Here is a 53,921-nt window from a genome sequence, read left to right as displayed (position 1 = left end):
TGCCCTGTTGCGTTCCTTGTTGCGTTCCTTGTTGTGAACCTTGTTGCGTTCCTTGTTGCGTACTTTGTTGCGTACCTTGTTGTGTTCCTTGTTGCGAACCTTGTTGTGTTCCTTGTTGTGAGCTAAATTGTGAACTGAATTGAACTCCGCTAGTGGAAGCAAAAGTTGGTGCATATCCAGACCATGCAGCACCCGATCCTCCCGACCAATCCGGCGTACCGTTTGCGCCCATGGAGCCTTGTGATGCAGCCGAATCTGATTGTTGCGTGGAATTATCACCTTGCAAAACTTGGCTGTCACCCAAGAGCGACTCCATCATAAAGTCGATAATAATCGCCTGATCGACTAGTCCATCCGTATATATTAATGCGATTCTTTGCTCGCCCTTGCCCCCAACTCGCAATTCACGAATCACAATATCAGAGCTATTGCCGAGCTTCGTCCGAATATAATCCAGATTGCGTTGTAAGCTTGCTTGCAGCTGATCCATAGACGTCCTTCCTCGCTTCTGCAGTTGATCGCATGCCTGCTTGTTGTGCTGCTGGCTTTCCGCCGACAGCCATAGATTCTGCTTTCCAGTATTGCCGTGCATTCAGCCAGTTAAACCGCCAGTCGGTTCATCCCCTCCCTCTCAGTCGACAGGCCTTCCCCTCAGTGATACTATGGAAGTAATATATGCTACCAAGATTATGCCAGCACGCTGGAAAGATGCATGCCGGCTCATACAGGAGGGACAGCCAACATGGCGACACGAACCAGAGGAATGACGCTCGTATATACAGGTGATGGCAAAGGGAAGACGACAGCAGCAGTCGGGCTATGCGTCAGAGCGGTTGGACATGGCTTCAAGGTACTGATACTCCAGTTCATCAAGAGTCCCAAGCGCTCTTACGGAGAACAGGCTTCGCTGGAGAAGCTGGGTGTTGAAGTAAGACAGCTGGGGATCGGATTTACTTGGCTGAAGACACCGGAGGAGCATCGTGAAGCATTCAAGCAGGCATGGGCGATTGCGAAGCAGGAAATCCAGTCTGGTGATTATGATCTCATCGTACTGGATGAATTGAACAACGCACTTGCAATTACAAGCTTCCCGATTGATGATGTTCTGCCAAGGGCTGAGATCATCGAAGTAATTAAGAATCGTCACGAGCATCTGAACATCGTGATAACAGGACGTTCAGCTTGTCCGGAAATCATGGAAATTGCAGATCTCGTATCGGAAATTCAGCCCGTGAAGCATTACTACGAAGAAGGCATTCCTGCCGTGCTGGGACTTGAATTTTAATTCATTCTATCTCTCGATTATTCCCTTCATTAAGGCTGCATGTCTCTACGATCTCTACCTGGAGACAAGCAGCCTTATTCTATTACCTGCGTCCCTCTTAGCAAACCGCGGCAACACTCCGATGACCCTGACTTACTTTCCATCATTCCTCATTGCACAATTTGCCTATTTTTTTATTGAAATGAGGCTAATTATTCCTCTTTTTTCCATGCCATATAGATTGTTACTTCAACCATTTACCACTTTACTATAATATAGAAAAAAAAGATTTTTCACCGCAGACAGGAGGATCGTTTATGGCAAAAACAATCGCAATCATCGGAAGCAGCGGAGGCAACCTATATAACTTAGGAGGCAAAGACCCTCTTAAACTACTCCAAGAACTTGTCATCCAATTGGAGAGTGCTGGGATCGGCTGTGGAGCGATTCAGTTCGTTGGCGCAGACGCATCAATGGACAACGCCAAAGGCTCTACGCAGGCTGCCCTGTATGGCTGGGATGAGTCGCTCCAGACTCCGAAGCCACTTGCAGAAGGATCACTAGATGAGATCAATCAGGTTGCCACGCAATTGGATCAAGATATTGCGGCGCAGATTCGCCAGGGTCGTATTGGCGCACTCATTATGATGAGTGCAGATCCTACCCGCACCAACGCATATGCCGTGGAAGCAGCGATAGATATGAATCTGCCGATCACAGGAACTGGCGGCACGTCCATGGCTCTCACCAGTGCCAAGGGAGCGAATGTGCTGGCCGTGTCTGGCACGACCGGAACGACGAATCGTACAAGAGCAGTCACGTTCGTGACCACACTATGTCAGCATTGGGGATTGACCTATCGGCCAATTATCGGCGCAACTGCTGATGCCTCATCTGGCAGAACAGGAGAGGACTCGCCTTGGAGACGTATTAGCATTCGCGGCATTATGCTCGCCTCTCTGCCCGGCTTTATTGCGATGGCACTGCTACTTGCCTTAAGCAAAATCCCTGCTCTGGCCGGACTTAGCGAGATATTCGACATTATGATTAAAGCACTCCCTATCATTCTGGCAGCTATTGCAGCGAAGCAAATCTCGGATCTCGATGAGGTATCCATCGTCTCAGGTATCATCGCCGGAGTCATGTCCGTCGAGGGCGGCATTATTGGAGGAATCATTGGGGGGATTGGGGCTGGACTGCTCGGGCATGTTCTCTTTCGTAAATGTGTACAGTGGCGCTTCCCTGCTACAACTGTCAACATTGTCGCCGGCGGACTCTCCGGTTTAATTTCTGGGCTTATCGTCTATTTCATGGTTGCTCCGATCGCCCTTCAAGCCGGTGAAGGTATTCGCTGGCTGCTGGAAGCAGCTGTATCTACAAGCTCAATACTAGCCGGACTGCTCGCTGGACTGCTCATATGGCCTGCCATTCTAGGCGGTGTATATCATGCAGCCATCCTGCCCATTGTCCTGCTCGAAATGGAGCGGACCGGTAATAGCTTCCTTGGAGCCGTAGACATGGCTGGACTTGTCATGGTGTCTGCCGGTATCACGTTAGCGAATATAATTGCCCCTCGCGATAAGGGAGAAGCAGCCGTCGCCGTACCTGGCTTTCTGATTAATATCGGGTTCGGCACATTCGTAGAAGCAGCGTATCCCTTCATGTTCTCGAACAAATTCATCTTCGGCGGTGCTATCGTATCCGCAGGACTGGGCGGCTTATTGGTCGGAATGTTCGAAGTACAAGGCACCGCATACGTTCCTTCGTTCATGGCGCCTCTGTTATCCAATAACATGACTGGATTCATCGTTGCGATGGTCGGGAGCCTCTTATCTGCCTTCATGATTACTTTGACCGTCAACCAACTGTCACGCAGATCCAAGCGGCTTGAGCATGTGACCAAGCAAAAGGTGCAGACCGACAATCTTGCCGGATAAGCTAAGCATTCATATTACAACCTTCAACCCATCACGAAACTAAAAAGCGCTGGAGACTTCGCGAACCATTCCGCTTGCTCCAGCGCTTCTGTATGTGGACATACATATAAATAAAAGTTACATGATATGAGTTCAACTGTGCACAAGATACAAGTCTATGACGTTACCGCTTGCGAATCATGAACAAGTAGCTCATTACCGCGCCAAGTCCGCAGCACGCAATAACAACACCCATCGGAACGGCTGTATGGCTGCCAGCAATGCCGACAAGCGGAGCAGCAAGCGAGCCTGCAATGAAGGACATCAAGCCCAGCATAGCCGATGCGCTGCCCGCTCTCTCCCCTTGGCTCTGCATCGCTAGAGAGAAGCCTGCCGTATTGACCACCCCTGTACTCGATACAACAATGAACAGGGCGATGACAACTGCAATTAACGGTGCCTGCAGCAGTATCGCAGCTAAGAGCAGCAGACCACCACTAACGGTTTGAACAATTCCTGCAATGAAGAGCCGCTTCTCATGGAAGCGAGACGCCAAGCGGCCCGTAATTTGTGTCGCAATGATGAGCCCAAGGCCATTGAGTGCGAAAAACAGGCTGTATGCTTGCGGGGATGCGCCGTAAATTTCCTGCAGCACAAAGGGTGATCCCGATATATAACCGAACATCGCAGCAAAAACGAAGCCTTGTGTGCATGCATATCCCATGAATTCACGATCGGACAGCAGTGTACGGAAAGTTGCCATCGTCGTGCGCAGACCGCCGGTAGAACGGCGTTCAGGCTGAAGTGTCTCCGGCAAACCGAACCATGCGGCGATCATCATAAGCAGACCGAGCAAGCCGAGCACGATAAACACCCCATGCCAAGTCGTAAACTGAAGCAGCTGCCCTCCAGCAATCGGCGCTAATATTGGAGCCAAACCGTTAATAAGCATGAGCAGGGAGAAGAACTTCGTCAGTTCACTGCCCGAATACATGTCGCGCACCATGGCACGGGCAATGACAATGCCTCCAGACCCAGCCATGCCCTGAATGAAGCGGAGAGCAATCAGGCCCCCTATGGACGGAACAACAGCACATAGAATAGAAGCTATCACGTAAATGGCGAGTGAGAGGATTAGCGGCTTCCGGCGCCCTCTTGCGTCACTGAGGGGTCCCAGCATCAACTGACCAAGAGCTAAGCCCATGAGACAGGCAGTTAAGCTCAATTGCGCGAAGGAAGTGCTCGTCTGTAAGTCACTCGCCAACATCGGCAAAGAAGGCAGATACATATCAATCGACAACGGACCAATCGCTGTCATCGATCCAAGAATAACGGCCATGGACAGCCTCTGCTTCCGAGTAGGTGCAGACATGGCTGAGGCCGTATTACTGTGTTGCACAGGTATACTCATAGATGGTTTTTCAATTCCTTTCTTCAATCGTAATCACGGCTGCAACCAACAATACAAGATATGTCAATTTCAACCTACATACATGTAACCATTATAGTTACAACATTACAACGAATCAACCCTAAATCCTGTAAAGCTCTCTGTCCCGTATTGATAGGCAAATAACAACAGCCCCCACTTCATGTAAGAAATGAGGGCCGCCGCTCGCTTGACCTGCCACGAGGCAAGAAGCGTATCTATTCATGATGATATCGATTAATTGCGTATGAGATAATCGAATGCACCCAATGCTGCTGTAGCACCAGATCCCATCGAGATGATGATCTGCTTGTATGGGCTATTCGTGCAATCGCCGGCTGCAAATACACCAGGTACGCTTGTTGCACCATGGCTGTCTACTACGATTTCACCCATGCGAGTGCGCTCAACGGTATCAGCTAACCAGTCTGTGTTCGGCACAAGACCGATTTGTACGAATACGCCTTGCAGCTCAACATGCTTCGTCTCCCCTGTAGCGCGATCGATATAGGAAATGCCGTCAACCTTGTCTGTACCGGTAATTTCAGATGTTTGCACGTTCTTCAATACCGTTACATTCGGTAGGCTGTACAAGCGGTCTTGCAATACAGCGTCGGCTTTCAGTTCTGGAGCGAACTCAAGTACCGTCACATGTTTTACAATACCCGCAAGATCGATTGCTGCCTCTATGCCAGAGTTGCCGCCCCCAATGACTGCCACATCCTTGCCTGTGAACAGAGGTCCATCACAATGCGGGCAGTAAGCTACCCCTTTGTTCTTGAACTCTGCTTCACCAGGGACGCCTACGTTCCGCCAACGAGCACCTGTCGATACGATGACGGTCTTACTTTTCAGTACAGCACCGTTTTCGAGTTCAATTTCGATAAGGTCCTTCTTCTCCAAGCGTTTTGCACGCTGAAGCTTCATGACATCAATATTGTACTCTTTCACTTGATTTTCAATATTCGCTACGAGCTGAGGACCTTCCGTGTATTTCACACTGATAAAGTTCTCAATGCCGAGCGTATCGTTGACCTGACCACCGAAGCGCTCTGCAACGATACCTGTGCGGATCCCTTTGCGTGCTGCGTAAATCGCCGCACTTGCACCTGATGGTCCACCGCCAATAACAAGAACATCGAATGGCTCTTTATTATCGAACTCGGATGCATCTGGAGCAGTACCAAGCTTAGCCAGAATTTCTTCAACGGTCATACGTCCGCCGCCGAAGAATTCGCCGTTCAGGTATACGCTAGGGACAGACATAACATCCTTGCTCTCTACCTCTTCCTTGAATACGGCACCGTCAATCATCGTGTGCGAAATGCCAGGGTTAAGAATGCTCATCAAGTTCAGCGCCTGCACAACATCCGGACAGTTATGGCAGCTCAGGCTGATATAAGTTTCAAACTTATATTCGCCGCGAATGTTATTAATTTGATCAATCACACTCTGCTCTACCTTAGGAGCTCTACCGCTCACTTGCAGCAAAGCCAATACCAAAGAGGTAAACTCATGTCCGAGCGGAGTACCGGCAAAAGTAACGCCTGTATCTTCACCTACACGGTTCACACTAAAGCTTGGAGTGCGGGACAACTGTGTCTTCTCCACAGTAATCCGAGACGACATGCCAGCGAGTTCCTCCACCAAGGACAGCATCTCCGAAGACGCATCATCAGAGCCAGCGCTGACCTTGAGAACAATATCTCCCTCAAGAAGCTGGAGATATTGTTCTAGTTGTGCTTTGATATCTTGATCTAATGCCATTGTAAGGACACTCCTTAGATTTTACCCACGAGGTCAAGGCTTGGCTTCAATGTTTTGCCGCCTTCTTGCCATTTCGCTGGGCAAACTTCACCTGGATTGTTGCGAACATATTGTGCCGCTTTGATCTTGTTGATAAGAGCACTTGCATCACGACCGATGCCGCCAGCGTTGATTTCAGCTGCTTGAATGATTCCATCTGGGTCGATAATGAACGTACCGCGGTCTGCAAGACCTGCTTCTTCGATCAATACGTCGAAGTTGCGGGATACGATATGGGATGGGTCGCCGATCATAATATATTCAACTTTGCCGATAGCCTGGGAGCTTTCATGCCAAGCTTTGTGCGTGAAGTGTGTATCTGTGGATACGGAGTACACTTCAACACCCAATTTCTTCAGCTCTGCATATTGGTTTTGCAAGTCTTCGAGCTCAGTAGGGCAGACAAATGTGAAGTCAGCTGGATAGAAGCACACTACGCTCCATTTACCTTTGAAGTTCTCTTCTGTAACTTCGATGAATTGACCTTTTTGGAATGCATTTGCTTTGAATGGCAGTACTTCTTTTCCGATAAGTGACATAGTTACTATCTCCTCTACTTTGATTTATGATTTATTTAGAGCATGTCGGTAACAACACACTCGGGAACACACTTTATAATAATTATTATTAACTAAACGATTCAATCTGTCAAGCTATTTTATAATAATTATAATATGAAAATGATATTCTTTCTCAATTGGGTCATAATTCAGACATACCTTCTTCATTATGCTGTTAAATAAGGCGAAGTATTCATTTCTCATTCTCAGGTAAATGCCGAGCTGCAGTTCAATGCTACTTATTTATTACCCTATTTAAACCGTTATCAATCTCCTTCATTAGAAATTCGATCACCCTGTCCATCTTCCTTCCTGTTTACGAAAAACATCGGGAACGATAGCAAAGAAAGTACTCATATTGAAAAAATAGCACCAGAGTCTCACCCTGATGCTATCCTGACTTTTTCTAATTCTTCTATTATAGAAGCATAAAAAACAAAGCCTCAAACGCTATGAAGATTACAGTAACCCTTTGCCTGGGCGATCTAAATGATACAAGTTGCGGTAGCGCGGATACTGCTCCATAAGCTCGGCATGCGTACCACGCATTTCCACCTGACCATTTTCGATAAATACGATCTCATCCATCTGCTCAACACCAACAAGATGGTGGGTAATCCAGATGAGCGATTTGCCCTTCATCGTCTCGAACATGGTCGCCAGCAGCTCCCGCTCCGTCTTCGGATCGAGACCAACTGTCGGCTCATCGAGGATGACGACTGGCGTACGCTGAAGCAGTACGCGCGCCAGCGCGATACGCTGCCGCTCCCCTCCGGAGAAGCGCTGTCCGGTCTCCATCATCGCCGTATCATACCCTCTCGGGAGAGAAGCAATAAGTGTATCCAGCTTCACTTGTTCCGCTACCTGACGAATCTCTTCATCCGAGGCACTGCGCCGTCCTAGACGAATATTGTTCGCCACTGTCGTATCGAATAGATGTGGACGTTGATTTAGCACAGACAGAATCTCTGGGATATGCTCACCATACTCGTCAGCGCGAACACTATTGATCATGACGCTGCCGGACTCCGGCATAAGTGCACCTTGAATTAAGGTAGACAATGTGGACTTACCGGCACCGCTGCGTCCGATAAGCGCAATCTTCTTGCCTTGTGGCACATCAAGTGATACCCCATCAATCGTTAAGGAGGCCGATCCTGCATGCCGGAAGCTGACTTGATCCAAGCGGATATGGGTAGACTCGCGCGCTTGCTGCAGCAGCTCTGGCTTCACATTCGCTGCACTGCTGACAGTTTGTTCCACAGGAGCCTCTCCCATGCCCGACAGGCGTTCTAACGAATCTTCATACTGAGGAAGCTTCTCTACTGCTTCCGATACCGGCAGGAAGGCGTCCATTAGAGGGAATACAACAAGGCCGAACGCCGCAATCATGACGGCAGGCATATTCCCATCAGCCGCTTGACCGCCAGCCCAGTACACCATCGTAATGACCGTCAAGCCGACGACAGACTGGGCAATGAGTGTCCGCCACCGCGCCCACATCCGTAAATCTCGGTCTATACGGGCCACTCGCGCCTCATCCGCTTCATACGAATCGACGAATTGGGGAGCTCGGCCGCTAATAACCCAATCGCTCATACCAAGTACCGCATCCGTCAGCTTCCGATATAGCCCGCTGCGCTCCTGCTTCATTAGGCGGTGCTTCCGACGTGTGAACCATAGCGATATCCATGGCAGAATGAAGACGAGTACGGCAATATATAGTGCCATCAGCAGTGCGAACGGGAGATCGAACCAGCCGAGGGCTGCGATCCCTGCCGCATACATTACAATCGCGACAATGCTCGGAAAAATAGTACGTACATAGACATTTTGCAAATGTTCAATATCATCTGCCAGCACGCCAAGCACATCCCCTGTGCGGAATCGGGAACGAATGAATAAAGCTTGCGGCTCCAAAATCCGGTACAGGCGAACACGCATCTTCGATAAGATACGAAGCACGGCATCATGACCTACAAGCCGCTCTACATAATGCACGACGGCTCTGCCAATACCAAATGTGCGCACAAGCACAATCGGTACATACACCATGAGAATGTTCTCCGGACGTGCAGCTGATTTGGATATCAAGAATCCGGAGGTGAACATGAGCGCACTCGCGCACAGTACTGTCAGCATGCCGAGGAAAATAATGAGCGCGAAGCGACCGCAGTAGCGCCGCAAATAAGGGCGCAGCCATTGATTCTGTTCACGTGTCACGATATCCCCTCCTGCTGCGAAATCAACATACTGTAATACACGCCTTGGCGTTCAAGCAGCTCCTGGTGCGTACCTGCCTCTGCTACCTTTCCATGATCCATGACGATAATCCAATCCATATCTTCCATCCAATGTAGGCGATGCGTCGCAAGGAAGACCAGCTTGCCTTCGAACAGCGATAGCATCGTCTGCTTCAGCTCATATTCTGTCTCAATATCCAGATGGGCCGTAGGCTCATCCAACATCATAATCGGTCTGTCGCTCAGGAATGCACGAGCAAGCGACACACGCTGCTCCTGTCCGCCGCTAAGAGAGCGGCCTCCATTGCCAATAAGCTCATCCCGACCATTTGGCAGCTCAGCAGTCAATGTAGACAAACCAGCGGCTGCAAGGGCGCGATCCACTGCTTCATCAGAAGCTTCAGGCGCATAAAATCGGATATTGTCAGCGAGCGACACGTTGAAAAGATACGGATGCTGAGGAATATAAGTCGTCAGCTGACGCCAAGCTTCCTCAGCAAGCGATGGCACATCCACGCCGTTCAAGGTGAACTGTCCTGATGTCGGACGAAGGAAACCGCCAAGCACATCAATGAGCGTAGACTTGCCCGCCCCGCTCTCGCCGACAATGCCGACTTTCAGAAGCCCCGTCACCTCACACGTTACATCCTTCAGTGAAGACGGTCCATCCGCTTCATGCTTCACACCTATACCGGACAAGGCAATTGTGCTATCCTTCGTCCAAGTAAGAGAGGACGGAAGCTGTGAGGCACTTTCTCCTACTTCAGTTTCATGTTTAATGATCGCATCAATTGCTTTTCCAGCTTCTTTCCCGTTCAATGTTGCGTGATAATCCGCGCCAACCATGCGAACAGGCAGGAAATACTCAGGGGCTAGAATCAGCACCGTAAGCCCCGTCACCAATGTCATTTCTCCATTAATAAGACGAAGACCCAGGCCAACTGCTACAGAGGCCACGGATAACATCGTAAAGAAGTCCAGGGCGAAGGAGGAGAGAAAAGCAACACGAAGCGTACGCATTGTCGCAGAACGGTACTTGTCACTCACTTGCCCAATCGTATCACTGTGCTTGCGGCTCTGCCCCAGAAAACGAAGCGTCTCCAAGCCCCGAAGCGCATCGACAAAGTGGTTCGATAAAATGCGGTACGACTCCCATTGTCGATCCATCTGCTTGCGCGCAGCAAGCCCAACCAGTATCAGAAATACAATCAAAATCGGCAGCGTTACAATCAAAATAATACCGGACGCCGTATCTTGCGTGAGTACATAGAGTAGGATGAGAATTGGCGTAATGCCCGTACCCATCATCCGAGGAAGAATCAGTTCCACGTACGTGCGGAACTGGGAGACCCCTTCAAGCACAAGAGTTACGAGATTGCCCGTACCTTCTGACTTGGCGAAGCGAGGCCCATACTGGAACAACTTATCCATCAACTGACGCCGCAAGTTTACCCCTGTCTTCTCGGCGAAGTTGTAGGCTACCTTCTGCATAAGCAAGGTCGTCACTTGACGGACGGTAAACGCAAGCAGGAACAGACCCATATTTGCGGCTTGTTCCTGCAACGGCGCGCCGGCAAACAAGGCGGAGATAACCTCCGCCAGCTTGATTGCCAGACCTATGATGGATAGTGTTTGCACAAGAGTAAGGACGGCAATGATGAACATCGTCGGCCTTGCTCCATCATACTTGAGCAAATTTTTATCCATTAGTATTCTAAATGCTCCTTCTCGTGAAGCCGTTTATGGAAGACGAAATAACTCCAAATTTGATATCCTAGAACGAATGGCAGCAAGGTTAGAGCTACAATCGTCATAACTTTCAATGAGTATTGCCCAGAAGCTGCGTTATGAATCGTTAAGTCGAATGCCTTATCAATCGAGCTAATCATAACACGCGGGAATAATCCGATAAAGACAGACGCGATCGATAGAATGATAACTCCGCCCGTCATGCCGAATGCCCAGCCATCGCGCTTCTTCGCCATGAAATAGCCAGCGAGCACATAAACAATAACCCCAACTACAGCAACAGCTGTTAAGATCCCACCGCGAACCTCAAATACATCCGTCTTGAAATACGTCATAGCACCGAAAGCAACAAACAATACCGCCAAAGGCACTAGCAGCATCTTCGCTTGCTTACGTGCGCGCTCCTGCAAGGAGCCAATTGTGCGCAGCGTTGTAAACATCAAGCCATGCACGAGGCACAGTACCGTAACAGTTACCCCGCCAAGCAATGTATACACATTCACCATATCGAACAGTCCAGCCTTCATTTCCATCTGGCCGTCAATCGGCAAGCCTTGAATCAGCCCTGCGAATACAACCCCGCACAGGAATGGAGGAAGCAGACTTCCTAAGAAAATCGCCCAGTCCCAAGACTTCTTCCAGCGTTCTGTCTCTTTCTTGCCACGGAATTCGAATGCGACACCGCGTCCAATCAATGCAAGCAGCAAAACGACAAACGGCGTGTAATATCCGCTGAACAGCGTAGCATACCAGTTCGGGAACGCAGCGAACATCGCCCCGCCGGCCGTAAGCAGCCATACTTCATTGGCATCCCAGAACGGACCGATCGAGTTGATTAATACGCGTTTCTCCCCATCTGTACGGGCCAAGAACTTCGTCGACATGCCGACACCGAAGTCGAAGCCTTCCAAGAAGAAGAATCCGACAAATAACACTCCAACTAGTAGAAACCACAATTCATTAAGAGATAACATGTTGTCCCTCCTGATCAAACGGGTCATTCGAATGTTCTGCCTTCATTACTTCATTCGGACCCTTTTTGATGACACGAACGAACAAATACACAAGCACGATAGCAAGTACGGTGTAAATTGTCGAGAATGCGATAAGCGAGAATAGCACTTGACCGCCCGACACACTCGGCGAAATACTGTCTTCTGTCCGCATGAGACCGAATACCGTCCATGGCTGACGACCAATTTCCGTCATAATCCAACCTGCTGTATTCGCAATGAACGGCAATGAGATTGCATAGAGCATGAAGCGCATGAACCACTTATTCGGATTGCCCAGCTTCTTGCGCGCTGCCAAGAACCAGCCATACATGCCAAGCAGAATCATCAATGTTCCGGCAAGAACCATGATGCGGAAGCTCCAGAATGTTGTCTTCACCGGTGGAATGTAATCGCCAGGGCCATACAACTGTTCATACTCCGCTTGCAGTTCCTTCATCCCGCGAACTTCACCGGAGAACTTACTATAAGATAGGAAGCTAAGCAAGTATGGAACTTTGAATTCCAAGCTGTTCTCTTGCTTGTCTGTATTGATTGCTGCAAATACCGTCCACGGCGCAGGGTCGCCACTTGTTTCCCACAAGCCTTCACTTGCCGCCATCTTCATTGGTTGGGTATGCATCAAATATTGTGCCTGCTGGTGACCGAAGACCGCAACCAGAATGGAAGAGACCGTAGCTACGATAACACCAATCTTGAACGATTTTTGGAAGAAAGAAACGTCCTGCTTCTTCAGCAGTTTATAAGCACTCACCCCAGTGATGAGGAACGCTCCTGTTGCAAATGCACCGAAAATCGTATGCGGGAATTCAACAAGCAGCTGACCATTTGTCAGCAGCGCGAAGAAATCGTTCATTTCCGCACGGCCATTGTTAATCTCGAATCCGACCGGACGCTGCATGAAGGAGTTCGCCGCCAAGATCCACAAGGCGGACAACGTTGTACCGATGGCTACAAGCCAAATGCACAAGCAGTGCACCTTCTTCGATAAGCGATCCCATCCAAATATCCATAATCCGATAAACGTTGATTCCATAAAGAATGCCAGCAATGCTTCAATCGCAAGCGGCGCACCGAACACGTCTCCGACGAAGCGAGAATAGTTCGACCAGTTCATCCCGAACTGGAATTCCTGAATAATACCTGTGACAACACCGACACCGAAGTTAATGAGGAACAGCTTCCCCCAGAACTTCGTCATCTTCTTGTACTCTTCATTTCCCTTGACGACATACATCGTCTCCATCATTGCGATGAGCAATGCTAGACCAATCGATACCGGTACGAAGAAGAAGTGAAAAATCGTCGTCGATGCAAACTGAATGCGCGATAATAAGATCGTATCCCACATATCGTTGTCCTTCCACCTTTCTATTTATACTCTCATTCCTATGCTGAATAGGCTGTAATGCCTGCGTCGAACACGGGATCAATGACGTTGATTACATGTTCCAGTTGTATTCTGTCAGATACAGAAACGCTGCAATGTGATATTTATCACAATTATAAAGCAATTACTTGATCAAAATAAGAACATTGTGTCAAATTTCACAAATATGTCGAAAAAAAGTGAAAAAAAGAAGAAAAAAGACATTGTGCCTTCTTTCCTCTTTACAAGCAGCCCGCAATGTGCTGCACCTTTTTTCCAGAACCCTTCTGAAATTTGTCACCAATTTGGGCATGTCACATCGCTGTCACAACAAGGTATTTCGCTGCATCTATTTTTATTTATACAGGTCGATCGTGTCAATCTTGCGAATCGTCAAGTAACCAATCACTACACCAAGCGCAGCAAAAGCAAATGGCACTGCGATAATGGACCACAAGGTAAATCCACCAGTCGACGAGCCTAGAAAGCCTGCAATTAGAATGGAGCTCGTAATGGTCGCCGCCGCTGAATATTTGCGCATGCCGAACCATAATGGAATCAGACTTAAGCAGCTTGCTGCTAAGGAGTTGATAACACTAGTTGCCACTTGATGCGTAACCATACTTATTGTCGCCGTCCCGGGTACAGTGTGCGCATAAGAATTGTATAAAAGGAATCCACTGATTAGTACAATATTTGATAGAATAATGGCGATGAAGGTGTACAAGACCACAATGATCAGCTTGGCTGTCATGAGCTTTTTCCGTGGAATCGGGTACATGAACATGACCGTGATAGACTTGCTCTTAAACTCATCAATAACCATTCGGCTTAGCAATACCGAGGCAGTAATAATGAAAGCTACCTTCACAAAAGTATCGATGATGCCTAATACCTCGGGCAAGTTCTTGAACGCGATATCGCGTGTATCTCCATAGATTCCAAGCAAAATAAAGAGGAATATCCCGATCGTGATATACATGGCCGTACGTATATAGGTAGCAAACCGGAATTTCTGCAGTTCCAGTCGAATGAGCTTATTCACGAGCAGCCCCTCCATTCAACAGCTTCATAAAGTAATCCTCCAAGGAATGATGCTTCTTATGGACAGACTCTACCATGACATCGTTCATAACAAATGCCTTCGTAATATCTTGCTGAGACACCCCCGATTGATAGATGCGGATGATCCGGTTGTCCGTAATGCGGAAATTCGAAATATGCATGACTTCTTCAAGCACATAGGCTGCCTTGCTCGCATTATCAGTGATGACCTCAATGAATTCGGACTGCTGCGCCCGAACCCGATCCATTGGCACTTCCTCCAACAGCACCCCATGGTTAATGACACCGATCGTATCTGCAACAAGCTCCATTTCCCCTAAGATGTGGCTGGAGATCAAGAGCGTAATACCGAACTCGCGTGATAGCTTCTTGAACAGGTCACGTATCTCCTTAATCCCAATCGGGTCAAGACCATTAATCGGCTCATCCAGGAGCAACAGCTCTGGCTTGATCGATATGGCCCGCGCAATGCCTAGACGCTGCTTCATCCCGAGGGAGAAGTCCTTCACCTGCTTGCGTTCGATGCCGTTCAGCCCTACCAGTTCCAGTGCTTCCTCAATCGCCTTCTTATTATGGTAGCCCATGTATTCACAATGGAGCTCCAGATTCTCCTGCGCAGTAAGACGATCATAGAAGATTGGCTGCTCAATAATTGTCCCCATGCGAGATAGCAAGGAATAGGATGAGGGTGTCATCTTCTCGCCGAACATCTCAATCTCACCGCTCGTTGGCTGCAAGAGATTCGTCATCATTTTCATAATCGTTGTCTTCCCCGCCCCATTGGGGCCAAGGAATCCGTATATCTCGCCCTTCTTAATATTCATGCTCACATTCGATACGACATCTTTGCCTTGATAATTCTTCGTCAATCGATGCGTCCGTACAAGGAAGGTCATTTCATTTACCCCTCTCATCTCTTCTGATGTCTTCATTGTATCGATTAGCTATTTCTTATTTCTTACCTAATCCTTACGAATTCCTTACGTTCTTTCTGTCTTGACATACAAATAAGGTCCGCAGAGTGCCATACTGGTTACAGCACAGCAAAATCTCTTCGAACCTCGTGACCCTTCCTTCGACGTCATCAGACCTGAACCGTCTATTCATTCACAGCCAGCACTGACCGGTTTCTTGTAGAATACCTCAAGACATTCGCAGGAGCTTAATTGTAAAAATCGTTTTTTTATACGGCTTACTATGAAGTTCTATCGAACCGCCCATTGATTCAGCGAGCCGCTTCGTGATCGTTAACCCCAATCCGCTGCCTTCATAATTTTTGTTGCGGGAATCCTCCAGTGTATACATGCGCTCAAAAACACGGTCTTGGTGCTGTTCTGGAATCCCCTTGCCACGATCCCACACATCAACGAACAAATGCGCATCATCACTGCGCAGGGCTATGCCCAGCACATGGCCATCAGCCCCATACTCTATCGCATTAGAGATGAGATTGTTCAGCATGCGATCCAGTGCGTCTTCATTCCCTCTCGCATAGAGAGAAGCTTCCGGAATCTGAATATCAACCTCGAACCCCCTCTTTGTAAGCCGCTCATAAAATTGGAGAATATTTTTGCGGCATAGCTCGCTCATATCGACTCGAGTCAGCTCGACATGCTTGTCCCCAGATTCTAGCTTCGCTAAATCAAAAAAGGTATGTATAAGCTCGATTACTTCTACCGTCTTGCCATGCACCCGTGTGAGCAGGCGATTCCGTTCTTCGTCACTGATGCGCTCACTGCTCAGATTCAGCGTCTCCAAGTAACCAAGTACAACGGTAAGCGGGGTCTTCAGATCATGAGAGATGTTCGATATCATCTTCCTCATCGCGATCTCCGTCTTCGCATAATTCGCCAGTGCCTTCTCATGATCGACCAGTAATTCATTTATTTGTTCAATGACCCCAATAATCTGCTTATCATCCGTGAACAGCAGGAGCTTCTCCGCAGATTGTGTTCGATGAATTTGTTCCAGCTTTTTTTGAATTTCTGTTAATTGCTGATTGCGTCTTGAATGATTCACATGCTGCGTGTAGACTACGATCAACAGGATTACCATACATATAGATAAAAGGCCCGTTATCATCATTGCTCAACCTTCCCACTTGTAGCCGATCCCCCACAAGGTCTTAATATGGGTAGGATTCGACGGATCGTCCTCTATCTTCTCCCGCAGCCGGCGAATGTGAACGTTAATGACATTTTCATCGCCATAGTATTCATCGTTCCATACAAATCCATATATTTGTGCTTTTGTGAACACACGATTCGGGTTGGTTACGAATAACTTTAAAATATCGAATTCTTTGGAAGTGAGTTTCATAGTTTCTTCTTGCTTCTGTACAAGATAATTATCAAGATCGATGAGCAGTTGACCTGCCTGAATGACGTTCTGTTCGGGCATTGGCTTCACCGTATCGATCTGAACATACTTCGTAGCGCGTCTAATTGCTGCCTTGATTCTCGCAGAGATCTCTATCATCGAGAAGGGCTTCGCGATATAATCATCTGCGCCGAAGCCAAGTCCGAGTGCCTTGTCTACATCGCTGTCCTTCGCGGACATAATGAGAATAGGGATTGCGCTCCGCTCTCGAACAAGCTTAATCATCTCAAATCCATCTAGCTTCGGCATCATCAGATCGACAATCATCATATCGTATGTGTCAGAGGTGAACTTGGCCATGCCTTCTTCACCATTGGTTGCGGTCACTACATAAAATCCTTCCCTACTCAAATAATCCGATACCATTTCTACAATAGAAGCGTCATCTTCTACGATCAACAGCTTATGCTGCATGCCAGACTCACACCTTTCTCAGACCTTCTCGTTCATTATAGAACAATTACTTAATTTTGGGTCAAATCCCATTGGAAAAGGTAAGTAATAAAAAAAGCTAAAAACCCCCATAAATAGGACCAATAGCGGATGGAACTGGAAAAGAGTCCGGACAGCATGCCCGACTCAGGTCTAGGATATAACCGAACTGAGGGCCATTTTCATGAATGAGGAGTTAGGATACGATATTAGTACCAGATAACAAGGAAACGATTGGCAGCTCAGCGCAATCGAATATATAGACGAAGACTCAACTACGGCGAAGGAGTGTTATGAACATGTTCGAACGGATGGAAGCACCGTCCACACCGGGCAGGGCGAAGGTGCTTGTACTATCAGGCTCGATAGGCCACGGCCATATGCAGACTGCACAAGCAATTAAAGAAACGGCTGAACGTTGGTACGGCACAGAAGCAGATGTACACGTTGTTGATTATATGGAGCAGGTATCTCCTCACTTGCACAGTGTCGGCACGTATTGCTTCGTACAATGGGTGAAGCTGTTCCCTAGCATGTACGGGTATTTGTTCAATATGACTCGCAAGGATCGTAAACTAGCACAGTTATTGAAGGGAGTCCGCTTCACAAGCTTGCGCCCGCTGATAAAGCTCGTAGAGCAGATGAAGCCAACTGTCATTGTCAGTACGTTCCCTGCTGCCAGTGCAGCAGTATCGAAGCTGAAGGAGCGCGGCATGATTGATTGCCCAGCTGTCACGGTCATTACTGACCATACAGATCACAGCTTCTGGCTGCATCCTTATACAGATTTATATTTAGCTGGCTCTGAAGATGCCAAGACGCAATTGATTGAGCAGGGTGTTCCTCAATCCCGCATTCAGGTGACGGGAATTCCGGTTCGTCCCGCCTTCTATGAATCGTATTCGAAGACAGAACTGCGCAAGAAGTATGAACTTGATTCCTCCAAGCTGACCGTTCTCCTGATGGGCGGTGGCTGCGGTTTGATGGATCCATCCATGTTGGATGTCATTGAGCAAGCTGGATGGGCACAGGATATGCAATTTATCATCATTTGCGGCAGCAACGATAAGCTTCGTTCACAATTGGAACGCTGGGCCGAATCCAGCCCGCTGCATGTTCGTATTGAAGGCTATGTGAAGCCTGTTCACGAATATATGGCGATGTCCGACCTAATGATTACGAAATCCGGCGGTGTTACTACCTCCGAGGCAGTTGTCCAACAGCTGCCACTGCTCGTCTATAAGCCGCTTCCTGGTCAAGAACAGGATAACATTCGCTACTTGCTGCGCAGCGGGGTTGCCTGCTGTGCGGAGGATGCAGAAGAATTGGTTGCGCAGTTGTCGATCTTCTCCCGACATCCGGAGACACTGCAATGGATGCGAGAGCGCGCGCAAGAAGAGGCTCCACGTTCCCCATTCCATGCGATGGATGCGATCGTGAATGCCCAGAGACACTCCTTATCGCGACGCCACACAATGGAGCAATGGCTGAACGAGACAATTGTGTAACTTGTTAATTTGCTTTGCAATTTATCTTCACCTACCGCATAGGGCTATTCACTTTATACAACGTATAAAGCAGAATAGCTCTTTTTTAGGGCCATGCACCTGGCATTTTGCTTTATACTGCACGATCACATATCATATGAGTAACCATCAGATTCTATCTTTCACGAAATTTGTTAGGAGTCATATAGAGACAGTGTAATAATATGATCTAGTAAAAAAGGAGGGAGTGTGATTTGATCGAATAAAAATAGACCTCACCGCTCTTGCACACCCATTTTGATAGCCTCCATCGTAGACAAGCCCATTCCTTTGGCCACTTTGTAGGTTTCCAGCACTTTTGTCACGAATTTCACAGTTCCGCCAGCTGCCTTAATGGCGTCTTTTATTTTGGTAATCTTAGCTGGTGCAAAAACAAGAGCTGCTATGGCTAATCCTACTGCAGATGTGCAACCAACAATTCCGCTCGTTTGATACTCGGAGACGCGAAATTCCGTGTTCGTATTGAACCACTCCATGATCGCTTCCGGACCGCGCTCAATGACATCATCAGGTATTCTTTCGATTGCAGCAAGAGCTTTTTCCACTTCAACGAAATTCGGATCGGCTCAAACAGGAGTGATTTAAATTGAAAAAAACTACAGTCAATTACATTCTGTTGGCGGTCATCGTAGCATTTGCCGTTTTTGCGTACTTTTTCATCCCCAATCCTCTCACAAAGGAGATTGCCGTTTCTGGCGCCATTTTATATTTCGTAATTATGATGCTCCTACTCAGAATAAGGGACGATAGGGAGCAGCCAGATAGAGCGAATAAAAAGACGGGGATTTACTCCGAATTTTACAAAGGAGTTTACATCGGTTTCGGCATCGTTCTGGGCATTAATTTTTCATCCAACTATTTACCGATGATGAAACCATGAAAATGACTTCAAGGGTGTTCACCTATACCTATGCCGCTATTTTAGGCATCATCTATTTGACAACGAGGAACAAGTAACAGGAGCCGCAATTCAACAATAAATACGACTTATGTGGACATGATTTTCCCTTCAACCGGTTATAGTATCAAGGAGTGCCTAACAAGGAGGGATCTGTTCAATGGAAGACACCAAGCAATTCGTGGATAAGCTGCATGAAGACCAGCAGAAGGCAAAGCGCAACCAGCAGCGCCATGGCGAAGGCAACCCGGGTTCGAGCTTGCCAGGAAAGCAGCACAGCACTAACAAATAAAAAAAGAAAAGCCGCGCAAAAGATCCCGAAGCCGCATTCAATCGCGGTAAGGAGTCCTGCACGGCTTATTTACTATATTAGGGGATATCATTCAACCTGCTGCACACTCGAACTTCATCCACAACGGCAAACGGGAGTAAGGGCACATGCGTTGACTTAGACGAATGCGCAGCAGTACGATAGACAGGAGGTTTCCGAAATTCGGCCGACTAAATGAACAAGCAAGGAAAGCCTAACGTGGAGCCTTATTTACATTGAATCATGATCCGAGGTGGAACCATTTGTAATTCAAGAGCAAGTCACGCTAACGTTACAACGAACAGAACTTCCGAACCCAACTACGTAAAACTACGCCGCACAGATATCCGCCAAGCTGCCGTCGTCCTTGCGCAAGGCTTCATGGATGACCCGCTATATGAGCACATGCTTCCGGAGCGGACAACCCGCCTTGAGGTGCTCATCATCTTCTTCCGCAACTATATTGCCATGCTGTATCAGGAAGCCGACCTGTATGCAACGTCCGAACAGCTTGAAGCCGTTGCCCTCGTGTTCCGTTCTGAGCGGACAGGAGTGTCCCGGTTCTCACATGCACAGTACTTGTACCGAATTGCTTGTGCAATTATCAAATCAATCCCGATGTGCCGTTATATCAGCATCCATCAATTTATACGTGGATTGTCAACGCTTAACTCTATGAGCTCCGCCTGGATATCCGAACTGAACGAGCAGGATTATATCCATTTGGACATGCTTGTCGTGCAGCCGCAATTCCGCGGCCAGGGTTTCGTCAGCCAATTAATGAGGCCCTTGCTCTCTGAGTGCGATGCGCGTGGCATTCCTTGCACGCTGGAGACACATAACCCGAGCAACATTTCCTTGTATGGACATTATGGATTCGAAGTGGTGGATACAATCCCAATGCCCGGGAACAGCGTATCCCAACAATACTGCATGGTGTATCGTCCCGACAAATAGATAATTCACACTTTTTACATGTATTTACATTTACTAAGCCGCATATGATCAATTATCCCTGAGCATAGGTTAAAATAACCTATGCTCTAATTTATATACGAACAGGAGGACATATGTACATCGATATATTGTTGCTTCATCATCTCATGATTAAGCCCAAGCACGGCTATGAGGTAAAGAAGCAGTTGGAGCGTCTGTTCGCCGACTCCATCCGCGTCAACAACAACATGCTCTATCCCTCCCTTCGCAAGTTCGAACAGATGGGAGCCATTACGAAGGAAGTGGATACCCAGTCTGGAAAGCCTTCCCGCCACATGTACGCCATTACTGAGCTAGGAAAAAAGATGTTCCATAAGCTGCTGCGGGAATTCCCTCCGGAATTTGCAGCTCATGAGAATGAATTCATTGTTCGCGTTAGTTTGTTCGATTATTTGCAGGTTCCCGAACAGCAGGCGATTTTGAACGCCCGAACCGATTATCTTCGCAGCCAACTCGAAATCATTACCCAAGGACAGTCACTCACCGAAGGCAAACCTTTCGCCCTGAGCACGTTTCAATTCCTGATCAAGAAGCTTCAAAGCGAACTGAACTGGATCGAAACTCTTAACGACCAGCTATACAATTACGGAGGAGGTAAATCAATTGATAACAAAGGGTGAAATTTTTATTCATGAGATTACTGGGTTCAACACGAAAGAGCAGTTGTGGAATCCGTATGCCTGGTTCCAGCATATGCGTGAAAAGAACCCTGTCTATTACGACGCAGAGCAGGATGTGTGGAATGTATTCCGCTATGAGGATGCAAAACGAGTTCTCTCGGATCATCAACTCTTCTCCAGCGTTCGCGAGCGTAGTATCGTCCCCGTTCCGAGGGATAACAGCGGTATCAGCCTGACCCTCTCGGATCCGCCGATACATCGTAAGCGCCGTGCGCTTATTGCCAAAGCATTCGTTCCACGCAGCTTGGATCAGTGGAAACCGAAAATTCAAGCAATCGTCGATGGATTACTTGACAACATGCAATCACAGAACACGGTGGACATTGTGAATGCATACGCTGTCCCGCTGCCTGTGACCGTAATTGCCAACCTGCTTGGCGTGCCGTCACGGGACTGGGAACAGATCAAACACTGGTCCAACATTTTGTTCATGGGCCATCATCGGGGGAGCATTGAGCAGCAGAAGCTTCAAAAAGACACGGCCATTAAAGAATTCTCAGCATATTTACTCCCCCTTGTTTTGGAGAAACGAGCACACCCTCAAGATGACATCTTGTCCGACCTGACCATGGCAGAATACGAAGGAAGCCGATTGACCGATGAGGAAATCGCAAGAACCGGTATCGGCCTCTTGGGTGCCGGAAATGAAACGACAACTACACTCATAACGAATTGTTTCTATAGTCTGCTCTATGATCAACCGTCTGCTTACGATGAACTGTGCCAACATCCCGAGCTTGTCCCGCAAACAATCGACGAAGTGCTGCGCTACCGGTTCCACATATCCATTGATCGTACAATCACGCAGGATACGAATGTGTTCGGCCCGCCTATGAAGAAGGGGCAGATCGTGATCGCTTGGATGAGTTCCGCAAATCGTGACGACAGACAATTTGCCCATCCAGAGAAATTCGATATTCATCGTATAGGCAACGACAAGCATTTGACCTTCGGCAGTGGCCACCATTTCTGTCTTGGCGCACCACTTGCCCGGCTGGAGGCAGAATATGCGCTAACATCCTTCGTCAAGCGGTTCCCTTTCGCTTCCGCATCGGAAACCTTCCACATTGACGAGCATATGCCTGATCACAGCCACAAACTCTCCAGCCTACCGATCCGAATTCATGGATAGTCCATTTCCATCTCCAACTCCACCTTTCCGCAACAAGAGAAATCTATCGCCGTATTTTCAGCAAATTCGACAATTTTTTTAAATGAACTTACAGAAGTCAATCCGCCCCGTTGCATTTCTATCAACCTTTCGATATGCTAAAGATAACTATCTTCATCTATGAAAAGGAATGTTTCGACATGCAGGATTGGAATGACTATTGTTTTGACAAACAAGGCGCTCGTCTGACCTACCCGTTCGGAGACGATGTCCCCGTATTCCGTGTAGGTGGCAAAATATTTGCTTTGTTCCGTGAAACGGACGGTTGTCCAAGTGTTACGTTGAAGTGTGACCCCTTCCGTGCCGAGTCCCTGCGCGAGCAATTCGCCGAGATTACACCGGGTTATCACATGAACAAGCGACATTGGAACACGGTGGCGCTCAATGGCAGCTTGAGTGATCAAGATATCCAGATGCTCATTGACCACTCTTATGATCTCGTCTTTAAATCTCTGACGAGAGAAGAGAAAGCCGTCATTATCGCAAATCAATTGATGGGGCGAGTGTAGGTGATCATTCACCTTTACGGTTCGGAGGACGTCAATGTCCTACATGGATGACGTCTTTTTGCGGACAAATAAGACAAGGGATGTGCCAAGCGGCACATCCCTTGTCTTATGTTCAAGAGAATAAGATTGCTAATCCCAACACAAGGATACGAGCAGCATTCATCAGAATGAAGTTCTTCACGGCCAGTACAAAGGTATGTTCCTTCGTCTGCTTCGTTATGAATTTCTTCATATTTCTTCGTACCGGAATGAACGTCGCCACAATAAGCAGCAACAGCACAGGGTGTACCCCGATGGCAAAGAGGACAATGACGTCCAGGTACGCCGCCACATACAACCATTGGAACAACATCAGTGCGCTCGGCTTCCCGATATACACGGGCAGTGTATATCGCTTGTTCGCCAGATCATCCTCAATGTCGCAAATATTATTGGCCAACATAATATTCGCTATGCTCAGAACAGCTGGAATCGATATCGCGAACACCAACAGCACTTCTATTAGATTGATATCGAGATGAGCCATCCGGAAGTCAATCGCCAGTGATACAAGCTGTTCCTTGTCTACATGTATGTATGTAGAAATGAAAATGATAACGAACCCCATAAACAATCCGGAGAACAACTCGCCAAGCGGCATTCGTGATATCGCAATCGGACCTAGCGAATAGAGGAAACCTACAAGGAATGACAAGCCTCCTAACCCAAGAATAAGAATATCCGTCTGCAGCACCAGGGCAACCCCAGAACTTATGGCCGTTACAAGAAGCGTCGCAATGACCCCAACTACCCTCGACTCCTTGAGTCCATAGGATACAATCGCATTGTGTACTTCATAACCATACCCGTGTGTTTTAATCGCCTTTTTGTAATCAATATAATTATTAATGGCCGTGGTCGCCATGTCGAAAGACAATAATGAGGCGAACATAAGTAGAAATGGAACTAGCCGAAATTCATGAAATCGATATAGCGCGTATAACGTTCCGATGAAGAACGGTATCATGCTCGCTACTTTCGTTTGGATTTCAACTAACCTAAGAAATTGCCCAACCTTCACCTCGTTACCCCCATGTTCCGCAAATAAATTGGTGTACCGCCACTGTCCTCGAACCCACATAAAAATATATCAAAATCCGCCTTCCTCGGATAGCGGATGATATATTCTACCTCATAAGGTGTCGTATTCTAGCGAAAACCGGCGAATTCGCGAGTAATTAGAGCTAAAAACACTCTATCCTACTTAAAATTAGAATTATTTCCTAACAATCGTTATGAATGGTTATTCTGTGCTGTTCGTAAACGATGTATTACAAAACGGAGCGAGCGTGCGTTAGAACGAGCAATTCGGATCTCCCTATTGCTTATCTACCACGGTTCATACCAACTTGCACATTCACTTCTGTTGTACACAAATCCTTTAAAATTGAGGAATAATGTGGGTTTTACCGCCTTTGAAGGGCTCACAATTGTGACAGTATTGGTACACTTGATGGTCTTAGAGGCAATTATGAACAAATTTCAAAAACGGCGATTTTGGCGGAAATTCAATGATATTTATCACTTTTTCGGCTTTTGGGCTTAATTTGGGCAGGAAAACTTGATCCTTATATGGATATCTATGTCAACTAAGGATCACTATGTCATTTGTAATTCAGAGTGCTTCCTAATAAGATATAGCATGGTTACAATATCCCGATTTCCTACTATATATAAAGCCAACCAACAGAGAAAGGGGTACCTTGATGAAAAAGAAAGGGTTGTTATTCACCTTATTCGCAGCTCTTCTTGTCCTCTTGACCGGTTGTGATTCATTAGATGTTTTGAATCCGAAAGGTCCTCAGGCCAAGACGCAGTCCGACGTCATTATTTTCTCCATGATTATGATGGCAGGAATTTTGTTCGTCGTGTACGCACTTTATATTTTCATGTTAACGAAGTATCGCGCTTCAAAATCAGCACCTGATTATGAGCCTCCTCATGAGGAAGGCAGCAAGTGGCTGGAAATTACGTGGACGTTAATTCCGGTCATTATTGTAACCGTGCTATCTGTTGTGACGATTCGCTCTACTGTTGCAGTAGAATCGCCTCCAGAAGGCTATGACAATCAGAAGCCACTCGTTATCTATGCCGCATCATCCAACTTCAAATGGCATTTCAGCTATCCAGAAGAAGGCATTGAAACGGTGAACTATCTGAATATCCCTACGAATCGCCCAATCGAGTTCCGTCTCTATTCTTACGGACCGATTACAAGCTTCTGGGTACCGCAGCTTGGCGGTCAGAAGTACGCGATGAGCGACATGGTGACGACGCTTCACCTTGCAGCTGATCATGAAGGTTCATTCATGGGTAAAAACTCGAACTTCAGCGGTAAAGGCTTTGCGCACATGCAATTCGAAGTGCTCGCAATGTCCCCTACCAAGTACACAGAGTGGGTAAAAGAAGTGAAGGGTACCGCTTCTGAATTAACAGAAGAGGAATTCAACTCCTTGCTGAAGACCGAATTTGTAGGACGGAAATCTTATTCCTCCACACACTTGACATTCAGACCAGCACCAGAGGGCGAACATGGCGGCCACAATCATGGTGGATCGTCTCATGACGACTCTCATAAGGAATCGGATAAAGAAATGGACCACTCGAAAATGGATCATTCGAACATGGAACATTCCAACGATGAACACCAAGAGATGGATCATTCTCAACATGGCAACTAGATTGAACAAGAAAGGAGTAATTTGAGACTATGAAATGGGACGAATTTTTCGTTACCGGCGAACCGATGATTTATGGCGCTATGGCCAGCATCGTGCTCGTGACGATAGCCATCATCTTCAGCTTGACCTATTTCAAAAAATGGGGCTATCTGTGGCGGGAATGGCTGACAACCGTTGACCATAAGAAAATCGGTATCATGTACATCCTGAGTGCCCTGGTCATGCTGTTCCGCGGCGGTATGGACGCTCTGATGATGCGTACGCAGCTGGCTGCACCTGATATGAAGTTCCTGGATGCCCAGCACTATAATGAAGTATTTACAACGCACGGCGTTATTATGATTCTCTTTATGGCGATGCCATTTATTATCGGCTTGATGAACGTAGTTATACCACTCCAAATCGGGGCGCGCGACGTCGCATTCCCTCGCCTGAACGCAGTCAGCTTCTGGCTGTTCTTCTGGGGAGCAATGCTGTTCAACATCTCGTTCGTTATCGGGGGCTCCCCGGACGCAGGCTGGACTTCTTACTTCCCGCTTGCAGGTCCTGAGCTTGCACCGAAGATCGGGAATAACTTCTATGCGATCGCATTGCAGATTGCAGGTCTTGGTACTTTGATGACAGGCGTCAACTTCATCGTTACAATCTTGAGAATGCGAGCGCCTGGCATGACATTGATGAAAATGCCAATGTTCACGTGGTCGGTTCTGATCACGAACGTTATCATTTTGTTCGCATTCCCTGTATTGACTGTAGCGCTTGCGCTTATGACATTCGACCGCATGTTCGGCTCTCAGTTCTTCTCGATGGCCAACGGCGGTATGGATATGCTCTGGGCCAACCTGTTCTGGGTATGGGGACATCCTGAGGTATATATCGTTATCTTGCCGGCCTTCGGTATATATAGTGAAATTATCTCAACGTTCTCTCGCAAGAACTTGTACGGTTACAAATCGATGGTTGTCAGTATGGTAGCCATCTCGCTCTTGTCCTTCCTCGTGTGGGCGCATCACTTCTACACGATGGGTCACGGCGCAATGGTTAACGGATTCTTCTCCGTTAGTACGATGGCGATCTCGATTCCGACCGGGGTTAAGATATTTAACTGGCTGTTCACCCTGCGAAAGGGTAAGATACAGTTCACAACACCGATGCTGTACTCCCTTGCCTTCATTCCAATCTTCACGATTGGTGGCGTAACGGGCGTTATGCTTGCAATGGCAAGTGCTGACTATCAGTATCACAATACGATGTTCTTGGTTGCTCACTTCCACTACGTATTGATTCCAGGTACCGTATTTGCGGTTATCGCAGGTATGTACTACTGGTTCCCTAAATTGTTCGGCTTCCGCCTGAACGAGCGTCTTGGTAAGATCAGCTTCTGGTTCATCGCAATCTTCTTTAACGTGACATTCCTTCCATTGTTCTTCTTGGGACTGAAAGGTATGACACGCCGTATGTACACGTACTCTGCAGAAACTGGCTTCGGCCCGCTCAACTTGCTTGCAACAATCGGTTCTGTCGGTCTTGCTATCGGCTTCGCGATTCTCGTGTACAACATTTACTGGAGCTTCCGCTACCAGCCTAGAGATACAACGAGCGATCCGTGGGATGCACGCTCGCTTGAATGGGCAACGCACAGTCCGGTGCCTGAATATAACTTTGCTATCGTTCCAAAGGTGAAGAGCCTTGATGCCTTCTGGCTCTGGAAAAAGAACAAGCAACCATTGTTCGAAGGTGAGCTTGAAGAAATTCATATGCCGAACAATAACGGCCAGCCGTTCATTCTCGGTGTTATCTTCTTCTTCTGGGGATTCTTTATGGTATTTATGTGGTGGACACCTGCCATTATCACAAGCTTCCTCATTCTGATTATGCTTGCAGTACGTTCCTTTGAACGGGATCATGGCCGCCATATCTCGGTGAAGGAAATCAAAAAGACGGAACAACAATTGCGGGGTGATAGAGCATGAAGATCGATAATACGCTGCCGCTAGAATATCAGACAGAGGAGAACCGTAACCGAATCTTCGGCTTCTGGCTGTTCCTCGGCGCGGAGATTGTACTCTTCGCGACTTTGTTCGCCGTTTACTTTACACTGTGGACTCGTACGGGCAACGGCCCGTCTGCCAAAGAAATCTTTGAAATCAAGCCTGTATTGCTAGAGACATTCCTGCTCTTAACGAGTAGCTTCACTTGCGGACTTGCGATTCACAGTATGCGCATGAAGCTGAAGAAGCCAGCCATGGTCTTCTTCGGAATCACGCTGCTGCTCGGCCTAGGCTTCCTAGGCGTTGAGATTTTCGAATTTGTCACTTACGTGCATGAAGGTGCAACACTGCAAACTTCCGCCTTCCTGTCCAGCTTGTTCGTCTTGCTTGGAACACACGGTGCGCACGTAACGATGGGTCTTCTGTGGGGATCCGGATTGATGATGCAAATCAAGCGTGAAGGATTTACACATGATACAGCGAACAAGTCGTTCATCTTCTCGCTGTACTGGCACTTCCTTGACGTAGTATGGATCTTTATCTTCAGCTTCGTATACTTGAAAGGAATGATGTGATATGAAACAACTATTCCCGATACGTCATGTAATGGGTTATGTCTTCTCTCTCGTCCTTTCTGTCGTTGCGTTAGCCGTCATTGTATGGGATATGTCATTCACAACAGGACTTACAATCTTGATTATCTGCGCAGCTATCCAGGCTGCCGTGCAATTATTCCTGTTCATGCATATCGATGAAGATAAGACAACGAAAACAGCCAACTATACGAATATTCTGTACGCGTTATTCGTAGCTCTCGTGACGTTGTTCGGTACATTGTTCACGATGATCTGGGGTTACTTGTAAGAAGAACGAAGTGGCTATCCATGAAGTCGCAAGACTTCTGGATAGCCTCTTTTTTTGATGAGCTACTTCTTTGCCAAGAAGGCATCGATTTGACGCTGCAGCTCCTGCTGAATCCGCTTGAGGGAAGGCCCTGCTTCAGCCTCGAATTTCTTCAGTGTCTCCTCAGGATCAAGGACGCCATTGAACAATGCAGGATAGTACTTCGCCTCGACCGTATTATATTGGCTAAGGTCATTCTGTACAGCAGAGGAATCGAATTCGAATCCCGTCAATATATCCTTCGTGAAACTGTCTGCATCACGAAGCACAGCATCAAAATGTTCGTATGTTTTGTCTGCTCCCGCATCCGTCCGTTCATCAATAGGATTCCATACCCATACGTAGCCAAATTGTGAATACCCCTTCGTATCAAGCACTTTATATTCCTTGTCGCCAATAGCTTCCCAATGCTTCCCTTGTATCCCGTAGGACAGCAGATCATAGTTATCCTTCTGATTCGCCCAGTCCATAAACATAACTGCGCGTTCCTTATTTTTGCTTACCTTCGGAACAGCAAGGAAGTTCCACTGCTTGAAGTTCGAGATATTTGCCCCTTTGGTCGGATCGAAGAAGGTCACGGTCTCCAGATCACCGTTCGGAACATTGCTCTTGAACTGCTGATCGAAGGAGAGTCCTGTACCGAACGATCCCTTCGTCACGATAGCGGCTTTCCCGCTCATGAAAGGCTGGATGAAATCCTTCGCAGTCAAAATATCCTTGTATACGAGGCCATCTTTATACATCTGTCTGGCCTCCTTCAACCATGTCATAATCGGTTCCTTATCCTCGAACAGATTGAATACCTTGCCATCATTATTTTTGTAGTATAAGGTCAGACTGCTTCCGAGTGCATGGGTAAACCGCGCATGCGTAATGTAATCATGAAGACTGCGCTGGCCGACAATCGAATACGTCTGCTGCCCGGAGGTTCCTGCCGCCGTGAACGGGGCGATGCCTGGCTCCTTCTCCTTCACCTTGTAAGCAAAATCAATTAACTCCTTATAGGTCTTGATAGGCGGCACACCCAGCTTCTCACGAATATCCTTGCGCACGACATAAGCGTTGCCTGCCATGTAGACTAATCCGAGCGGCACTGCCATGATTTTGCCGTCATACTTGTTCGCATCCCACATTTGCTGTGGACGCTTCTCCAACACGTTCTTGCCATACTGCTTGAGCAGATCATCCAGTGGCTCATAGTAGCCGTCTGCTATCATTTGATTGATATGCAGCCATGGTGCATCGAAGATCAGATCGATATTTTCACCAGAAGCAAGGGTCACCTGAGTCTTCTGCCCCAAGTCAGCCCACGGCACGAATACGATGTCCAGCTTGACGTTGATCGTATCCTTCATCCGCTTTTCTGCTTCAGCTATGACAAGATCCATATCCGGTGGCCGGTCTCCCGGGATCATAATCTTCAATGTAACCGGTTCCAATTTGCTGCCTGATGACTCGCTCCCCTTCGAGGCATTCGTGCTGGACGATCCTTGCGTCCCTTTTGAGCAGCCCACAATCAGAGACAAGGACAATAGCAACACAAGCGAGATGTTCCACCAGCGTTTCATTTTCATTTCTTCGTCCCCCTACAACAAGATATGAATTAGCCTTTCACGGATCCTAATGTCATGCCTTTAATGAAATATTTCTGTACAAATGGATATACGAACACAATCGGCCCAATTGTGATGCAGACAATAGCAAGCTGCATGCCGTAGGTTGGGACGACAATATTGTATTCCGTCCTGCTCCCGGCTACGTATGCCATGGCATTCAAGTTAGACATCAGCTGCCTGATCATCATCTGCAGCGGATGAAGCTTATAGTTATCAATAAATAGCAGCGACAAGTACCAGTCATTCCAATATTGCAGCGCATAGAACAGAGCAACCGTTGCAATGACCGGCAAGGAAATCGGCCATATGACACGGAAGAAGATACGAATGTCATTGGCCCCATCCACAGTGGCTGCTTCGTTCAACTCATAAGGCAGAGACCGATAATAGGACACAAGGATGAAGGCATAGAACGGGTTCAGCAGGTATGGCAGGACAAGAGCCCATAAAGAGTCTTTCAGATTAAGCCAGTTCGCAATAAGCATGTAGAATCCTACAAGTCCTGCGCCGAACAGCATCGTGAAGAAGGTCAGGAAGGACAGAATATTCCGATATTTCACCTTCGGATGACTTAGCACGTATGCATAGGAAGCTGTAAGGAGAACGCCAAGCACCGTTCCGGTAATGGTGACAAATAACGTGACACCATAGCTCCGGAAGACCTGATCTCCGGACAAGAGCATGGCGTACGCATCTAAGCTGAAGGACGTGGGGAACAACTGATATCCAGCAGTCTGGATATAGGATTCGTTCGCAAAGGAATTGATCAATACAATCCAAAACGGGATGAAGCAAATCAGGGCAAAACCAATTAGAAAACCATATACAATGACAAGAAACAATCGTTCACGCATGTTCATCACACCTTAGAACAATCTAGAATCTGGGTCAACCTTCCGTGTCAACCAATTGAAAAAAACAACGGCGATGAGTCCCATAAGAGACTGATAGAGGATAATCGCAGAGGACATGCTGAAGTTACCCATCTGCCGCAGCGCGCGATATGCATACGTATCAATGACATCCGTCGTTGGGAATAATACGCCAACATCTCCAATAATGGCGTATATCATACCAAAATCCCCGTAGAATATTCGGCCGATGCCAAGCAGCGTCATAATGATGATGATCGGACGCAATAGCGGAAGCGTGATATACATGATTTGCTGGAAGCGGCTCGCCCCTTCCATTTTGGCACATTCATAATATTCAGAAGAAATACTCGTAATCGATGCCAGAAAGATAATGGAGTTGTATCCCGCTACCTTCCATACGTACACGAAGGTTAGAATATACGGCCATACTCCAGGGGATAGATACCAATCCACCCCTTCAAAGCCAAGCGCCGTCAATGCCTGATTCATCATTCCTTCTGTTGAGCTGAACATCGTCTGCACCATCATGCTGACAACGAGCCAAGAAATGAAGTAGGGCAGAAAGACAAATGATTGCGCGGTCTTCTTGAACCACTTGCCTGTGACCTCATTCAACAGAATGGCGAGCACAACTGCTGTCCCAAGACCGAACACAAGAAACAATCCGTTCAGAAATACGGTGTTCCATGTGACGCGCAGCCAGTCATTGCCTTGAAAGAAGAACTCGAAGTTCTGGAAGCCTATCCACTCACTGCCGAACAGTCCATCGGCAAGCCGGTATCTCTGGAAAGCCAGCAAGTGCCCCAGCATTGGCATATAAGCAAAGAGAAGCAGAAACAGCAGCCCTGGCAGAGCGAGTAAGTATAGGTATCGATTCTTCCTTATCTCATACACAAATCCATGGCCTCCTCTTTTTGTACGTCGCAAAGCCTCCCCTCCTCACTATTCACGATCTATGTGTGGAACCATTGAGTAATAGGGTCATCGTAGCAGTTCACCTATGTATCTCACTAGTTCTCATTGGCCGAATCAGGTTCTGCTGTGGTATATGTCAGGGTTCTTATTTTGCCGATTTGGCTTCTATTTGCGTTTACGGCTCATTCCCTCCGCTAACCACTTGCCTCTTGCACCTGCTCCAGTCGGTACTGTGCTGGTGTCATCCCTGTTGATTTTTTGAAGGCGGTGAAGAAGTGGCTCTTGGTCTGGAAGCCTGCCTGCTGTGAAATATCTGCAACACTCAAATCGGAATGCAGCAGCATTTCCTTCACCATTTCGATACGCCTATTGAGTATGTACTGAGACATGGAGTATCCATAATGATCGAGAAATAGCTGGCGCACGTATTTGGCGGAGAGTGCAATATGGTCTGCGATATCATCGACGGACAGTGCTGGATCGTGAATATGATATTGAATATATTCGACCACCTCTTGAACGATCTTCCCCTTGCGATTCAAGCTCTTCTGATTACCAAGCAGCGACATGATGCGGACTATCTCTTCCTTCATCCACATATGGATATCCTCCAGCTTCGTGAACCTCTTCAGGCGCTGCTCCATCCCCTCCACACTATCAATGGAAGTCAGCTTGCTGAAGGATTTGACGAAAGAGAAGAATAACAGCCGCAGCTGGAACTGACATTCTGAATACCTCATCGTCTGCAATCTTGCAAATAATTGCTCCAGGAGGTTCAAGGATTGCTCTTCCTTGCCGCTCCGAATAGACTGGATGAGCTGATCCAGCAATATATCATCCGGCTGACAGTGCAAATCTGCGTATCGTTCATACTCCTGCTCCGTATAAATGCGATCCTCGCCGCTAACGAACTTGAACAATGTCACCTCACATAGCTCATCATAGACAACACGCATATCATCGCGAACATGCTTGGCTGCACTATAAGCAACAGTGATGTTCATCTGCACTTGCTCCTTAGCCTGACGACGGAGCTCCGTTAATTGCTCCATCACATCATCTGCAGGTTCGGCAACTCCAATCAGAAGCAGCAGGTGATCACCGCCAAAGTCGACTACTTCGATCGTTCGGCTCTCGCTGCCTAGAAGTTCTTCCGCAATATTGCCAACTGCATACTTGAGCAGCTTCCGGGACATAAAGTCATATTGCTCCGCAATGTCATAGAAGCCATCAATCTTCACGACAGACAGCCTTATCCATTCGTGTTGAAGAATCCTCGATTCACGAGCAAGCGCTGCCCGCGTGCTGTCTCCCAATCTGCCCTGAAGAATCCATTGACGCAGGTATTCCGTCTTGATAAGGGGGTAATGATCGCGCAGCAGCGTGACACTCTGCTGAATCGCATCGTAATCACTGACAGCATGAAGTCCAAGCTTGCCGTGAACCTGATTCGCCAGTCTTCGGAAGGGCTTGAAGAAGAGATGTGAATTCCAAAATACAACGATGAGCAGGACAACTAGCAGAAGTACCGAGTACAGCACGATCGTCTGCTGAAAAGTCGTCGCCTGCTGCCGGAATTGCTTCATTCCCGAGAGCGAATATAGGGTCCAGCCTTGCGCTTCTAAGTCGATATAGTTGATGTACAGTCTCTCCCCCTCGTTCTTGAGTTCGAGAGCACCATGTTTATCATTCGATCTAGACTGAATAACCTCAGGCATAATTGACTCGTTGATTGCGCCAAGTACCTGTCTCCCCGACCGGTCTAATAACGCGACTTGATAATCCGGATCAGCGTCTCCCGCGATGAGGTACTGCTCCATTGCACGCTTATTCAACAATACAACGAGATAGCCATACTGCTCCTTACGGATATAGGAGGACGGAAGCAATAAGCCTATGTAGGATTTGTTTCCTACTTCATGATGAAAATATTGCAATAGAGTGGGAGCGCCTTGCTTCACTTTCTCGAGAATCGTATGGTCGGAGAATTCCTGAAAGTCGATCAGCCCTACATTGAAATCAATCACTTTTTCTCTGCGCATATTCAATAAGTAAGCGCCTTCAAAAAAGGGTTCTTTCGATAGGTACTTGGATAGGGTTTGGAGTGCTGCTGCATCCTGCAGTGGATCATCTTGATTCGAATACATCCAGTTCTGAATGGTCTGATCCCCGTACATAATCAGTCCATACCCTTTCAGCTTCGACAGAATAAATTCCGTCCGCTCTCTCGTCTCCTCAATTCTCTCCCGATTCATCGTACCTAACTGCACAGTGGCATAATCTGAGAAACGCTGAACAAGAAACAAGGAGAACGGAATAATGATGAGGGTGATAAATATGCCACTCCATACAAAAATGCGCAAATACGTAGATTTGAACATAACCGTAAACTGCCCCCCTCCTCGACGATCTGAACAGACAGTTGTCTGAAAACTTATGAGTACTATCTTAGCCGAACATCCCCGCAATTGCCTAGTTCTCGATCTTCCGTCAAGTTCTCTTTCGCCCAAATTCCATGTATCCAAGCTATATTCTCGCCTATTGATCGTGGTCGAATCCTTGACCTGTTGCCTTCCCCTTTCCAGATTCGTCCTGTAATATAGGATGTATATACCTATTTGGAGGGAGATCTTTGAAGATCCTAAAGTGGTTAAACTATGTTTTGGCCGCCGCCGTATTGTTGACAGCCGCCGTCTTCCTCTTCCGTCCCAAAATTGGTTTAGAGTCCGATATTACCATCCGGATTAACCATGCAGAGGCAGAACTAAACGGTAAACCCATATTTCAGTCGGGACGCATATACGTGCCAATGTTTTCACTTGGCCATTATTTATCCTTTTTCACCTGGATGGATAGTTCCAATGATTCCTTTCGCGTGCTTGTTCCCGGACAAGAGGTCATAATGAAGGTAGGGGAATCTCAAGTCAAATCCTTCGGTAAAACGATACAGCTTGAGGGAGCCCCGATTATACATAACAACGCGCTGTATGTTCCGCTTCAGCTGTTCTCTTCCGTATTGCAAGTGCCGATGTCTTGGGAAAGCAGGACTGGCACCGTGGATATTACGTATAACACGCCGTATATATTCGCAAAAGAGAAGGGTGCTGCATTTTGGTTTCGCAAAAGTATAGGTGACCTGTATATGAGTACAGGCAATAAGCCATTTTTACTTAAAAATATAAACTTGAAAACTTCGGATACCAGCATATTGACTGCATCCCAGATCAGTAATGACAGCTATATGCTGCAAATCGAAGATGACTCTACTAGGAGATATGTTATCTATAAAGCGATCATCCATCATCATGAAGTTGCGACTTCGTCCATAGTCGGTTACGAGAGAAACGGAACTAATCTTAAAAGCATTGAAAAAGCCGGAGACTTATGGATCATGATCGACAACAGCACCTTAAAACTCGCCGATACGGACGGAACAATCAAGACATCCTATTCTGCACAGGAGATTTTCGGAGAGAACGATACGTTTACGGTGGAGGAAGCCTTCGACGATTACTTGCTCGTGCGCCCATCCAGACAGAAAATCCTGTATCTCTTCAATAGGAGGACCAAAGAATCGATAGCTTTATACAAGCACCTCCTGACCGGCGAAGAAAAAGCATTGATCGACTCCGCATTGACCAATGGATTGAACAAGCAGGGCGACAGTCTTTACTTCGAGAGTATAAAGGGAGATATGCTCTATTTTACTCGGCGGATCGCTGGCGCGACTCCGAGCTCTTATACATATCAACTGAAGTAGCAGGAGACAAAGAGCCTCTGGAACTGACCTCATTTGGGGCATCCCAGGGCTCATATTATTGAAGCATGCGATTGACATGAAAAACATTCAGTTTATAATTTACTTAAATACGTAATTACGCAATTCAATAATTAGTTTGGAGTGATGTATGATGGTATCTCCACGCAACGTGGAAGCTGAGTTGGATGTACTGAAAGCTCAATTAGAAGAAGTACATCAGCTAGTCAGACGAATCGCATCAGACGGCGCTGTGCCGGGTCAGAGAGCATTCGAAATGCCCCTTACACAGTCCGCGCATCAAAGCTATGACCGAGAAGACCTCGGGGAATTGAATTACTCAGGTTCTTATTACAACAGCACGAATGAACTCTACCATTTGCCTCCTTGTCAACGACGAGTAAGCCAATTGCTTACCTTAGACAGTGATAAGGCCGCCAAGGTACTCGGCGCACTCGGGCATAAACAGCGTCTTGAGATTCTGATCTCCCTACTGCAAGGGCCGCAAACTGGACCGCAGCTTGTAGAACGGCTTCATATGGGGACAACTGGTCAATTGTATCACCATACGAAGGCTTTGCTGGGCGCTGATCTGCTCGTTCAGGAAGAACGCGGCGGAGCCTATTCCGTTCCTAAGCACCGTATTATGCCGCTCTTGCTGCTCCTATCAGCTGCCACCGACTTGAACAACGCCAGCGACTACATGGAGATGGCAGAGGCACGGAGTAATGCCGGTACTTACTTGGGAGCTCCTGAAGATGAATATGACCCGCATCTATTGATACATGCTGTCCTAGAGAACTGTATCCAAGAACACCAGGCAGGGTATTGCACAGAAGTGAACCTGTTTGTACATCAGGATAGTAGCGTTACCATTGCGGACAACGGCCGAGGCATCCCAGTGAATGTGCTTCCCGGTCACGATGTTACACAGGCACAATCCGTTCTAACGGATATGGGAAGGTTCTCAAGAAGCGCTTCGTTCACTGCTCCCGGGGGAGAACAGGGGATTAGCATGGCGGTCGTTAATGCGCTCTCATCCACGCTTTCCGTGGAGATTCGCCGTGAAGGAAGAGTATTCCGCCAAGATTATAAGCAGGGTATTCCGCAAGGAAGATTACGGACAATCGGCATTACTCAAGATACAGGAACGAGCATTACATTCCTGCCAGACAATAAGCTTTTCCGCTTGGCAATTGAATACGACATACTAGCTACCCAAATTAACATAATTAACGAAGCTCATCCTGATTTAAACATCCGTATTCATCATGAATAACTGCACGCTTTAGGCATGATTCTGGCCAAGAATCCATTTACACATCTTGTACTGTTGCAGTCTATAAAGGAATCTTGGCCCCCCCGTTGAGCTGCTGTCAGCGATCCGGTTAATCAAGCAGCTTCCTCATCCGCGGGCTTTAATGGAGGGCTCTCATTCATTGCACTCTCTCCCTTTCTTCTTATGGCGTTCTACTTGTGACCTTCTACGACTTCAATTGCCTCTTCTTCTTGCCACACCAATTTCCTATATATACCATTATAAAATTATCCTCTACTACGATTATCTCGAAATTAAGTAACTAAATTTTCAATAAATGCGGTGAAATATAGCCCGATCGAGTCTTGTCCGCTTTTTCGCCTCCACATACAATGACCTAGTATTGCAACCTAGCCCCTGTTTTTAGAGGAGGAACATCATAGTATGAAAACAAACAACAGACTTAGCCATATGTTTTGGCGATGGCATTTCTATGCGGGGTTGTTCATTGCCCCCCTGCTGATTACGTTATCGCTTAGCGGAATTGGATATCTGTTCAAATCGGAAATCGAGGATATCGCATACAAATCGCTTCACTTCGGACAGAGCACCAACACCCAGACCTTAACAACAAGTCAATCAATTGCAGCTGCGGAGCAAGCGTACCCGGGAGAACGAGTGACGAAGGTCAGTTACTTCGATGATGAATCGCGCAACACCAGATTCTCCATGCGTGATGAAGCCGGTCAAGAAAGATATGTATTTGTAGATCGTAACAAACAACTCGTTGGAAGCATCCTTGCCGACGACACCTTTGGAAATATAACTCGGAATTTGCATAGTTCATTGCTAGTGGGTGGAACCGCCGTCAACTACTTGGTGGAACTAGCAGCATGCTGGGCAGTATTTCTGATCGTCTCTGGCTTATATATGGGTTGGAAAAAGAGAGCGTCTGCAACTGGATCGAAGCGTGAGAAGGCGAAGTCAAGGCATACCGTTTTCGGTATTATATTCACCATACCGTTGCTTATTCTTATCGTTACAGGGCTTCCTTGGTCTGGCTTCATGGGCAATCAGATCTATCAACTGGCGGCAAGCAACGAATCGATTGGGTATCCGAAGCTGTATGTGAGCCCGCCGCAATCCGAAGCGAAGGAGCTGCCATGGGCTACTAGAAAGGAGAAAGCTCCGCAATCCTCATCCGGCTATCTGCCACTCTCTGTAGATGATATCGAGCATATGCTCCATCATTACGGAGTGACCAAGCCTTTCGTCTTGAGCCTGCCAGCAGATGAGAAAGACGTCTACACGGCATCTAAATCCGCAGGATCAGGCATTACCGGAATGGATGTTATCAAGCCTAGCGAGGAAATAACAGCTTACTTCGATCAATATAGCGGCACACAGATTCATAAGATCGACTACCGTGATTACGGACTTATCGCCCAGTGGTTCACTTATGGGATTCCTTTGCATGAAGGGCATCTATTCGGCTGGCCGAACCAGATCCTATGCCTGCTGACGGTAGTTGCACTGCTTGCCATTGTATACTGGGGAGTTAAAATGTGGTGGATGCGCAGACCTCGGGGAAGACTTGCAGCACCTCCAAGACAGCCGTACACGAAATCAATGATCGGCTTCTATGTCATTTTAATCATTCTCGGTCTGCTCATGCCGCTGCTTGGCATGTCCCTGCTTGTGATTGCACTTATTGAATTGGTACGCTTCCTGTTATTCCGAGGAAAATCAGCGAAATCCGTAACCGGTTAATTGAAAATTAGAAAAGGGGACAGGCCTCGGCCTTCCCCTTTCTTTGCTCTACCCGGTTACAATAAAATAATCGTCCTGCCGCACACGTATGATATAATCCCCACAAACCTAATGTAAAGGAAGTGGTATTTCATGACTCTCTCTATAATGGGGGTTATGTCTCTATTATTATTCTACGCTTCATTGACAATAGGCGTTATTATCCTAATCAGCAAACGAGCAAAGGACCCCAATCGTAAACTCGCTCTCCTCACGCTAACCATTACATGTGCGATTTTGGTCAATGAGTTGTTATCCAAGTTCTTATATGGACAGCAAATTAATCTAATTATGATATTTTTATTAATCATCTTAGCCGCCTCTTGTTCTACACAATTCAGAAAGAAAAATTAAGGGAGAGCCTACTTCATCATCACCTTATCCCTTTACTCGCCTGCGCATAACCTGATGAAGCACTTCTGAAAAAATGATTCCGATCGCGATAGCACCCGATATCATCGACGCCTTGAAGGCAAGCTGAATCGCCTGATCGTACTGATCTTCTACAATATTTCGCATCGCATCATATGCTATGCCACCGGGTACAAGCGGAATGACACCGGCAACGTTGAACACAATAATCGGGGTGCGATACAGCTTAGCGAACAAATGACTCATCATCGCAATGACGAATGATGCGGCCAAGCTCGCAGGAATAGGGCCAATATTATTGTCCGTGCACAGAATATATACGAACCAGCCTGCCATGCCGACAAATCCACATTGAAGCATTAGCTTAGGCGGACTGTTGAATAGAATTCCGAACGCAGCCGAAGCAACGAAGCTCACAATGAGCTGCTCAATCATAACCAAGTGCCTCCCTCAGTCTATATGTCCATCGTGTTGAGTTCTAAATCCACTACTTAATTGCGATCCTAGGCAAATGACAAGACACAAGCGACCCCTGCTCCAATCGCGAAGGCAGTCAAAAATGCTTCCGCTCCCTTCGAGATCCCAGATACTAAGTGTCCCGCCATCAAATCACGAACTGCATTCGTAATAAGCAGCCCAGGAACAAGCGGCATCACCGACCCGATGACGATCTTATCGAGATCACGACCCAGACCATACTGCACACAGAAATAGGACACTGTTCCGACTACAATCGATGCTAGAAATTCAGAGAAAAACTTAATCCGCGATAAGCGATGGAAATACAGAAAGAGTGAAAATCCAAGCCCGCCAGCAAGCAGCGAGGGAATGAACTCAGGCCATCCGCCCCGGAACATAATCGTAAAGCAGCCGCTCGACAGCATCGCAGCAGCAATCTGCAGCCATACGGGATAAGCCAGATTGGATACCTCAATCTTTTTCAGTAAACGATGAGCCTCTGTATAGGACAAGCTGCCGCTGCTGATCTTCCGTGAAATATCATTCACGAGTGTCACCTTCTTCAGATCAGTCGACCGCTCGGATATTCGATACAAGCGTGTAATCGGTGCTGAACCATCTATCGCGAAAATAATACCTGTCGGTGTCACGAAGCTGTGGCAATTCTCGTATCCATAGGAAGCAGCAATACGTATCATGGTATCTTCCACCCGATTCGTCTCTCCACCGCTCTGCAGCATAATCTTTCCGGCTAATAAGCACAGTTGTGTAATTTCATAGCTTTCATTTGCTTGTAGGCTCATCCGATGTCTCCCCTATGAATGGCATGAATTTCCCATATTGTAACCGACAGGACAATCTTTAGTCTATGCCTGCTGATTATGCGGCTATTCGCAAGCCTTGGGGTATGCCCCTTGCGCATGAGCGACATCTCAAAAAGGCCCATTGAGTTTTCAATGAGCCTTGCCATACCGCTGAGCTCAAGCAGTGAGCTCATGCCTCAACGCCTTGTTGAACGCCTCCGCTATCACCTTGCGGAAGCACTTGAACGGGACATCGTTGGTGCTGTAACGATTACTCCATTGCTCGATGAATTCTTCGATACTGCTGGCAGTATCGTCTCGAATGTCGTTTGATACGGATTGCTGTATACCGCGATTTGTCCTCCATGAACTTCGATAATACTTTTCGTAATGGCCAGCCCGAGCCCCGTTCCGCCTGTCTCCTTGGAACGGGACTGTTCCACGCGATAGAATCGGTCGAAGATGAATGGCAGATCCCGCTCTGGTATCGGCTCGCCATAATTGATAATACGAATAATTGCTTGTCCGTCCAGTGACTGTATCTCGATGTCGATATATTTCCCCTTGCGGCCATACTGAATTGCATTTGACAATAAATTCTCATACGCCCGAACGAGCCTGTCGCCGTCTGCCAGTACATTGAGCGTGTCCTTCTCTACATGCAATCTGCACTCCAAGCCTGCCTTTTCCAGACTAGGTACGAATTCCTCCACTAATTGACGGATGAAGCTCGTAATGTGCAGTTCCTGTACTTGAAGCGGAAGTCCGTTATTGATGCGTGTATACTCGAACAAATCATCGATTAGTTTTTTCAAGTCGAGCGCTTTTTCATAGGCAATGTTGACATAATAACGAATCTCCACCTCGTCATGATAACGATCCTTCTCTATAAGCTCGAGGAAGCCGAGTATCGATGTTAGCGGTGTGCGCAAATCATGCGATACCCCCGTAATGAGATCGCTCTTTGTTTTCTCCGCCTTCCGCTCTTCCTCAATCGATTGGCTTAACTGTCGACTCATTTGGTTAATGCTCTCCGCCACATTGCCCAGCATTTGAGCTGATCTTACCGGTATTTCATGTTGAAGCTCACCCGTAGCGATTTCACCCAGTCCATGAGTAATCTCTTGCAGGTAGCTATCCAATTCAGTTGCTACGCCATTGATCCTTTGTGCAATATCGCCTAGTTCGTCCGACGAATCTATTTGGATGTTCACAGCGAAGTTCCCGTTCGCCATCTCCTGTAGCCCATTGGAGATATTCGTGAATTGACTTACTATAGGGCGACTCAGCTGATAGTAGCTAAATATAAATAATAGGCATCCCGACATGACAAACACGGGCTGGGAGCCGATATTGTTGATCACCCATTTCAGCGCTATATTATACGGACTGTGCTGCAGCAAGTAAGAGGCCAGCAGCTGTCCGAGCAGCAAAAAAATACCCGTGGCACCGATACTCGCAATAAATGTAATTAGGAATTTCCATCGAATCGAATTCAGCCATTTCGTCGTCATGTTTCGCTTCTCCATATCCGCTCCTACCCCAATTTATAGCCGATGCCCCAGACCGTCTTGATATATTGCGGGTTTTGGCGATCCTTCTCGATTTTTTCCCTTATCTTACGAATATGTACCATTACCGTGTTTTTAGATTCCATGAAGGGCTCGTTCCACACTTCCTCGTATATCTTCTCCATGCTTAGCACGATCCCACGATTGGCCGCAAGCAGCTTCAATATGGCGAACTCCCGCGGCGTTAGCTTTACCTGAATATCATCTACCATAACCGTGTAGGTCGCTGTATTGATCACCATATCGTCAATGAAGATTTCATGTTCAGTATGCGGATTTTCCTCTTGCCGGAGCTGTTTCGTTCTCCGCAACAGAGATTTGATTCGCGCCATTAGCACGAGCGGATTGAACGGCTTCGTCTCATAATCATCGGCGCCAATGCTGAGCCCTGTAATTTTATCTATATCCTGATCCTTCGCGGACAGCATAATAATAGGTGTATTGCGTTCCTCCCGAATCTTCATGCATGCCTGAATGCCATCCATATGAGGCATCATCACATCCAGAATAATCAGCTGCACCTCATGCTTCTCCAGTAGATCCAAAGCCTCGATTCCATTGGATGCCTGAAGTAGCTCGTACCCTTCATTCTTCAAATAAATTTGCAGCAGTTCAATGATTTCCTTCTCATCATCAACGACAAGAATCGTTTCCTTGCCCATGTGACTATCTCCCTTTCCATGTATGCTAATAAAACGCTTCTGCTTGAAGGAGCGTCTCCCCTTGGTACATATTAATTCGACTTCCAACTACTTACTCCTCTTCTGGCAGCGGGATGAGGACGAACCCCTTACGCCGTTCCAACTCTGCAGCTTACGTGATAAGCGATAATAAGCGATATATAATAGGACGCCCAGTTAGGGGAATTGTTCCTGCCGTTAAGTGAATGTTAAGGAGTTAAGAATTTGATAAGGATTGACCTTCAACCAGAGACAAGAGACATCTGAATATGCCGTATTGCTGCACAGCCTTGAGAAGACAGCAGGAAATATCATAACGTAGGAAGCTTATCCCGCTACACTAGAACAAGAGCTAACAATGTCATGAAGGGGGATTTATGTATGCAGCAAATCCAAGGCTATTTTTCTTATATCGAGGGAACACATTATGAGGCGGGGTACCAGCAAGGAGAGTTTGCGAAGAAGCATCCTCACTTTCTGCAAGGCATATTATTGAACGAGCCGTTACCTGAGGATCAATGGAAAGAAGCAGCCGCACTGCTTGAACAATATTGTCCAGGAATAACGGAGGAGATTGACGGATTCTGTGCGGCATTAGAAGTGCCGCCGTCGTTGATTTCTTATTATGCCAGCTCTGCGCTTCATTCAGGATGCAGCCATTGTGCTATCCTTCCAGCTAAAACCGAGAATGGGCACACGTACATGCTCCGCAATTACGATCTCTCCCCCAATGTGGATGATATGAGGCTATGCTCTACATCCATTGAGAAGGCGTATAGGCATACTGGCTTTTCCGTATTTCTGTTCGGCAGAACGGAAGGCATGAATGAGCATGGACTATGCGTCACCTTCTCTGCTTGCGGTATGCCTGTCGGCAATGCACCCGGTATGAGACCTCCTAGAGCTAGCGGCTTGCAATTCTGGGCAGTCGTGCGAGCTTTACTAGAACAGTGCCGCAACGTCAGCGAAGCCCTGCATCTCGTGAAGGAGATGCCGATTGCATCCAACATGAATCTCATCATCTGCGACCCGCATGGCCATGCAGCATTGGTCGAAACCTTCGACGGACACAAAGCAATTCGCGAGGTAGGCGATACAAACCAAACTCCTTATATCGCAGCCACGAACCATCCGCTGTTCGCGGATATTGAGCAATTGGAGCCCGGCAAATTGAATCATTCGGTTGTCCGCCAGCACATCTTGCAGCAGTTCCTGGAGCGGCCTGATTCTGTAAAGATGGAGGATCTGCAATCATTAGTTTCAACTGAATACCCGCAAGGCTTGGCTGTTCATAATTACAACCAGTGGTTCGGCACATTGCGTTCCATGCTGTTCGACTTGGATGATCGAACGATCAATATATGCTTTGGTTCTCCAATTGATAATCCATGGTATACTGTGCCCGTAGGCGGGAAAATACCAGTAGATCATGTGCAGATATCGATACGTCATCATGATTATGCACCTGATTTTTGGCAAATGAAATAAGTGGTGATCCGGTTATGCAAACCTATAAGGAACAGATTGAACAAGCGATTCGATTCATCGAATCGCATCTGACAGAGCGGCTGGATGCAGAGCGTGTAGCCGCCTCTGTCCATTTGTCATACTATCATTTTCATCGTATTTTTGCTGCAATGACAGGGGAGAAACTCGGTGACTACATTCGTAAGCGTAGACTAACCGAAGCTGCTGTAGTCTTACTGTCGAGTGAGCGATCCATATTGGACATTGCCTTAGAGTTTCAATTTGAGTCCCAAGAGGCCTTCTCCCGCTCATTCAAGCAGGTCTTCGGCATAACGCCAGGCAGTTTCCGTAAGCGCAGCAGACGTCCCATCTTCCTCGAGAAGGATACACTGCTGGGCGATCGCCTGCAGCATCGGCTTGACTCCATTAGCCTTGTCCCAAGCATCACAGAAATCGTGAGTGATATTCATGTCGTAGGAGTTAGTGGGGCTGTCTCTCCCGATCACAATACGATACCGGAACTGTGGAAGGAACTACTTCAACGTCGTCATGAAATTCGCGCTCTGACGTCGGAACTCACAAGCTACGGAATATGTCCACCCCAACAAGATGTCAGGTTCCGAGACATCACGGAGCATTCGACTTTTGGGCATATGGCTGGATTCGCCGTGGAGCGTATTGGTGACATTCCGCACGGCATGCGGTTGTACACCATATCTGCCGGTACCTATGCTGTCTTCAAGCATCAGGGTACTACCCAGCAGCTCCGGAGCACCTACGATTACATCTGGGGAACATGGCTGAACAACACACCGCTTCGCCTCGATGATCGGGCAGACTTCGAGGTATATGGACGTGACTTCTATGGACCACACCATCCACAGTCGACGATATGGATTCACATCCCCATTCAAAAATAGGGAGGGTTCAAGAGAAGTTGGAATGGCACCCCCTCCCTCTTATACATGTTCCAAGGGGACGCTGCCACAAATAGGGTAAAGTCCTGCTATTCGTGGTAAGATGAAAGGAGATTGATACGCTACTATTCAGAGGTGAAATGTCGTGAAACAAGAACTAATTGAACGCTTTACATCCTATGTTAAAGTGAATACCCAATCCAATGACGACAGCGAAACTTGCCCTTCCACACCTGGACAGCTCGACTTGGCTCGCCTGCTCGTGGATGAGCTGAAGGCGCTCGGCATGGAAGAAGTGACAATGGACGAGAACGGCTACGTCATGGCTACGCTTCCTGCCAATACAGACAAGGACATTCCTACAATCGGCTTCCTCTCCCATGTGGACACGGCTACCGAACTATCGGGCGAAGGCGTAAATCCTCAACTGGTTGAGAACTACGACGGCAAGGACATCGTGCTGAATGAAGCACAAGGCGTTGTTCTCTCGCCAAAGGACTTCCCTGAACTACACAATTACATCGGGCATACGCTCGTTACAACAGATGGCACAACACTGCTCGGCGCAGACGATAAAGCTGGCATTACTGAAATTATGACAGCGATGGCGTACTTGATTCGCAATCCAGAGATCAAGCACGGGAAGGTTCGCGTTGCCTTCACTCCAGACGAGGAAATCGGCAGAGGCCCTCATCGCTTCGATGTGGAAGCCTTCAATGCTCGTTATGCGTACACGGTAGACGGAGGCCCGCTTGGCGAGTTGGAATATGAGAGCTTCAATGCTGCTCAAGCTACCTTGATCTTCAAGGGCAAGAACGTCCACCCGGGTACGGCCAAGAACAAAATGGTCAATGCAGCGAAAATCGCAATGGAATTCAATAGCCGCTTGCCTGTAGAGGAAGCTCCTGAATCGACAGAAGGCTATGAAGGCTTCTACCATCTGTCCTCCATTAGCGGCGATGTAGAGATGACGAAAATGCGCTACATTATTCGTGATTTCGATAGAGACAACTTTAACGCTCGCAAGCAGAACATGGAGAACATCGTGAAGAGCTTGCAGGAGAAGTATGGAGCTGAACGCATCAGCATTGAGCTGAAGGATCAGTATTACAATATGCGTGAAAAAATCGAACCTGTGAAGCACATAGTCGACATTGCCTACAAAGCGATGAAGAACGTTGGCGTAGAGCCTGATATCAAGCCGATCCGCGGCGGTACAGACGGTTCACAATTGTCTTATATGGGACTGCCTACACCGAACATTTTCACAGGCGGAGAGAACTATCATGGACGCTATGAATATGTGTCCGTCGATAATATGCAGAAGGCTACAGAGGTCATTGTTGAAATTGTGAAGCTGTTCGAACAGCAAGGCGCTGAATAATTGCTTCACGCGTTCTGTCTAAAATAGAGGAACGGAAGAAGGCTGTCCAAGTTGGGAGATTCCCCATTCTGTTGGACAGCCTTTCTTTATGGTAGTACGGAAATAAACGCTTAGACTGGCGATCGTATGAGGACGATCCTCCTTGTGCATGTAGGTCTGATGCACAAAAATTCTAGCTCCGTTATTAGCTATGTTATTCACTATGCATATGGGAATCTGCCTCATCCCATGGAACTCGATACGCCTGTCCCTTGGCACAGAAGATGGAAGAGGATGTATAGGCCGGATCTGCGTCCTTGTCGTAGCTCTTGCGTGCAATCACCTCATCCGCATTATGACACACATCGTATCCGCCGAATAGAAGCTGAAGCATCCCTCTGCCCTGTGTATAGGCGGCAAGCTCCGTGCTGTAGTTCATGAAAGTGGAGACCGGAACCTTCCCTGTGATGACCGCCTTACTGCCGATAAATGCAGGGGGTTCAAGTGCACCGTGCGCCTTCTGCACATCCGCCATTACCTTGCCCATATCATCCGTATCCACCGTTATTTTGAAGTCGTAATACGGTTCCAACAGTACGTTATCCGCCTGCTCCAACCCTTGACGCAGCGCACGGAAAGAAGCCTCTCGGAAATCCCCGCCACTCGTATGGCGGTTATGTGCTCGTCCTGTCAGCAGTGTAATCCGCACGTCCGTTAGCGGCGACCCCGTCAGCAGCCCATGGTGATCCCGTTCCAGCAAATGCTGCATAATTAAATTCTGATAATTGACGCCAAGCTCATCGGGATGACACTCGTTGAACATCTGAATGCCGCTGTCTCGTTCTCCAGGCTCCATACGCAAGCGTGCCTCTGCATAGTGCCCAAGCGGTTCGAAGTGTCCGCATCCATTCACGGTAGAGCGTATCGTTTCTTTATAGAGAATTTCAGGATCCGCAAATGATACCGTAATGCCGAATCGTTCCTTCACGATCCGCGCTAACACTTCCAGTTGAATAGCACCCATGACGTGAATGTGAATCTCCTGAACATGCTCATCCCACTGCACACGAAGAGCAGGATCTTCCGCATCCAACCGGTGGAAGCAAGCCAGCACCTCCTTCACGTGCAACTCGGCTGGGAAGATAACTTTAGACTTGAGTGTAGGTACAATATGATAGATAGCAGTGTCCTTATAGGCGCCGACACCCACTCCTGCAGAAGCAGCCGTAAGCCCCGTAACCGCACATAGCTGTCCTGCTTCTACTCGCTCGACATTCTGCGCCTTCTGCCCATTATAGATACGAATCGATGTAATCTTCTCCAAGATGGTATCCGCTTCTGTTCCATATCGGATTTCATCCCGAACAGACAACGTCCCGCTCGTGACCTTCATATGGGTCGTACGAGTTCCCTGATCATCATAGCGGACTTTATACACCAGTCCCGCCATTTCCCCCGTCGTGCAATATTCAGTCTGTACGAATTGATGGATAAGCTCCAAAGCCTGCTGCACGCCTACATCCTGAAGCGCCGAACCGCATACGCAAGGGAACCATCTGCGCTCGGCAAGCATATGCCGCATCTCCCTCAGCCATACTGCCTGCTCATAACCCTCCTCCATATAGAGCTCGAACAACTGATCATTCCGTTCCGCCATGAAAGCAATGATCTCTTCACTCAGACCCTGATCCGGATCAAAAGACGTCATGTCGATGATATCTGCGGTCAAATTCTCGCGGATATCTGCGATGACCTGATCTGCATTCGCACCCACTCGATCTATTTTGTTCAAGAAGAAGACTGTTGGCACTCCCCGCTCCTGCAGCAGCTTCCATACCGTTTCGGTGTGCCCTTGAACACCTTCCACACTGTTTACAATGATGACGCCCACATCCATGACTTGTATCGCCCGCTCCATTTCCGCGGAAAAATCGACGTGGCCGGGTGTATCGATAAGTGTGTAGGTGTTGCCTTTGTATGTCATCACGGCTTGATCCGCAAATATCGTGATGCCGCGTTCCTTCTCAATCTCATGGCTATCCAGAAATGCATCCTTGTTATCTACTCGTCCCCGCTGCTGTATGCTTCGCGTATGATACAGCACCTGCTCGGCAAAGGTCGTTTTCCCTGCGTCCACATGGGCGAACAGGCCCAATGTAATATTCATAAAGACACCTCATTGCTGCTATAAATGTCTGTCCCCTGCGTCTGTTTTGCCCATTTCTGCTTATGTCCCTTTCCTGTTGTCTATGATAGCATAGACTTACCTACTTCATGAGAGGCGGATAGAAGCAATGATCGAAGACAACAATCAATTCGTACCACAGCCAAAGCAAAATGAACGAATCATCAGCTTGGAAGGCGCATGCAATGTGCGTGACCTAGGGGGATATTCAACAAAAGAAGGACGTGCAATCCAATGGGGGCGCTTCTATCGCGGTGATGGCCAGCACAAGCTGACCGAGCGCGACCAAGCGCAATTGCTGGGACGCGGAATTCATACGGTTATCGACTTGCGTCACGCGCAAGAGGTGAGCGTCGCCAAGGATGCATTTGCTGATTCCGACAACGTTGCCTATCATAATGTCGATCTCCTGAACCCAGCGACAACGAACCAACCTCAAGTTAACAGTCTAGCCGATCTGTATGTCAGTATGCTGGACAATAGCCAAGATGCATTCCTGCGTATATTCGAAATTCTTGCTAGTCCTTCTGACGAAGCCGTTCTCTTCCACTGTACAGCTGGGAAAGATCGAACAGGTATGGTTGCTGCCTTGCTTCTGGATCTGGCAGATGTACCGCATACAACCATTATTGAAGATTATGCGATGACAGCTGAATGTCTCCTCCCTATTATGGATGAGCTGCGCGCTGGCCGACCGGAAGGAATGCCTGCTGACTTATATGAACGGTTGCTAGGATGCAATCCTAGCAACATGGAAATGATGCTTCAACATTTGCATGCAGCATATGGAGGATCAGAGCGTTATTTAGCGGCAATTGGATTGACCGAAAGGCAAATCATAGCCTTGAAGCAGAAACTGCTTGAGGCATAAACAATAGTTAGGAACAGGACTAACCCCACTCGGATTAGTCCTGTTTGCGTGTGAGGACGAAGCAATCCAGAGTACGTATTGTACCTAGTCGTAAATATGGTATTAACTCATTTTAAAGGGCATTTATCCCATTCATAGAATGCACATGATTATCATCTCTTTGTATAGGAGGTATTGCGAAATGTGGCAGGTGCTATTGGAGTTGGCGGGATAGCAGCCATTTTATTTGTTTCTTACTCTCATCCTAATTGATACTTAATTGTTCCAATATCTCTTATAGCAAAGGTATATCAGTGAAATAAATAGAACTTGTTGATCAATCAGGGCAAACCCACATCGGCTAGCCCCTATGAATCCATTGCCTTCTTCTCCTGAGTCAGTAGCATAGCGGCGTACATCTTTCTTTTCTCCTCAGCTATCGTTCTGACAGATTCCAGCTGTTCAATCTGCGTGTTAAGTCGCGCAAGATGACGATCAAGCATATCCATTCGTTTGTACAGTGTATCCTCTATATCATGCGGCAGACGCTCGCCAGACAATAGACATCCATCCTCTGTAAATGCTGCAATATCCTCCAGCTTCATGCCCGTTTGCTTCAGTCCATAGATGAATTGAATGAACCTCAAATCCTGATCGGTATACTGCCTCACGCCTTCCGGCTTCCCACCCTGACGCTGCGGACTAGGGAGGAGGCCAATCTGTTCATAGTATCGAAGTGTATAGGCAGATACCCCGGTTATTCGTGCTGCTTCCCCAATGGAGTACATCCCTTTATCAGCTCCTTCCCATTGACTCAATTACGCAATTTCCACAAGAATGATTTTCCCGACAGAATGAGCTCCTGCCAACAGTTCCTGCGCGCGAGCTGCCTCTCGCAGCGGAATCCGATGAGAGATAAGCGGATGGATCTCACCCGCTTCCAGCAGGGACATGACGGCCTGCACATCTTCACGGAACCAATCCAATCGTTCCTTCTTTAGCGTAGTAATACTATACATGTGCACAGGGTTCCCACTCTCCGTTGTTCCGCGGGCAGCCGCCCCCATCCAATCCTTCACCCAGTTGTTATTATGTCCCTGTTCAAGTACAGATGTGTAGCCGTAACCGACAAAGCGCCCTTTCGAACTCAACGTCCGCATGGAACGCTCCCAATTGGAGCCCCCAATCGGATCGAACACGGCAGCCATTCCTTCAGGAACGATGCTAGCAAGTACCTCAACGAAGTCATCTGCATGATAATCTATCGGAATCGCGCCATACCCTGCAACAACCTGATGCTTCGCTGCCGAGGCTGTTCCGTACATCTCCAGTTTCGCCAATCGCCCCAAGTCCAGCAACGCTGTCCCTACACCACCGCTCGCGCCATGGATAAGGATTCGTTCCCCCTCCGATACATTCGCGATGCGGTGCAGCATCTGATATGCCGTCACATAATTCAGCATACAAGCTGCCGCCTCTGAAGCATCTACTGCCGCAGGGATCAGAACAACATCCTCCATTTGGGCATACACATGCGATGCATATCCACCTGTTCCGTTAAAAAATACAGCAACGCGATCCCCTACTGCATAGTCGTTCACGCCAGCTCCAACTGCATCAACGATCCCAACCGCATCATATCCAGGAACAAAAGGTACCTCAGGCGACATCGGATACAGACCTTCCCTGCGCATAATATCTGCAAGCGCAACGCCAGCACTCTGTACCTTCACGCGAACTTCGCCCGCTTCGGGTGTACGCAGTGGTTCCTGCATAGCCCTCAATACCTCAGAGCCCCCATACTCAGTTACCATCATCTTGGTGTTCCACACAAGCCATCTCTCCTTTAGCAACTTCTTCATTGATGGCTGTATTGTATTCCTTCGAGTTTACTCGAAGTCAATACCATAAAATAAGCACAGGAACCCGAATCCTGTGCTTCACCTTAACATATACATGTCTTTCGCTTAGCGCCGAGCTTGCCTGCGGCTTCCACTTTGCGAATATAGGCCGCCGCTTCCGGTACTTTGCAAGCTGTCTCGCCCATATTGACATTCACTTTGCCGATGGCCTCTGCCACCCGCATTGCCTCATCATGCAAGGCCAGTACATACGAGCCTACTACTATAACAAATTGATTCATTGCATACCGCACCCGATTGCGTTCCTGATGAACCGTCGATTCGACGATTGCGAGCATTCTCCTCAATTCTTCGTTATCCAGCTTCATGTCAGGCGTAATCGAGATATAGTGCAGATAGGTGCTCCATCCGCATGTCGCGATCATCTCTTCGCTGGATGCCATCCACTCGCGCGCTAATTCGAGAGCATACGGACTTTCCGCAGCTACACCAGCTACCGTACATTCTACAATCATATGCCAGTGTGCCTTTTGGGCCCATGATTGCAGAAGCTCCTTGGTCATTGCAGATGGATCGACCGTCAGCCCTGCCAAATACATCGCATCGCTATTCCCTGTATCGAAAAGCGCACGCGCAAGCTGCTGATCCTTCTTAACTTCCTTGACCAGCCTCTTCAGATCGCCGATCTTTACGCCGAACAGCGGCTCCTGCGCCCCATGTCGGAGGAACGTTTTCTTTGTTTGTTCTGTGCCCATCGCTTCCAGCTTAGCCATGACTTCGTCCAGTGTCACCGTCATTCCTCCTGCTCCTATCTACAACGATATATGATCCAACTTATCCGGGTTCAAAATAATATAAACATTGCTTATGCGATCTTGCTCAGCCGTTAACTCACAGCAGCATACCGCCTTCACAACTCCTTGATCACAATACACCATGTTCATTTCACCGTTCACGCTAGTGAAAGATACTTGCCAGCTGAAACGCATTGCCCTGAACGCCTTCGGAGAGGTGAGCAGCGTCACTACTCGGCTTCTACCCACAATAGGACGCTTAGCAGAACGTGGATGAGATCCACCATCCATAATAAGCTCGGTATCCTCGGATAGCAAGGCCAGCAGCGCCTCTACATCATAGTGCTGAAAGGCCGAAACGAACTTCGTGACAAGCGCGTTTCTTGCATCCGCATCTTCCACGGAAGGATATGGCTTACGAGCATGTTCCTTAGCACGGCTCATTATTTTACGGCAATTCGGAGCAGACTTGCCAACGATGTCCGAAATTTCTTCGTACTCGTATTCGAACACTTCCCTTAACAAAAATACAGCCCGTTCGGTAGGCGTTAACCGCTCAAGCATAACTAGATAGGCATACGACAACGAATCTGCCCGCTCAGCCGCTTGATCAGGCTGATCCGCTGACTCAATAAGAGGTTCTGGCAGCCACTCGCCTATATAGTTTTCCCTTGTTCGACGGGGGGATTGAAGTACATTGATGCAGCGATTCGTCATCCACTTGGCTATATAAGCTTTCATATGCCGAACCTCACTCAAGTCCCTGCCTACCATATCCGCGAATAAATCCTGCACGGCATCTTCCGCATCATATACGACGCCAAGCATCCGATATGCAATCGAAAAGGCTAATTTTCGATAGTCGCGGTATAGTTCATCAATTGTATTGTCGACATGCCCGCTTTCCGAATGAAGCATCACCGTTCCCGTCCCCTCCTTTTTCACCCATTTTATCATTCTCAGCATGTGTGAATCCATTTACTAACAAAGAAAAGAAGAGGGCATTCGCCCCCCTCCTTCATTGATCGAAACAGTCCGGATGCATTCCCATTGAAATCGCAATTCGATTCCAACTGTTAATTGTTGCAATTGCCATGACCAGATCAACATATTCTTTCTCGCTAAAATGCTCCCGCACTCTCTCGTATACCGAATCGGGCACGCCTGCATTCGCAACGGTCGTCACGTATTCTGTCAATTCAAGAACGGCCTTCTCCTTATCCGTGAACAACGATGTCTCACGCCAGACACTCATCAGCCTAATACGTCGATCATGATCTCCCATTTTCAATAAATCACTCGTATGTTTGTCAATACAATAAGAGCACCCGTTGATTTGGGAGGCCCGAATTTTAATAAGCTCATGAAGGACCTTATCTTCCATACTACTGCTTGCATATTTGTCCATCGCCAACATC

Annotated in this window: 48 protein-coding genes (1 of these 48 cut by a window edge); 20 read left to right on the top strand and 28 right to left on the bottom strand. The window is 47.6% G+C overall.

The window, feature by feature from the left end:
* Positions 1 to 490: spore germination protein (locus BP95_RS31190; protein ID WP_139170725.1), on the bottom strand; the 490-nt coding region annotated here is incomplete at its 3' end.
* Between the two features lie 252 nt (positions 491 to 742).
* On the opposite strand from BP95_RS31190, the gene BP95_RS0122925 reads away from it, so the two are divergent.
* Positions 743 to 1,285 (top strand): cob(I)yrinic acid a,c-diamide adenosyltransferase, encoded by a 543-nt coding sequence (locus tag BP95_RS0122925; protein WP_021257322.1) that lies wholly within the window; start codon positions 743 to 745, stop codon positions 1,283 to 1,285.
* 296 nt (positions 1,286 to 1,581) lie between these two features.
* Positions 1,582 to 3,201 carry a putative phosphotransferase system component gene (locus tag BP95_RS31185; protein WP_021257323.1) on the top strand — a complete coding sequence of 540 codons (1,620 nt, stop codon included), beginning with the start codon at positions 1,582 to 1,584 and terminating at the stop codon, positions 3,199 to 3,201.
* A gap of 163 nt (positions 3,202 to 3,364) precedes the next feature.
* Here BP95_RS31185 and BP95_RS0122915 read toward each other — a convergent pair whose 3' ends face one another.
* From BP95_RS0122915 to BP95_RS0122865, 11 genes are all read right to left on the bottom strand, one after another.
* Complete coding sequence (locus tag BP95_RS0122915; RefSeq protein WP_081819960.1) at positions 3,365 to 4,591, bottom strand: multidrug effflux MFS transporter; 1,227 nt, start codon at positions 4,589 to 4,591, stop codon at positions 3,365 to 3,367.
* Positions 4,592 to 4,846: 255 nt separating this feature from the next.
* Positions 4,847 to 6,376, bottom strand: a complete 1,530-nt coding sequence (ahpF, locus tag BP95_RS0122910) for an alkyl hydroperoxide reductase subunit F (RefSeq protein ID WP_021257325.1) — start codon at positions 6,374 to 6,376, stop codon at positions 4,847 to 4,849.
* 14 nt (positions 6,377 to 6,390) lie between these two features.
* Positions 6,391 to 6,954 (bottom strand): alkyl hydroperoxide reductase subunit C, encoded by a 564-nt coding sequence (gene ahpC / locus BP95_RS0122905; protein WP_021257326.1) that lies wholly within the window; start codon positions 6,952 to 6,954, stop codon positions 6,391 to 6,393.
* 480 nt (positions 6,955 to 7,434) lie between these two features.
* Entirely contained in the window at positions 7,435 to 9,198 is a 1,764-nt protein-coding gene (gene cydC, locus BP95_RS0122900; protein ID WP_028533339.1) for a thiol reductant ABC exporter subunit CydC, read from the bottom strand.
* Positions 9,195 to 10,925 (bottom strand): thiol reductant ABC exporter subunit CydD, encoded by a 1,731-nt coding sequence (gene cydD, locus BP95_RS0122895; protein ID WP_028533338.1) that lies wholly within the window; start codon positions 10,923 to 10,925, stop codon positions 9,195 to 9,197. The genes cydC and cydD overlap by 4 nt, the downstream gene beginning before the upstream one ends.
* The gene (gene cydB / locus BP95_RS0122890) at positions 10,925 to 11,941 is read right to left on the bottom strand and encodes a cytochrome d ubiquinol oxidase subunit II (RefSeq protein ID WP_021257329.1); all 1,017 of its coding nucleotides are present in this window, start codon (positions 11,939 to 11,941) and stop codon (positions 10,925 to 10,927) included. Before cydB ends, cydD begins: the two co-directional genes overlap by 1 nt.
* On the bottom strand, positions 11,928 to 13,331 hold the full coding sequence (locus BP95_RS0122885; protein ID WP_028533337.1) for a cytochrome ubiquinol oxidase subunit I: 1,404 nt from the start codon (positions 13,329 to 13,331) through the stop codon (positions 11,928 to 11,930). Before BP95_RS0122885 ends, cydB begins: the two co-directional genes overlap by 14 nt.
* A gap of 373 nt (positions 13,332 to 13,704) precedes the next feature.
* Entirely contained in the window at positions 13,705 to 14,394 is a 690-nt protein-coding gene (locus BP95_RS0122880) for an ABC transporter permease (protein WP_028533336.1), read from the bottom strand.
* A complete protein-coding gene (locus BP95_RS0122875; protein WP_021257332.1) occupies positions 14,387 to 15,310 on the bottom strand; it encodes an ABC transporter ATP-binding protein in 924 nt (307 codons plus the stop codon). Before BP95_RS0122875 ends, BP95_RS0122880 begins: the two co-directional genes overlap by 8 nt.
* 247 nt (positions 15,311 to 15,557) lie before the next feature.
* The gene (locus tag BP95_RS0122870; protein WP_090514494.1) at positions 15,558 to 16,493 is read right to left on the bottom strand and encodes a sensor histidine kinase; all 936 of its coding nucleotides are present in this window, start codon (positions 16,491 to 16,493) and stop codon (positions 15,558 to 15,560) included.
* Between the two features lie 9 nt (positions 16,494 to 16,502).
* Entirely contained in the window at positions 16,503 to 17,207 is a 705-nt protein-coding gene (locus BP95_RS0122865; protein ID WP_021257334.1) for a response regulator transcription factor, read from the bottom strand.
* A 317-nt stretch (positions 17,208 to 17,524) separates the two neighbouring features.
* On the opposite strand from BP95_RS0122865, the gene BP95_RS0122860 reads away from it, so the two are divergent.
* A complete protein-coding gene (locus BP95_RS0122860) occupies positions 17,525 to 18,733 on the top strand; it encodes an MGDG synthase family glycosyltransferase (protein WP_021257335.1) in 1,209 nt (402 codons plus the stop codon).
* Positions 18,734 to 18,987: 254 nt separating this feature from the next.
* On the opposite strand, the gene BP95_RS31180 is transcribed toward BP95_RS0122860, so the two are convergent.
* Positions 18,988 to 19,317 (bottom strand): hypothetical protein, encoded by a 330-nt coding sequence (locus tag BP95_RS31180; RefSeq protein ID WP_231515177.1) that lies wholly within the window; start codon positions 19,315 to 19,317, stop codon positions 18,988 to 18,990.
* 41 nt (positions 19,318 to 19,358) lie between these two features.
* Here BP95_RS31180 and BP95_RS0122850 point away from each other — a divergent pair, with 41 nt between their 5' ends.
* The 6 genes from BP95_RS0122850 to BP95_RS0122825 all read left to right on the top strand — a co-directional run bounded on the left by BP95_RS0122850 (position 19,359) and on the right by BP95_RS0122825 (position 23,336).
* Positions 19,359 to 19,652 (top strand): hypothetical protein, encoded by a 294-nt coding sequence (locus tag BP95_RS0122850; protein WP_028533335.1) that lies wholly within the window; start codon positions 19,359 to 19,361, stop codon positions 19,650 to 19,652.
* A gap of 178 nt (positions 19,653 to 19,830) precedes the next feature.
* Complete coding sequence (locus tag BP95_RS32735) at positions 19,831 to 19,962, top strand: DUF4023 family protein (RefSeq protein WP_021257338.1); 132 nt, start codon at positions 19,831 to 19,833, stop codon at positions 19,960 to 19,962.
* A 261-nt stretch (positions 19,963 to 20,223) separates the two neighbouring features.
* Complete coding sequence (locus BP95_RS0122840) at positions 20,224 to 20,937, top strand: GNAT family N-acetyltransferase (protein WP_021257339.1); 714 nt, start codon at positions 20,224 to 20,226, stop codon at positions 20,935 to 20,937.
* A 113-nt stretch (positions 20,938 to 21,050) separates the two neighbouring features.
* Positions 21,051 to 21,596 (top strand): PadR family transcriptional regulator, encoded by a 546-nt coding sequence (locus BP95_RS31175; RefSeq protein WP_051614173.1) that lies wholly within the window; start codon positions 21,051 to 21,053, stop codon positions 21,594 to 21,596.
* Positions 21,580 to 22,788 carry a cytochrome P450 gene (locus BP95_RS0122830; protein ID WP_036667509.1) on the top strand — a complete coding sequence of 403 codons (1,209 nt, stop codon included), beginning with the start codon at positions 21,580 to 21,582 and terminating at the stop codon, positions 22,786 to 22,788. The genes BP95_RS31175 and BP95_RS0122830 overlap by 17 nt, the downstream gene beginning before the upstream one ends.
* A gap of 179 nt (positions 22,789 to 22,967) precedes the next feature.
* Positions 22,968 to 23,336: an MmcQ/YjbR family DNA-binding protein gene (locus tag BP95_RS0122825; RefSeq protein WP_021257342.1), complete on the top strand. Its 369-nt coding sequence runs from the start codon at positions 22,968 to 22,970 to the stop codon at positions 23,334 to 23,336.
* Positions 23,337 to 23,448: 112 nt separating this feature from the next.
* On the opposite strand, the gene BP95_RS0122820 is transcribed toward BP95_RS0122825, so the two are convergent.
* Positions 23,449 to 24,396, bottom strand: coding sequence for a prenyltransferase (locus tag BP95_RS0122820; protein WP_028533332.1), 948 nt, complete (start codon positions 24,394 to 24,396; stop codon positions 23,449 to 23,451).
* Between the two features lie 685 nt (positions 24,397 to 25,081).
* Here BP95_RS0122820 and qoxA point away from each other — a divergent pair.
* From qoxA to qoxD, 4 genes are read left to right on the top strand one after another with little or no spacing between them, the layout of a single operon-like run.
* Positions 25,082 to 26,056 (top strand): cytochrome aa3 quinol oxidase subunit II, encoded by a 975-nt coding sequence (gene qoxA, locus BP95_RS0122815; RefSeq protein ID WP_021260887.1) that lies wholly within the window; start codon positions 25,082 to 25,084, stop codon positions 26,054 to 26,056.
* A 29-nt stretch (positions 26,057 to 26,085) separates the two neighbouring features.
* Complete coding sequence (qoxB, locus tag BP95_RS0122810; protein WP_021257345.1) at positions 26,086 to 28,029, top strand: cytochrome aa3 quinol oxidase subunit I; 1,944 nt, start codon at positions 26,086 to 26,088, stop codon at positions 28,027 to 28,029.
* Positions 28,026 to 28,622 carry a cytochrome aa3 quinol oxidase subunit III gene (qoxC, locus tag BP95_RS0122805; RefSeq protein WP_021257346.1) on the top strand — a complete coding sequence of 199 codons (597 nt, stop codon included), beginning with the start codon at positions 28,026 to 28,028 and terminating at the stop codon, positions 28,620 to 28,622. The genes qoxB and qoxC overlap by 4 nt, the downstream gene beginning before the upstream one ends.
* Before the next feature lies 1 nt (position 28,623).
* Complete coding sequence (gene qoxD / locus BP95_RS0122800) at positions 28,624 to 28,911, top strand: cytochrome aa3 quinol oxidase subunit IV (RefSeq protein ID WP_005545125.1); 288 nt, start codon at positions 28,624 to 28,626, stop codon at positions 28,909 to 28,911.
* A 62-nt stretch (positions 28,912 to 28,973) separates the two neighbouring features.
* Here the strand turns inward: qoxD and BP95_RS0122795 are convergent, their stop codons facing one another.
* The 4 genes from BP95_RS0122795 to BP95_RS0122780 form a co-directional block, all read right to left on the bottom strand.
* The gene (locus BP95_RS0122795) at positions 28,974 to 30,524 is read right to left on the bottom strand and encodes an extracellular solute-binding protein (RefSeq protein ID WP_081819959.1); all 1,551 of its coding nucleotides are present in this window, start codon (positions 30,522 to 30,524) and stop codon (positions 28,974 to 28,976) included.
* Between the two features lie 29 nt (positions 30,525 to 30,553).
* Complete coding sequence (locus BP95_RS0122790) at positions 30,554 to 31,420, bottom strand: carbohydrate ABC transporter permease (RefSeq protein WP_021257349.1); 867 nt, start codon at positions 31,418 to 31,420, stop codon at positions 30,554 to 30,556.
* A 12-nt stretch (positions 31,421 to 31,432) separates the two neighbouring features.
* The gene (locus tag BP95_RS0122785) at positions 31,433 to 32,368 is read right to left on the bottom strand and encodes an ABC transporter permease (protein WP_028533330.1); all 936 of its coding nucleotides are present in this window, start codon (positions 32,366 to 32,368) and stop codon (positions 31,433 to 31,435) included.
* A gap of 182 nt (positions 32,369 to 32,550) precedes the next feature.
* Positions 32,551 to 34,737 carry a helix-turn-helix transcriptional regulator gene (locus BP95_RS0122780; RefSeq protein ID WP_028533329.1) on the bottom strand — a complete coding sequence of 729 codons (2,187 nt, stop codon included), beginning with the start codon at positions 34,735 to 34,737 and terminating at the stop codon, positions 32,551 to 32,553.
* 251 nt (positions 34,738 to 34,988) lie between these two features.
* Here BP95_RS0122780 and BP95_RS0122775 point away from each other — a divergent pair, with 251 nt between their 5' ends.
* The 3 genes from BP95_RS0122775 (at position 34,989) to BP95_RS0122765 (ending at position 39,141) form a co-directional block, all read left to right on the top strand.
* Entirely contained in the window at positions 34,989 to 36,116 is a 1,128-nt protein-coding gene (locus tag BP95_RS0122775) for a copper amine oxidase N-terminal domain-containing protein (RefSeq protein WP_028533328.1), read from the top strand.
* A 148-nt stretch (positions 36,117 to 36,264) separates the two neighbouring features.
* Positions 36,265 to 37,392 (top strand): ATP-binding protein, encoded by a 1,128-nt coding sequence (locus BP95_RS0122770; protein ID WP_028533327.1) that lies wholly within the window; start codon positions 36,265 to 36,267, stop codon positions 37,390 to 37,392.
* Positions 37,393 to 37,815: 423 nt separating this feature from the next.
* Entirely contained in the window at positions 37,816 to 39,141 is a 1,326-nt protein-coding gene (locus BP95_RS0122765; protein ID WP_028533326.1) for a PepSY-associated TM helix domain-containing protein, read from the top strand.
* Positions 39,142 to 39,558: 417 nt separating this feature from the next.
* On the opposite strand, the gene BP95_RS0122755 is transcribed toward BP95_RS0122765, so the two are convergent.
* From BP95_RS0122755 to BP95_RS0122735, 4 genes are all read right to left on the bottom strand, one after another.
* The gene (locus BP95_RS0122755) at positions 39,559 to 39,987 is read right to left on the bottom strand and encodes a threonine/serine exporter family protein (RefSeq protein WP_021257356.1); all 429 of its coding nucleotides are present in this window, start codon (positions 39,985 to 39,987) and stop codon (positions 39,559 to 39,561) included.
* 68 nt (positions 39,988 to 40,055) lie between these two features.
* On the bottom strand, positions 40,056 to 40,814 hold the full coding sequence (locus BP95_RS0122750) for a threonine/serine exporter family protein (RefSeq protein ID WP_021257357.1): 759 nt from the start codon (positions 40,812 to 40,814) through the stop codon (positions 40,056 to 40,058).
* Between the two features lie 224 nt (positions 40,815 to 41,038).
* Positions 41,039 to 42,328 carry a sensor histidine kinase gene (locus BP95_RS31170; RefSeq protein WP_021257359.1) on the bottom strand — a complete coding sequence of 430 codons (1,290 nt, stop codon included), beginning with the start codon at positions 42,326 to 42,328 and terminating at the stop codon, positions 41,039 to 41,041.
* A gap of 23 nt (positions 42,329 to 42,351) precedes the next feature.
* Positions 42,352 to 43,047, bottom strand: coding sequence for a response regulator transcription factor (locus tag BP95_RS0122735; protein WP_021257360.1), 696 nt, complete (start codon positions 43,045 to 43,047; stop codon positions 42,352 to 42,354).
* Between the two features lie 399 nt (positions 43,048 to 43,446).
* On the opposite strand from BP95_RS0122735, the gene BP95_RS0122730 reads away from it, so the two are divergent.
* From BP95_RS0122730 to pepT, 3 genes are all read left to right on the top strand, one after another.
* Positions 43,447 to 44,553 (top strand): C45 family autoproteolytic acyltransferase/hydrolase, encoded by a 1,107-nt coding sequence (locus tag BP95_RS0122730; RefSeq protein WP_028533323.1) that lies wholly within the window; start codon positions 43,447 to 43,449, stop codon positions 44,551 to 44,553.
* Between the two features lie 14 nt (positions 44,554 to 44,567).
* The gene (locus BP95_RS0122725) at positions 44,568 to 45,452 is read left to right on the top strand and encodes an AraC family transcriptional regulator (RefSeq protein WP_021257362.1); all 885 of its coding nucleotides are present in this window, start codon (positions 44,568 to 44,570) and stop codon (positions 45,450 to 45,452) included.
* A 142-nt stretch (positions 45,453 to 45,594) separates the two neighbouring features.
* Positions 45,595 to 46,833: a peptidase T gene (gene pepT, locus BP95_RS0122720; protein ID WP_021257363.1), complete on the top strand. Its 1,239-nt coding sequence runs from the start codon at positions 45,595 to 45,597 to the stop codon at positions 46,831 to 46,833.
* Between the two features lie 193 nt (positions 46,834 to 47,026).
* Here pepT and BP95_RS0122715 read toward each other — a convergent pair whose 3' ends face one another.
* Positions 47,027 to 48,979 carry a GTP-binding protein gene (locus BP95_RS0122715; protein WP_021257364.1) on the bottom strand — a complete coding sequence of 651 codons (1,953 nt, stop codon included), beginning with the start codon at positions 48,977 to 48,979 and terminating at the stop codon, positions 47,027 to 47,029.
* A 127-nt stretch (positions 48,980 to 49,106) separates the two neighbouring features.
* Here BP95_RS0122715 and BP95_RS0122710 point away from each other — a divergent pair, with 127 nt between their 5' ends.
* Positions 49,107 to 49,868, top strand: a complete 762-nt coding sequence (locus BP95_RS0122710) for a tyrosine-protein phosphatase (protein ID WP_028533322.1) — start codon at positions 49,107 to 49,109, stop codon at positions 49,866 to 49,868.
* A 347-nt stretch (positions 49,869 to 50,215) separates the two neighbouring features.
* Here the strand turns inward: BP95_RS0122710 and BP95_RS0122705 are convergent, their stop codons facing one another.
* From BP95_RS0122705 to BP95_RS0122685, 5 genes are all read right to left on the bottom strand, one after another.
* Positions 50,216 to 50,665: a MerR family transcriptional regulator gene (locus BP95_RS0122705; protein ID WP_231515176.1), complete on the bottom strand. Its 450-nt coding sequence runs from the start codon at positions 50,663 to 50,665 to the stop codon at positions 50,216 to 50,218.
* Positions 50,666 to 51,679 (bottom strand): medium chain dehydrogenase/reductase family protein, encoded by a 1,014-nt coding sequence (locus tag BP95_RS0122700; RefSeq protein WP_021257367.1) that lies wholly within the window; start codon positions 51,677 to 51,679, stop codon positions 50,666 to 50,668.
* Between the two features lie 113 nt (positions 51,680 to 51,792).
* Positions 51,793 to 52,500, bottom strand: coding sequence for a DNA alkylation repair protein (locus tag BP95_RS0122695; RefSeq protein ID WP_028533320.1), 708 nt, complete (start codon positions 52,498 to 52,500; stop codon positions 51,793 to 51,795).
* A gap of 21 nt (positions 52,501 to 52,521) precedes the next feature.
* Complete coding sequence (gene sigJ, locus BP95_RS0122690) at positions 52,522 to 53,421, bottom strand: RNA polymerase sigma factor SigJ (RefSeq protein WP_028533319.1); 900 nt, start codon at positions 53,419 to 53,421, stop codon at positions 52,522 to 52,524.
* Between the two features lie 100 nt (positions 53,422 to 53,521).
* Positions 53,522 to 53,921 carry the 3' portion of a carboxymuconolactone decarboxylase family protein gene (locus tag BP95_RS0122685; RefSeq protein WP_028533318.1) on the bottom strand. It continues 50 nt past the right edge of the window, so only the last 400 of its 450 coding nucleotides appear in the window; the start codon falls outside the window, past its right edge — the gene reads right to left on this strand; it ends in the stop codon at positions 53,522 to 53,524.

The sequence above is a fragment of the Paenibacillus sp. UNC217MF genome, from assembly GCF_000686865.1.
Lineage (GTDB): Bacteria > Bacillota > Bacilli > Paenibacillales > Paenibacillaceae > Paenibacillus_B > Paenibacillus_B suaedae.
The sequence above is the reverse complement of the archived record's forward strand: the minus strand, read 5'-3'. Positions and strand labels throughout refer to the sequence as shown.

What these genes read in the sequence shown, in the direction of transcription:
- BP95_RS0122925 (WP_021257322.1), top strand. Translation starts at nt 743, where the DNA reads ATGGCGACACGAACCAGAGGAATGACGCTCGTATATACAGGTGATGGC.
- BP95_RS31185 (WP_021257323.1), top strand. Translation starts at nt 1,582, where the DNA reads ATGGCAAAAACAATCGCAATCATCGGAAGCAGCGGAGGCAACCTATAT.
- BP95_RS0122915 (WP_081819960.1), bottom strand. Translation starts at nt 4,591, where the DNA reads ATGAGTATACCTGTGCAACACAGTAATACGGCCTCAGCCATGTCTGCA.
- ahpF (WP_021257325.1), bottom strand. Translation starts at nt 6,376, where the DNA reads ATGGCATTAGATCAAGATATCAAAGCACAACTAGAACAATATCTCCAG.
- ahpC (WP_021257326.1), bottom strand. Translation starts at nt 6,954, where the DNA reads ATGTCACTTATCGGAAAAGAAGTACTGCCATTCAAAGCAAATGCATTC.
- cydD (WP_028533338.1), bottom strand. Translation starts at nt 10,925, where the DNA reads ATGGATAAAAATTTGCTCAAGTATGATGGAGCAAGGCCGACGATGTTC.
- cydB (WP_021257329.1), bottom strand. Translation starts at nt 11,941, where the DNA reads ATGTTATCTCTTAATGAATTGTGGTTTCTACTAGTTGGAGTGTTATTT.
- BP95_RS0122885 (WP_028533337.1), bottom strand. Translation starts at nt 13,331, where the DNA reads ATGTGGGATACGATCTTATTATCGCGCATTCAGTTTGCATCGACGACG.
- BP95_RS0122875 (WP_021257332.1), bottom strand. Translation starts at nt 15,310, where the DNA reads ATGACCTTCCTTGTACGGACGCATCGATTGACGAAGAATTATCAAGGC.
- BP95_RS0122865 (WP_021257334.1), bottom strand. Translation starts at nt 17,207, where the DNA reads ATGCAGCATAAGCTGTTGATCGTAGAAGATGACGCTTCTATTGTAGAA.
- BP95_RS0122860 (WP_021257335.1), top strand. Translation starts at nt 17,525, where the DNA reads ATGTTCGAACGGATGGAAGCACCGTCCACACCGGGCAGGGCGAAGGTG.
- BP95_RS32735 (WP_021257338.1), top strand. Translation starts at nt 19,831, where the DNA reads ATGGAAGACACCAAGCAATTCGTGGATAAGCTGCATGAAGACCAGCAG.
- BP95_RS0122840 (WP_021257339.1), top strand. Translation starts at nt 20,224, where the DNA reads ATGATCCGAGGTGGAACCATTTGTAATTCAAGAGCAAGTCACGCTAAC.
- BP95_RS31175 (WP_051614173.1), top strand. Translation starts at nt 21,051, where the DNA reads ATGTACATCGATATATTGTTGCTTCATCATCTCATGATTAAGCCCAAG.
- BP95_RS0122825 (WP_021257342.1), top strand. Translation starts at nt 22,968, where the DNA reads ATGCAGGATTGGAATGACTATTGTTTTGACAAACAAGGCGCTCGTCTG.
- qoxA (WP_021260887.1), top strand. Translation starts at nt 25,082, where the DNA reads ATGAAAAAGAAAGGGTTGTTATTCACCTTATTCGCAGCTCTTCTTGTC.
- qoxB (WP_021257345.1), top strand. Translation starts at nt 26,086, where the DNA reads ATGAAATGGGACGAATTTTTCGTTACCGGCGAACCGATGATTTATGGC.
- qoxC (WP_021257346.1), top strand. Translation starts at nt 28,026, where the DNA reads ATGAAGATCGATAATACGCTGCCGCTAGAATATCAGACAGAGGAGAAC.
- qoxD (WP_005545125.1), top strand. Translation starts at nt 28,624, where the DNA reads ATGAAACAACTATTCCCGATACGTCATGTAATGGGTTATGTCTTCTCT.
- BP95_RS0122795 (WP_081819959.1), bottom strand. Translation starts at nt 30,524, where the DNA reads ATGAAAATGAAACGCTGGTGGAACATCTCGCTTGTGTTGCTATTGTCC.
- BP95_RS0122790 (WP_021257349.1), bottom strand. Translation starts at nt 31,420, where the DNA reads ATGCGTGAACGATTGTTTCTTGTCATTGTATATGGTTTTCTAATTGGT.
- BP95_RS0122780 (WP_028533329.1), bottom strand. Translation starts at nt 34,737, where the DNA reads ATGTTCAAATCTACGTATTTGCGCATTTTTGTATGGAGTGGCATATTT.
- BP95_RS0122770 (WP_028533327.1), top strand. Translation starts at nt 36,265, where the DNA reads ATGATGGTATCTCCACGCAACGTGGAAGCTGAGTTGGATGTACTGAAA.
- BP95_RS0122765 (WP_028533326.1), top strand. Translation starts at nt 37,816, where the DNA reads ATGAAAACAAACAACAGACTTAGCCATATGTTTTGGCGATGGCATTTC.
- BP95_RS0122755 (WP_021257356.1), bottom strand. Translation starts at nt 39,987, where the DNA reads ATGATTGAGCAGCTCATTGTGAGCTTCGTTGCTTCGGCTGCGTTCGGA.
- BP95_RS0122750 (WP_021257357.1), bottom strand. Translation starts at nt 40,814, where the DNA reads ATGAGCCTACAAGCAAATGAAAGCTATGAAATTACACAACTGTGCTTA.
- BP95_RS31170 (WP_021257359.1), bottom strand. Translation starts at nt 42,328, where the DNA reads ATGACGACGAAATGGCTGAATTCGATTCGATGGAAATTCCTAATTACA.
- BP95_RS0122735 (WP_021257360.1), bottom strand. Translation starts at nt 43,047, where the DNA reads ATGGGCAAGGAAACGATTCTTGTCGTTGATGATGAGAAGGAAATCATT.
- BP95_RS0122730 (WP_028533323.1), top strand. Translation starts at nt 43,447, where the DNA reads ATGCAGCAAATCCAAGGCTATTTTTCTTATATCGAGGGAACACATTAT.
- BP95_RS0122725 (WP_021257362.1), top strand. Translation starts at nt 44,568, where the DNA reads ATGCAAACCTATAAGGAACAGATTGAACAAGCGATTCGATTCATCGAA.
- BP95_RS0122715 (WP_021257364.1), bottom strand. Translation starts at nt 48,979, where the DNA reads ATGAATATTACATTGGGCCTGTTCGCCCATGTGGACGCAGGGAAAACG.
- BP95_RS0122710 (WP_028533322.1), top strand. Translation starts at nt 49,107, where the DNA reads ATGATCGAAGACAACAATCAATTCGTACCACAGCCAAAGCAAAATGAA.
- sigJ (WP_028533319.1), bottom strand. Translation starts at nt 53,421, where the DNA reads ATGCTTCATTCGGAAAGCGGGCATGTCGACAATACAATTGATGAACTA.